Origin of the sequence: Muriicola sp., from assembly GCF_049669965.1 — a bacterium.
GTDB lineage: Bacteria > Bacteroidota > Bacteroidia > Flavobacteriales > Flavobacteriaceae > Muriicola.
Genome location: NZ_JBATLB010000176.1, coordinates 1 through 47,201, shown reverse-complemented (window position 1 = coordinate 47,201; position 47,201 = coordinate 1). Strand labels below are relative to the sequence as shown.

Genomic DNA, 47,201 nt, shown 5'->3' with positions numbered 1-47,201 from the left:
AGAGTCTTTTCGATATTTTCTGTGGAAATCTGCAAAAAAGGTTAATGTATTTGGGTTGCGTAATGGATCAAGGGTTCTTAGACCCCAATTTTGCAAAACTAGAAGATTTTTTCCCTTAAAAGAAATTAAATCCCTGAAATCTGATTTTAATAGCCTCTAGAAGGATCTACGGTGTTGACCAATGGCACTTTTTTTTCCAGGCGGTAATAATTCTCTACCAGCTGATGTACCACAGAGGCCGGGTCCGATACGCTTGCTACATGCGGTGTGATCTTAATTTTTGGATGATCCCAAAAAGGATGACCTTCCTCCAAGGGTTCTTGCTGAAATACATCCAGACAGGCACCGGATAAATGCCCTGAATCTATCAAGGGTATAAGCTGATTCTCCGCTAAATGCCCGCCCCTGGCTACGTTTATCAGATAGGCACCTTTGGGTAATTGTGAAAGGGTTTCTTTGTCTAAGATCTCTTTAGTAGCATCGGTTAGGGGAAGCAGACATACTAAAATGGTAGACTGCCTTAAAAAGTTGGTTTTACCTCCCTGACCGTGGTATATTTTAAAGTTTTCTACTTCCTTGGCCTCCCTGGACCAGCCCACAACCTTAAATCCCAGGGGCAGCAAACTATTGGCAAGTGTTATACCCAAAGTGCCGGCTCCCATGATCCCAATGGTATGGTCCGCAATCCTGGTGTAGGCTTTAGGGCGCCAACTTTTATTCGCCTGATCTTGCCTGTAGGTGTCCAAATTCTTTAAATACATAAGAATGACTCCTAAGACGTATTCGGACATATCTGCTGCCAAAGCAGGGTCGATTACCCTGGTGATGGTAACATTCTTGGGGCGGGTATTGTCCTCAAAGATAAAATCGACACCAGCCCCAAAAGAGGCTATGCATTGTAAATTGGGATAGTGTGTCAAGCTGCCCTCTGGGTGCTTCCATACTATGGCCATAGTAACTTCTTCTGTGGAATGTGGTTCTTCATAATGAAAAACAGGAAGGTCTGGATATTGACCTAAGAAGGCATTCTTCCAAAGATCCAATTTACCATCTTGTCTGATAAGGACTATCGCCATTAATTATAGGTATTTGTGTTTATCCATTTCCAACATCTGAAGTTGCTGCTCAAATTCGTCCTGAAATAGCCAATCTTGTAATTCTGCTTCCTGATAGAATCGCAAAATACGTTCTTCGAACTCTGCAATCAAACTGTGAAATACGAGATGGTGAACCGCTTCTTTAAAAGAACGCAGCATGCTTTTGTAAAATCCTTCGTTCACCCTTTGGGTTTTCGAATATCGTTGGGCCGTTTCCAGATTAAAAATCATAAACTCTCCGATAAGAAAAGGTTCCATGCCCAAGGTTGTAAAATGCTTGATATATTTCTGTGCTACAGATCGGCGCGCTTTTGCCCGCTTTCTTTTTAAGGGGAAGTATTCGTTGGATATTTTTTTCTTAGCCTCCTGTATAAGTTTTTCCTCCTTCGGATTAAATACAAAATCATAATAGGTCTTAACCACAGGAAATCGTCCATATAAATCAAGAATCTGTAACTCAAGATCCTTTTTTTTTAGGCCGGCCAGATACTTTTTTAAGGCAGTTTTACTCATGCTTGTGCATTAAATCTGATTCAAAGGTACTTTTTACATTCCAAATTACCCGATAAAAGGGCCCATGAACTGGCTATTTCACCGTTGTGGTGCTCAAATACTAAAGTTCTCATAAAATATGTATAAGAATGGGGTGGTACTTTTGGAAAAGACAGAATAAAAGTGTATTATGATAAGATGTAATTCTTAAATCCATTCAGCATATATGAGGCAACTAAAGATCATCAAGCAGGTCACCAACAGAGAATCAAAATCCTTGGATAAGTACTTGCAGGATATCAGTAAAATAGATTTGATCACCGCAAACGAAGAAGTAGAATTAGCTCAGCTTATTAGAGCAGGAGATCAATTGGCTTTAGAGAAATTGACAAATGCCAATTTGCGTTTTGTCGTTTCCGTAGCGAAGCAATATCAAAATCAAGGACTCACCCTCCCCGATCTTATTAACGAAGGGAATGTTGGTTTAGTCAAAGCAGCAAAGCGCTTTGATGAAACCCGGGGCTTTAAATTTATTTCCTATGCCGTATGGTGGATCCGTCAGTCTATCCTTCAGGCATTGGCAGAACAATCGAGAGTAGTTCGCCTCCCTTTAAATAAAATTGGCTCTATAAATAAGATTAAAAAGGCATTTTCTTATTTGGAGCAGGCCCATGAAAGGCCACCTTCTGCAGAGGAGATTGCCCAGGAATTGGATATGACGGTCAGTGAGGTAAAACAATCCATGAAGAATGCCGGCAGACATGTATCTATGGATGCCCCATTAAAAGAGGGTGAAGATTCTAATTTGTATGATGTTATGCGGTCCGGGGAATCTCCTAAACCAGATAACGGACTCATGCGCCAGTCGCTGAATACAGAAATCAACAGAGCATTAGATACGCTTTCTCCCCGCGAAGCCGATGTAGTAAAATTGTACTACGGAATTGGGGATCAGCAATCAATGACATTAGCTGAAATAGGTCAGACCTTTGACCTTACCAGAGAAAGAGTTCGTCAAATCCGTGAAAAAGCTATCCGGAAACTTAGGCATAATACCCGCTCTAAACTTCTAAAAGCATATTTGGGTTAAGATTAAGGTATATAATTTAAATTCAAAAGGGAGCCAATTGGCTCCCTTTTTGTTTTGAAACAATTTATACACTAATACACTTAAGAGCAACTAAGTCTGCTTATCTCAAAGTCTTTTAATATTTCATTTAAATTTTCGATAAAATTTAAATAAGCTGCGTTGTCATAATTTGGATTTGCCATTTGCGTAGGGTTTTTCTTGAATAACTAAACTTTTATAGGTAATCGAGTTCAGCTAGTTCGTTAATACTTAAAATTTCATTTAAATCCTTGAGGAAATTTAAATACTCCTCGCCGTAGGTATCGTATAACATGGTAGTTTGGGTTTGTTAAATGAGGCTTGGGTCTCATTGATTACTTAGTAAACATATATTTTCTTTATTTTTTCAACAATAGTTTGTGGTGTAAGGCTAGATAGTTGTTGTATATAACGCAATTTATGAGGTAGTTATTGCCAGATCAAAACCGAACCTGGTATCGCAAGCCAGCAGATACTGCGTAGAAATAATTCCCGGGAGCGAAAATAAGTTCTTGACGGGTAATCCCCAGATTGGCACGGTATAAGGATGGATTGTTTTTAAAGGAAAACTGATACTCCATCATAAGTTGTTGAGACTCTACAAATAATAAAGTTTCCGCGATCAATGTACTATTTGCCAAAAACTGACGGAATTCTGGCATAAAGCCTATCCCCCCAATAATACCTATATAGTTGTCTGCATCTTTTAAATATTTCCTAGCAGTAAGCACTCCAGACACCCCTATAGAACTATTATTCCTGGGTGTTACATACGGTCTTAAGGAAACGTAATGGTTTCCCTTATAGAGTCCTAATGATCCTGTATAGATCGTTACCTCACTATCTGTAAAAGATAAATAACGCGCGCCCAGTGAGGCCTCTATTCCTTTTGGAAGGTTGGCGTACAGGTCACCGCCAAACCTATGGGTGGGATAGATCTCGGACTGGCTGTATCCATAGTTTAAATAAGCATAGAAGGTTTTTGAAAATTTTGGATAGAGGTCTAGTTCATACTGAATGCCGTCTATATCAAATCTATTGCTGTAATTAATCCTGGGAATGACCTTTCCGACAGCTGTTTCGTGAATGTATTCGATGCCTGAATAAAACATGGGATCGAACACTACATCGAATACATCTGTAGAACTAAAGAGGGCAACCGAATTTTTATACTTTCTTATTTCCTCCGTTCCTTTTTCAGAAACGTTTACTTCGGTTTTAAGAAGAGGTTCACCTTCCAGATTTCGCAATATTTCTGTTCTAAGTTCTACCAAATCTGCATCCTGATCCAGATACAGTAATGCCTTGTTGACCAATCCTAAAGCAATATTATTATTTTCAGCATAGATCTCATTTCGTACTGCCCCGATCCATACATCTTTATGCTGCCTTTCATCTGAGGTGATACGGTTAAAATGCTTTCGCGCTTCTTCGAAATTACCGTCCCAACTATATGTCTTTGCCAGTAAGGTACGTACATCCGTATATTCCGGATACGCTGATAGGATATTCTGAAGTGTGTCTCTGGCTTCTACCCTATTCCCGCTAAAGGCCAGGGTCATGGCACGTTGCAGCGAAGCATCAGGATCTCCCGAGTACGATGATTCCTGAGTATGCATCAGCCATGGAAAACTGCACAGCAACAGTCCATGAATTAGAATTTTCAAAATTTTATTTAGTTCACTCATAAAAATCATCTTCAAAATTGAGAAAGCCCAAATTATCACTATCGAACAGGGTTTGTTCCTTCTTCATTTTATCTTCCGCTCGCTTTATCTTTTTTAACAACTCCATATTCTCAATACGATTCTTACGTATCATTTCTTTAAGGTCGGCTACCTTGTAATTAGTATCGGACCAGAAATAGACATCTAGCAAGGCAGAATACCCATCAGCGTATACAGGGTATTTCTTTATGGTAGTTTCCAGGATGTTGGCGGCCTTTGTGTATTCTTTGTTCCAGGCATGGATACGACCCATTAGGATTTCAGTATCTGCATGACCCGGAACCTCTTCCAGAATGTACTTACAAAGCAGCAATGCGCGCGCGCTCTTTCCTTCTAAGGCCAAATCACGGGCTGTCCTGTATGCCTTGTCGTAATCGTCGCTATTAAAAACACTGTTGATCCATACCATATCTGACTTGCTTTCTGATGAATCCGTTTTGGGTTCATTATCGTCATTGTTTGGTAGTAGTTTATTCTCAGCAGACACATAGGTATTAATAGCCTTGAATTCCCGGAAATTTTGTTTGATCGACTTTTCGATATCGTCATTTTGAGGAGTAAAAAGGCTTAGATCTGCTCCAATCTCGTACATAGAAGAACCAGATAGAAAATGATTTCCTTTAATAAAATCCTGGATATTCCCCTTGTGCCGGTATAATGGGATGATTTTATCTGTTTTAAAAAATCCTTGATGCATCAGGCCATCTCCTAACCAGGAAACCTTTTTTGGAACCTGTATACCATATCTGGCATGCAACATACCCGCTATAGATGGCAGGATGTCTGTATGGGCTACCATGGAACCAATTCGCGAGGATGTATTTAAAAGTGGACTATAGATCAGTAGCGGTACCTTATAACGTCCCAAATAATCTGCCTGGGGCAGATCCTTTAAATTATGACTTCCTGTGATCACAAAAATGGTATTTTGAAATTCGGCCTTGTGCCGATACCGTTCCAAAAAATCTTTGATGGCATCATCTGAGTATAAGAGGCTCTCAAATACTTCGTCATTTTTTTTGATCAATCTCTTATTCCTATTGGCCAAATTGGCAGTGCTCAGGATCTTTTCAAGCTCCATCCTATATTTCTCACTTTTTGGAGATTTAAATGGATTTTTTGTGCTGAGCGTAAGAAAAACATCCAACCTTGGGCGATAGGTGCTCTGATAATCATCGATCCATTTTCTAAATAGCTCGCCGTCTGGATATCCCAGAGAAATACCGGCTGCATCCGCCTCTTGCTGGGAATAGGAAGGACCATAAGCCTTTCTGCTGACCAAGCGATCTATCTCTTCTTCAAACAAGAATTTTCCCAGATTATCCAAAGAACTATTGCCGCCAAAATTAAAGGAGGTCTGATAATTATTATCTTTTAAAAGGCTAAAAAGTGTCTCTCTATTTGAGAGGGTTGCATTGTTGGTAAATCCATTTTCACCAAAGGGCAAGGATCCCAATACGGACGGAATACTAGCTACTGATTCGCCTGTATTACTCACAAAATGAGGCCAATACAATGATTCTTTCAATAATGAGTTTACATAAGGCATAAAGTCTTTGTAAACAGCCTTTTCGCCAACAAAATCCGATCCTACCCCATCCATTACTATAAATACCATATTTGGCATTTTCTCCCCTAAGAAAAAATATTCTGCCAATTCCTTTGGAGGATCAAAGGTCTTTAAAAGCGGGTATTCCTCGTTTCCTTCGTATTTATTAAAGTCGAGCGAGGTTTTTGCCTGATGATACAGCAGGAATTGTGTTTTATTCTCATTAATAGGGTTCTTTCTGGAGATCAAAGTAGCGAGGAAAAGACTAAAGAGAATGAGCGTAAACGGATACATTCTGTTGATCAGTGAATAAACATTGGCTGTTAGCTTATAAAAAATAAACATTAGGGCTGCACACACCAAAGAAAGAACAGGTACAGGGTATAATATTGCAAGTCCACCATTGTTGAGTATTCTTTTATAGAAACCTGCCCCTAAGATCTCATAATAATCCACATAATATTTCGTAAGTATTCCCTCTGCTACCAATAGTAGCAGTAAAATCACGGAAACGGTCTTGAATCCCAGATTGGCTTTTATACGTTCCAAAAAGTTAAATAAGAAGACCAGGATCAAAGCACTTAGAGAAGCAAATCCGAGGTGATGTACCACTAAGAGCAAAAAGCTCTTGTTCAGTACACTATCCAGGACACCAGACCAGTATAACCGAATATTCTGAAAAAGAGCAAGAAAGACCAGGCACAGGAAAAAGGACAACGCTAGCCTTGTGAAATCCTTTAAATCCCTCTTTGTTGCTCCTATGTTTATATCTACTTGCATCCTTATGCTTTGGCAAAACCTTTTCTGACCTGAGAACCCCACCCAGATCTGATCTTGAATAATTTTTTGTAATTCCCTCTTACAGAAGACCATACCACTATGGGGTGAAAAACTATGGGTTCTATGACAGCAAATAACATTAGGGTGAGTATTTCCCTGGTCTTTGAGTATTGATTATATGAATACACCTCCCACAGAATTGCGTAGAAAGAAAACATAATAGAAAATGAATAAATCGTAGCGGTGATGGCAATAAAAAAGTCCCAGTTCAATATGCCCAAATAGAAAAAAACAATGACCGCAATACATCCCAGAAATTCCAGAATGGGGGCCAGCCACTCGTAAAAGAACCAATAGGGGTAACTCAACATACCAAGTCTGCCGTACTTAGGATTAAAAAACATATCCTTATGCGTAAATAGGGTTTCCAGGTTACCTCTAGACCATCTGTCTCGTTGATTCATGAATATTTTTATGTCTTCGGGAACCTCGGTCCAGCAGAGAGGATCAGGGATATAAGCCACATGATAGGGCGCTTTAATATCGTGCATATGGCGTCTCATCCTAAAGATGATTTCCATATCCTCCCCTACTGTTGTGGTGTCATAACCCCCAACGGCCAAAGCAATTTCCCGATCAAAAAAACCAAATGCACCGGAAATGATCAGGAGACTATCTATTCTGGCCCATGCCATTCGGCCCAAGAGAAATGAGCGTGTATACTCTAGTAGTTGAAATCTGGCCAGCCAGTTTTTAGGCAAGCGTATCTCTTCCAGGGTACCTCCGGAAATTTTACATGAATTAGCCACTCTAATAACCCCACCAACTGCAATCACACGTTTTTCAGAATGTTGGTAAAACGATTTCACAACATGTAAAAGAGCATCGGGCTGAATGAGGCAGTCTACATCAATACATCCTACATATTTATTCTCCGACAGATATATCCCGGCATTCAACGCATCAGATTTTCCTCCATTCATCTTATCTACCACCGTAAGTTTTGAAAAGGATCTTTGGTTGGACTTATAAATCCCACGGATCGGTTTGGATTTTATTTCCGGATCTATATCCTTATTAATTCGTTCAAGATGATAGGCCTTAATAAGTTTCTGAAGGGTATCATCCTTGCTACCATCATTCACCACCATAACCTCATAATTCACATACTGTAGGGAAAGGAGTGATCTCACATTTTCTACAATGGTTAACCCCTCATTGAAAGCTGGGGCTATGATGGTAATGCCCGGGGACAGTGGCGAACCCATAGTCTTGGAAATGTCACCGAAACTATTTTTATGTTTGTAATGAATGGAATTCCTTGTTGCCAGGTAGGCCATCAGAAAATACAAGACGAACAATACCGCCGAGAACACCAAAAAAACGATGTTCAGATATTCTAACAATATGTTGAATATGCCGTTGTCCATTACTTTTTTAATTGCTTTGGTTTACTGATTTCTATTTTGTCGAGATCGAAATTTAACGTCAGAGTCGACTTCTTTTTTTTACCATCTGCCCATTTTATGATAGCATTAGGTGTGTGTTCTTCATTATTTTCAGCTCGCAGCTTCTTATCGAGCTTGGCTGCAATGTCTTTTGCCTTTTCGCGAACCTCTTTCCGGGGGTCCTTTAATAAGGTTTGCAGAAAACATAATTCCTTGGCATCCCCGAGGTCCAGGATCTCATCTAGTAAAATGAGTTTAGATTCCGTGTCACAATGGCGGAAAAGCTCTTCAAAAATGCTGAATCCAAACTCTTGTTTTGGCGCCTTGTCTGTATGCTCATGTAAGGGTTTGTCTTCTCCATTGTGTTCTACAGTTTGTACCTCTTCGTCAAGATCTTCCCAGTTTACAAAAGCGCAGGTGTCCTCATCTTCTTCCTGAATATCCATGGCTGAAGATTGCTCTTCTGTAAAAGAATCATCCTCCTTATCCGGTTCTGGCAATACAATTTCAACCCCGTTAACTTCCATGGCATTGATCTCATTGAGTAAAGCAGGTAGTTTATTTTTATCCTCCTGGTCATTAATTACAAATGGGACAAATCTAAAATTTAGGTATTCTATTTCCATTTTACCGTCCAAATTGGGCACCTCTACCCTGCTTAGAACATTTTCCAACTCTATTCTGAATGCTTCGTCCGGGTGAACCTCATAAAAGATTACTTCCAGGTCCGTATAATTGGGAACCGATCTCTTTTTTTGTTTCTTTTTTGCCATGTCTGATTGTTTTTGAACTACGATGGGTAGGAAATCCAGCGGTAAATATTTAATCTCAATAGAATTATCACTAATTTCTGAACGGTCCAGAATTTCATTGAGCTCTTCCATAAAGCAAACCTCAAATACATCCAGGTCCTCCAGCAAATACTCGTTATCTTCTTCTATGACCACTACCTCCTCTTCCATTGTTTCCTTGGGCTGCTCTTTCTTTTCTTCCATCTCCGTGGTTGGTTCAATTTCATTTAACGCTAAAGCAGCGATTGTTTCCGGACCTACTTTTATGGCAGGATCCAAATTTTCTTTAGGCAGTACTGAATTGGGTTTTATGTGATTGATAGCACTTAATGCCTTGCTTTTTACATTGAAGTTGGTCTCTTTTTCACAGATCTTGAACAAGGTTGGGATCATCTCTTCTGAGCCCAGCACTCCAAGGGCATCCAGGATTGCAATTTTAGTGGTACGTTTAGATCTTGAAAACGCTGCCAAAAGCACAGGAATGGCATCTTTGATCCCAAACTCCTTGATACAATCAATGGCCGCTATCTTTATTTCATCATCCCTGTGTTTTAAAAGCTCTGTGACAGAACAATTGGCATCGGTCTGATTGTAATGACGAATAAGCCTGAGGGAGAACAGAACTACATCCTTGTTTTTTGAAGTAAGCCAGGCTCCGAAACTTGGTGGAATAAAATCTTCCTGACCTTGGAGTACTTCCAGAATCTTGATTTGCTGCCATTCGGAAATGGCGTATCTATTTGTATCCAGAAAGTGTATGATTCCTTCCGGTTTTAATGAAACAGTGGCGATCTGTGCCTGTTTGCGGATCACACTTCTTTTGTGGTTGATAAATTTCCTGATAAAGGTATACGCCTGTTCTACCTGCATTTGGGTGAGTTCAACTATTCCTTTTGTTACCACTTCCCAACGCCAGCTCTGTAATTTTTGATAGGCATCCAGGTGTAAATCAAAATCCTGATATAAGGTAAACAAGCGAGCACGGGAATCTCCCGTTAGATCGCGCTGCAGGTCTAACAATATTTCTTTTAAAATACTGCGATTAATAGGGTCTTTGATGAACTCTCTCATCTCCACCTTTAATTCAACGTATTCGTATTTTTCTTCTTTGCTTGCATCATCGCCATAAAAGAGAAAATTACTGATGATGGGGGTTAATTGTTTTCTACGGACATCAATGTTTTTGGCCTTGGCAGACAGGCGGTTCCTGAAGAAAAATATAAATCCGAAATATAGCAGGCACAAACTACCAAACAACACACTAAGATCCCACAAAAGATCCGTGTGGATCTTTGGGACACTAATAAGTGTAAATGATTGATATATAAAAGCTGCTCTAATCAATAATTATGTTTTGTTTAATTCTCGCATGACCCTTACTAATAATTCTGAAGGGCTCACCGGTTTTGAAATAAAATCATTGGCCCCTAATTCAAAAGCAGAAAGAACATTCTCCTCATTTCCTGCTGAAGAAATAATAATAATGGGCACTTTTGAACTCAGGGTATTTCGGACAAAATCTACCAGTTCCAGACCAGAGAAATAAGGCATCATTATATCACTCACAATAATGTCTGGTATCTCTTTTTCCAAATGTTCCTTCACTTTTTTGCCATCGCAGGACCAATGGACCTTATAACCTGCTTTGTCTAAGCGATAGTTAAGCAATGAAGCCAAAAGTTCATCATCGTCTGCTAAGAGAATTTTTTTCATGTCTTGGGTAGATTATTGCTCTTTTTTTAATCGGGTTACTTCTGCATCCAGGGCAAACTCAACCATAGGATATTCCTTTACAAATTGTTGAAACAAATAATTCATCTGGTCATAATTCTGGTCTGTCTTGCAATGCTCATGTAATTGCTGTACCAGGATAAGAAGGTTTTGAGTCTTCATCATGGCCAAGCCAGATTTTAGTTTATGTGTGGCAAATTGCACTTGTTCAACATCCTTATTTTGAAGGTGAAGTTTTGTCTTTCCAATAAATTCCAGGGCATTCCGCTTGTACAGCTCCACCAACTCTTGCAGCATCTCAATTTCACCCATGCAGTCTTCCAAGACCTCAGTCAGGTCTAGCTTAGTAAGTTGTTCCGCATTGGGAGCGAGAAGATCAGGTTCTTTTAAAATGCCTTTAAATTCTGTAGATGTTGGTTTTGAATGTCCGTAATGAATCAATTTTTCCAAAAGCTCTTCGGGGGTATATGGTTTTAAGATGAAGTCATTTATCCCATCCTGATTGGCTTTCTCTTTATCCTTCGCGGTGAAGTCGGCCGTAAGCGCAATAACCGGAACGGTTGAAATCCGTTGCACTCCACTGGCTCTTATCCGTCTCGTAATCTCGTAACCATCAACTACGGGCATATGCAGATCCATAAAAACCACATCAATATGTTCGTGATTTAATATTCTTAGTCCTTCTACGGCATCTTCTGTAACAAAAAAAGTACAGCCCCAGCTTTTCAAGCGTTTCTTAATAAGCCATTGATTGAGCGGATTATCTTCAAAGACAAGCACCTTAAGCGTATCAACGGTGGGTTGGGCATTTTCCGATTTTGCTTTCATTTTAAATGATTGTTTTTGGCCTATAGAATACTCTAGCGTCATTGTAAACTGTGTCCCCTGCTGAAGTTTGCTTTTTACAGCAATAGTGCCGCCCAGCTTGTCAACAATTTGCTTTACAATGCTCAGACCTAGTCCTGTGCCCCCATATTTTGAGAAGGTATGCTGACCTGCTTGCCTAAATGCGTCGAATATATGCTTCAGATCTTCTTGAGAGATCCCAATGCCTGTATCTTCAATTATAAATTCTATGGTGGCCTTGTTATTGCAAATCCTGATAATGCGTGTACTGAGGGAGACACCACCATTTTCAACAAATTTGATGGCATTCCCTAATAAGTTTAGTAATATCTGGGTTAGTTTAGATGGATCCCCAAGTAATATCTCCGGAATTTTAGGATCTGTTTTTACCTCAAAACTGATCTTTTTATCAACGATCAAGGTGTCACAGAGATAAGAAACTTCCTTGATTAGATTGTGAAAATTAAAAGGCAGTTCATTGAATTCTTCCGAACCAGCTTCCAGTTTTGAAAATTCGAGTAATTCATTAATTATCTCCAGCAATGTAGTAGAGGCAGACTTTATGGCATTCACCTGCCCTTTTTGTACTTCGTTCAGATCCCCTTCTTTCAGGAGATCCGTAAAACCCATGATCCCATTGAGTGGTGTTCTGATCTCATGACTTACCTTGGCTATTAATTGTGCATCCCGGCCATTTAATGTACTGTTGCTAGTAGTTTTAGGATTTATAAGGTCTTTGGCGGCCGATCCCCAAATTTTGGTTTCCAGTTCGTTCTTGAACCTGTCAAATGATTGTTTGAGCAGGCCTGCCTCATTAGTGGTTAGTTCTTCGAAGGAGAAATTGTTAAGCGCTATCTCTAAGTCTGAGATTTGGCTAAGTAGGTTTTTAGATTTCAAGGTATCGGGTTTGGACAATAAATTCCTTGCTAAAATCCCCCTTTAAGGGGGGGCTCACAATTAAATGTTACCTAGAGTGTGTAATGTGTTGTCAAATTGCTTTATTTGTAGGTTAAAAACAGACATCATGAGGTATTTTATCCAACTTTTATGCATTTTATCGATTTTCTCTTGTGCAGATTCGAAAGACAAACCCGAAGAAGAACTTTCAGCAAAGGCCAAAAGAATCCATGAATCTGTCATCACCATCGATACGCATGACGATATCAACGTTAAGAATTTCACAGACAGTGTAAACTACACTCAGCGGCTCGAAACTCAGGTTAATTTGCCAAAAATGACCGAGGGCGGACTGGATGTGGCCTGGTTAATAGTTTATACCGGTCAGGATTCCTTAAATGCAGCTGGCTACCAGCGCGCGGAAGAAAATGCCATGGCAAAGTTTGAAGCAATCCACAGACTTTGTGAAGAGATCGCTCCAGATCAGATAGGACTTGCCCTTAGTTCGGAAGATGTAAGGAACCTCCATAAAGCAGGAAAAAAAGTGGCCATGATTGGTGTTGAGAATGCTTACCCAATGGGTGTAGATCTGGCCAACATTGAAAAATATCAGAAATTGGGAGCCCGTTATGTCTCACTTTCCCACAACGGCCATAGTCAATTTTCGGATTCTAACACAGGTGAAGCAGACAGTGTTTGGCTATATAATGGTTTAAGTGATCTAGGTAAAAATGCTGTAAATGAATTAAATAGAGTTGGAATAATGATAGATGTGTCTCACCCATCCAAGGAAGCAATGATACAAATGATCTCCCTTAGCAAAGCACCCATAATTGCTTCGCATTCTTCAGCCAGAGCTCTTTGTGACCACAGTAGAAATCTGGATGATGAGCAATTATTGTTGCTCAAGGAAAATGGCGGCGTAGTTCAAACGGTAGCTTTTAGTTCTTATTTAAATACAGAGAAAGACAATGCACATTCGGCCTATATGAAGGACCTGTACAGGCAGGTCGCAGATTCTCTTGGACTTTCCTGGTACGAAAGATCTCAATTTCGCTCTTTGACCAAAGAACAACAAGGGGAGTTTATGGAAAACTATCCAAAGGTAATGGCTATGGGCAAAGAATTGGCAGCTAGAAGAAAAGATGTTCCGAAAGCCGTTAACGTATCAGATTTTGTGGATCATATAGACTATATGGTTGATCTAATTGGGATTGATCATGTAGGGATCAGTTCCGACTTTGATGGCGGCGGTGGAATTGAGGGCTGGTCTGATGCTTCCGAGACACTGAATGTTACCACAGAACTGGTAAAGCGTGGGTATTCGGAGGAGGATATCGCTAAACTATGGGGAGAAAACCTCTTGCGAGTTTTAGATGAGGTACAGGCAGTTTCCAGGGAAATGGCACTAAATTAATCTTCCTCCCCTGCCAGACGGTCCTTAACGTATTCAATCTTGGTCTTTCCATGAGGCAATGGCTTCCCGGAAGGACCCAGATTCACCATAATGATATTGTCTACAGTAAGAATGGTTTCCCTGTTCATTTTATTACGGGCTTCGCATTTCAAAACCAAGGAGGTCTTCCCAAATTTTACCACCTCGATCCCTATTTCAACGATATCGCCCTGATGTGCGGTGCTCATAAAATTAATTTCTGACATGTATTTCGTGACCACCTTTTTGTTCTCCAGTTGTATGATGCTGTAAAGTACTGCCTCCTCATCGATCCACGAGAGTAGGCGGCCGCCAAATAAGGTCTCATTAGCATTGAGATCACCAGGTTTAACCCATTTTCTAGTATGAAAGCGCATAAGAACTATTTTATACAAAAGTACCACAATTTCATATCTGACCTCTTTACCGGGCCAATACTTGCGTTAATTTATGAATCCGATAAATCCATCCCCTTAAAATTGTCAACTCATAATTTTTAAAGCAGCAGTACTGCTTTAATCATTTGTTAAACAAATCAAAAGGACCTTCCGTAATCATTCAGAAAGTAGGAAATTTGCTAAAATTCTTTTAAAATGATCCTATTTGTAGACATGGACGAGGTTATGGCAGACACCTACACCGCTCATATAGAACACTATAATAAAAACTATAATGAATCGCTTACCAAAGAAGAGTGTATGGGGTTTGAAGTCTGGCAAAAAGTCCCTTTGGAACGTAAAGATGCTATCTGGCAACACTATCATGAAGTAGGGTTTTTTAGAAATTTAAAACCCATGGAAGACAGCATTGAAATACTGCAAGAATTGAACAAAAAGCATTTTGTCTATGTGGCCTCTGCGGCCATGCAATTTCCGAATTCACTTTTGGAAAAACATCAATGGCTAGATGAACACTTTCCCTTTATACATTGGAAAAATAGAATTCTGTGCGGTGATAAAAAGATCTTACGGGGAGACATTTTAATTGATGATCGAAGTCATAATTTGGAAAACTTTCAAGGCAGGTCGATAATCTTTACCTCCCCTCACAACATACACACCAACCATTTTGAACGTGTTAACTCCTGGAAAGAAATAGCCAAAGAACTGTTGTAACATATAGTTTCTGCTGTTTATAAAGCCGTTAACAAGTATTTGACTTAAGTAAAAACCCCCTGACTGTATTATTTAATTTTATTAAAACTACTAAGATGAATGATAGATCTACCGAGCTTCTTAGGTTGCGTCCTTCGCTTCCAAACGCCCGGGTAACTCAGGAAATGAGTCAGGATGAACAGTTTCAAAATGCTACTTTAAGGCCCATCATCAAATTTCAGAATGGTCTTTTGATCGCCGCTTTCAGAAATTATGCAAACAAACACAAGAATTCTTTTTATGAACTTGGTTTGCCTAAAAGACTGGAATACATTGAGCATGCCATTCAAAAGGATATGAAATTACGGAACTCATTGAAGGGGATGATCATAGGTCAATTCACCGTTGAGGAGTATGAACGCTATATCCAAAATTCCTCAGCCCTCAATAAAAGGATGATGAATATGGTCGTGGAAAGAATAAAAGACCAAATTCAGTTATTTGAGGTCGCTTCACTAGTCTAATAGAGATTCACCATTTAGATTCGTGGTAAGTATATCACTCATTAAGTCGAAATAAGGACGTATCATTTTAAAGGAAACGTTTGCAACTTGCAGGAAATCTTTAGCAAATACCTCTGCATCTGTAAAATTCTTTACAAAAATGAATTGTTTTTTTCGGATAAGGTCTATATCCGGATGGTCCTTTTCAAAGCCTTTAGGTGCAGTTTTTAGCTCATCTCCCTGCAGGTTCCCCCAGGTTTTAGTAAACGAAGGTTGTTGGATTACCTTTCTAAAATCGGAGGCATCCATCTCTAACTCTTTCCTTATCCTGAGCAAATCCTCTTTGTTAGGATCCCAAAACCCGGCCGCAATAAATGACTCTCCTGGTTTTAGCCTGAGGTAATATCCGCCTCTTAAGCGATTCCCAGCTCTGGAAAAAGAGCCCGCGAAATGGATCTTAAAGGGCGTTTTATCTTTCGAAAAGCGCACGTCTCTATAAATACGGAACATTTTTAATCGCTCAATATCATCGTGTAATCGCATTTGTTCCAAAAGGTGCTGATAAAATTTCTTTACGTCGGCCTCCAGGGCTTTATATTGATCTTTGTGATCATTGAACCATTCCCGGTTATTGTTAACCTCCAGGGACTTTAGAAATAAAAAAGACTCTTTTTGAATGCTGCTGATGTCCATATTTGATTTGTATTCGTGAGATTTATATTAAAGTTAACCTTTTTGAAGAAGGGTCTTTTTAATTAATGGTTAATTTTATTTTGTAAATAAAAACAATGGATACTCAAACTATCATAGATAAAATTAAGGCGCATAAGACACAGCCAAATTTAAAATTCCGTCTCAAAAAAGAAACGGAAGATTTTACTGATCTGTTGTTTTTGTCCCTCTTTGATTCAGAAACACCCTTTGAGAAGAACTTACCCGAGTTGGCCAGACAATTCGATTGTCTGGTAGATCTGGCCTGTTGGGATCCTAAAAAATCCTGCGCATCTGTTTGGGACGATTACCTTCACAGATTGCCTTCAGTGCTGGAAGATCTGAATTTAGACGCATTGGCTATTGCCAGTTGTGACCCTGCTTCTTCATCAATTGAAGAAGTTTATCTGGCATATCCTGGTTTTTATGCGATCGCTATTTACCGCCTCGCTCACGAATTGCACAAAAAGAAATTCCCTTTAGTTCCCAGATTAATGACCGAATATGCACACAGTCAGACTGGCGTGGACATTAACCCCGGTGCCCAGATCGGGAAATCATTTTTTATAGACCATGCCACAGGGGTGGTCATTGGAGAAACTGCGGTAATACACGATCATGTAAAAATATATCAGGGCGTTACCCTGGGAGCCCTTTATGTTGCCAAGGATCTGCGTGACACCAAAAGACACCCTACCATAGAAACAAATGTGACCATTTATGCCAATGCCACTATTCTGGGCGGAGATACGGTCATTGGAGCCAATTCTATCATCGGCGGAAATGCCTGGCTAACACAGTCTGTTGCTCCTAATTCGACCGTCTTTCATTCTCCGGAAATTAAAATCAGAACTAATAATGGCGTATAGTCTCATAGATCTTATTGGAAATACTCCTTTGGTAGCTTCTAAAGTATTGAATACCAATCCCAAGGTGTCCCTTTTGTTTAAGTTAGAAGGTCAGAATCCCGGTGGGAGTGTAAAAGACAGGGCCGCCCTGAATATGATCACCAGAGGATTGGAAAGAGGGACATTTACCAGGGATAGCCAGTTAATAGAAGCGACCAGCGGGAACACAGGCATTGCGCTGGCCATGATCGCCAGTCTTTACGAATTATCAATTGAATTGGTTATGCCAGATAATGCCACCAAGGAACGGGTACAGACCATGAGAGCATATGGGGCAAAGGTAACTTTAACTCCCTCCGATATTGGCATTGAAGGCGCCAGGGACTATGCGGAAAGAAAGGTGAAAGAAGAAAGTTATGTCATGATCAATCAATTTTCAAATGAGGATAACTGGAAAGCACATTATAAAACTACAGGGCCCGAAATTTGGCGAGATACTCAGGGGAGTGTTACGCATTTTGTGTCCTCTATGGGCACTACAGGGACCATCATGGGGACTTCAACCTATCTAAAGGAGAAGCAGCAATCTGTTCAGATTGTTGGCGTACAGCCTTCTGACGGGGCCAGTATCCCTGGGATTCGAAAATGGCCGAAAGCGTATCTACCTAAGATCTTTGATGCCAATAAGGTTGACCGTATATTAGAGGTTAGTGAGCAGGAAGCCAGGTTAATGGCTAAACGACTTGCCAAAGAAGAAGGAATTTTTGCCGGGATGAGTAGTGGGGGTGCAACGGCTGCAGCGCTAAAGTTGGCGGGTGAATTAGAGCAGGGCGTTATAGTTTCTATCATATGCGATAGAGGAGACCGTTATTTATCTTCCGATCTTTTTGATTGAATTTCTATCCGGCTCTTATAAAGTTGTTGCCATAAGGCAAAGCATTTATTTTTTTACCGGGTAAGACCTCCTTGTCTTCTCAGGAATTAACAGGGAAGTTATGGTGTTTTTATACCTAGGGAAACTACTTAGATCATTGTGCTCCCCTCCTTCTATTACTATAAATTTGACATTTTTTCCATCCAGGCTCTGATAAAGTTTTTTAGCCGAGGCTAAAGGAACCACACCATCTTTATCCCCATGAAAAATGACAATAGGGCAATGTGCCTCTTGTAAATACTGGTGCGACTTAAATTGATACTTTAATAAGGAGTTTACAGGTAGTATTGGAAACCTGTTTTGTGCCACATCCAACAAACTGTAAAACGGGGTCTCTAAAATGAGTAAAGAGGGAGATACGGTAGCCGCCAGGTAGGAGGCCATGGCAGATCCAAGTGACCTGCCATAAATAATAACTTCCTGCTCGGAGTATTGAGATGCAACATAATCATAGAATAACCTGGCATCCTTTAATAGTGCAGATTCACTAAGGGTGCCGGTACTTTTGCCATATGTCCTGTAATCCATCACTACTACATCGTAATGTAGCTTTACCAAAAACTGAACTTCTTGCCCCCAACGAGAAAGATCTCCGGCATTTCCGTGAAAATATAGGATAACACCATGTGGGTTTTTATTTTTGAAATGCAGGGCATTCAGTTTTGCTCCATCATCTGTAGAGATATAGAATTCCTCAAAAGATTCGTCAAAAGAAAAGATATAATCAGCTGGTAATTTGCTGGGCAAAAAAATTAATTTTTCCTGTAAAAAATATAGCATAACTAGTAGTGTTAAAATACAGGCAAAAAAAGCTGCCAGTACCCGGTTTATTTTACGCATGGGGCTCGGAGAGGTTGTGTTTTACCTTTATACTAGTTCCATCCAGGCTTACTTTTTTAGTATTCGATGTGATAATATCACTGAGCATTTTATGGTAGGATTCGAAGGTGTTTAAGTTTTTATGCCCCCCTCCGATTACAGTGTATAAGGTGGTTTGTACTGGCTTAATCTTCGAGAGTTTTACACTGGTCTTATAAGGGATAAGATTATCATCTGTACCATGTATGATATGAATAGGGCAATTCACGTATTTTAACCATTTATAAGTGGGCATGGGAAATTTCAATAACAGGGACAGGGGCATAAATGGTATATATTTCTTAGCTACCTTCTTTAAACTGTAATACGGAGCATCTAGAATAAGCATTCTGGGATTGTTCATAGATGCTAACTTAGTAGCAAATCCCGAACCAAGGGATCGACCATAAAGAATAATATACTTTTCATCTACCTTCTGCTTAATCTTGTCATAAACTACCTGCATATCTCTTTTTACCGCTTTTTGGGTACGCCTTCCTGTACTCTTCCCAAAACCACGGTAATCTACCATTAATACATCATACCCATGTCTCGTAAAATCTACTGCAAACTTTCCCCAGCCTTTAATACTTTTAGAATTTCCTTTTAGATAGAAGACAATGCCCTTGGGATTTTTCGCTTTAAATCTCAAGCCATTGATCACTGCACCATCCCGGGTTTCTACATTGTATTCCTCTGTTTCCTGATGTTCATAGTAAAATTGAAAATCGGCTGGCAATTTCTCTGGTTTAAATAGCAGGTAGTCCTGTAATATATACAGCAACAAACTTATTAGGAAATAAGCAGCGAGCAGTAAGATTAAAAGATATCCCCAATATGGCATATAAGACTATTTCTGTTGAATTTACAAAATATTAGTAAAGCAGCTTTCAGAGCTCTTTTGGTGTTCCCTATATTCGATCAGATCCAGTTCTTTCTTTTAAAATATAAGAGCATTAATATCAGGATCGAGAACATAGCACCCAAAACAATGAAATAACCATTTTCCATATGTAGTTCAGGCATATTGTCAAAGTTCATTCCATAGATGCCCACAATAAACGTAAGTGGAATAAATATAGAGGCCATCACTGTTAGCACCTTCATCACCTCATTCATTTTATTGCTAACATTACTCATGTACATTTCCATAAGGCTCATGACCATTTCACGATAAATTTGAAGCATATCATTGATCTCTACACAATGATCCAGTACATCCCTTAAATACAATTTAGTGTCCTTGGTGATCAAGGGATGTTCTGTGTCTATTAGTCGGCCTACCAACTCCCTTACAGGAGCAATATATCTCCTAATCCGCAATACTTCTTTTTTCAGCTCCTGTATTTTATGTGCCGTTTTGGGTTTTGGCTTTTGATACACTTCTTCTTCCAGCAATTCCATTCGTTCACTAATATTTTCAAGGATCATAAAATAATTATCGATGATGGCGTCCAATAAGGCAAAGAACAAATAGTCTGCACCTTTACCCCTGATTCGACCTTGATGGCCCCTCAAGCGTTGCCTGACGCCATCAAAAACGTCTCTAGTTAATTCCTGAAAAACGAGTACCTCTTTTTTAAATAAAGAAATAGCTACATGTTCTGCTACAACATTCTGCCCCTCGTCCAGGTAAAGCATCTTAAAGACTCCAAAAATATATGTTTCATATTCATCTATCTTGGGCCGTTGTTCCGTTTGTATAGCGTCTTCAAGCACCAATGAATTAAGTTGAAATACTTTTCCTAATTTTTCGATAAAGCCTTCATCGCTGAGGCCTACCAGATTAATCCATTTTATTTGATCTCTCTTATCTTCCAAGAGTGTATCTACATTCACCGGACTGTATTCTTCCAACGAATCATCGGAATAAGCGATTACATCCAACGTACTTATTGAATGATCCCGATCGCCCATATACGTAATGGTACCAGGGGCCTTCCCTAATTTCTTATGGATCCTTGATTTCTTTTTATTTTGCAGTTTAATAGGTAATTGCAACTTAATCATACAGAAAGACTTTCATTAAAGATATAAACAAAATAGCGCTACTGGAACACCATGTTCTTTAAAAATAAACCAGAACCTGGGGCAACATAAGGCATCAGCATTTTTTCATTAGTTTTGAGAGCGCGCTCTAAGGTTGGAAGGTCTAGCTCCCCTCTGCCCAAGAGAACCAGGGCACCCATCATCATTCTGATCTGATACCGCATAAAACCGGCACCCCGCACTAAGAGCAAAAAGCTTGTTTCAGGAAAAAAATTGGCTGTAAATTCCGTATTCTCAATAATTTCACAATGATCTACGGTACGGATAAGCCTGGTGTTTGGTTGGACCCTGGCAGTAAAATTTTGAAAATTATGAGTTCCCTGGAATATTCTAGCAGCTTTTTTCATAGCAGGTAGATCCAGGTCACCCAGGAAATTAGCCATAAAAGGAGCACAAAATGGATGATTCTTACTCCCATAGGAGAAGATATAGCAGTACTCTTTGATCTTCGCATTTTGAATTATGTTTTTTTCGGGGTTTGCTTCCTCCATCCCAACTATTCGTATGTCTGATGGTAGGTTTTGATTTAAATCCCTCACAAAAGCAGGTATATCTTCGATGGGAGCAACAGGTGTTAGAAGTTGAAAGGCCATTTTTAGTGCAGACACTTTTGCATCTGTCCTTCCCGCCCCTAGTATTTTATATTGTTTTCCCGGATCTATAAATTTTAAGGTTTTAAGAAGCATTCCTTCCAGCGTCTTTTGCCCAGGTTGCTTTTGCCACCCACTGTATCTAAACCCCAAATATTGCACCCAAACCAAGTAGGCGTACTTACTCTTTTTCATGATCCTTATAAAGGCTATAAATATAGCTATTCAAATTGTTAGTAGGCAGGTTAGTTACCATTCTATCAAGGTTTAATGCCATGATCACTTCCCAAACTGTGAATCCTTAATTTCTTTAACATACAATCAAAATTTTTGTAAATTGGAGTCACAACAACTAAGCAATTTATTATGAGCAAACATCCAACTTCAAAACCACCCGTATGGTTCTGGATTGTCAGTGTACTGGCATTATTATGGAACCTAATGGGCGTCATGAATTATTTAGGGACAGCCTTTATGAAAGAGGCTATCATGGCCGAAATGACAGCAGAACAAGTTAGTTTAATGGAAAACACTCCTGCATGGGTAACAGCTGCCTTCGCCATCGCCGTTTGGTTTGGTGCTGCAGGGTGTATCGGGCTTTTACTTCGAAAAAAATGGGCGAAATCTGCCCTGGGAATGTCCTTGATAGGAGTTTTAGTACAAACAGGATATGGTTTTTTTATGACCAATGCCTCTGAAGTATACGGGCAAACAGAAGCCGTGATTATTCCTGCCATGGTTATTATCATTGGTTTGTTCCTTGTATTTTTTGCACGACTTGCAGAAAGAAGGACCTGGATTTCCTGATGGCGAACTTCAAAGGTATTGACCACGGAACTCCAACCCTGATCTTCCCTAAATGTCATTAGCACCAAAAGAACAAGCGGGGACATCCAGAATGGACATTGTGGATGCCCTAAGGGGTTTTTCACTGGCTGGGATAGTAATTGTCCATATGGTAGAGAATTACATAGGTGCTCCTTTTCCCGAAGGTACTATGGAAGCTACTCATCAAGGCCCCTTGGATTACGTGGTAGATGGATTCATTTTACTATTTCTGCGAGGAAAGTTTTTTGCCCTTTTCTCGTTTCTGTTTGGTCTTAGCTTTTTTATTCAAATGGACAAAGCACGGCGAGGTGGAATGGATTTTAGGATGCGTTTTTTATGGCGACTGATGATCCTTTTGGCTATCGGATTTGCCCACAGCCTTTTGTACAGAGGGGATATACTAACTATTTATGCCCTGTTGGGGGCGTTACTTATTCCTTGTTACAGATTAAAAGATCGCTGGCTCCTTCTTATAGCTTCCCTCCTATTCTTAGGTGTTGGCAGATACCTGATTTTCACAATAAGTAATGGAGATAGTTTTTTTTCGGAAGGAGATTATTCGCCGGAGAGCCCTCTTATTAAATCCTACTTTGAGGTCATTTCAAACGGAACTTTATGGGATGTATTTAGATCGAATGCCGTGGAGGGTCATATGATGAAAATAGACTTTCAAATGGGTATATTTTCCCGTGGATACCTCACATTTGGATTTTTCTTACTAGGACTCTATGCCGGGCGCAGTAATTTTTTCAGGTCGTATATGGATCAAAGGAAAATGACCCGCAATATCCTGTATTTTTCAATTGCCCTCTTTTTGATTTCTACTTTAATTACCATTGGCGCATTTGCCCAATTAGGCCCAAACCCTACTTTCGACAACTGGTTAGCCATGATAGGTTTAACTGGCTATGATCTAACGAATGTGGCCATGACCTTCATCCTTCTATGTCTTTTTGTGATGGCGTACAGGGCAGCAAAGTGGAGACGGTTTTTAAATGCATTCAGTTCTTATGGAAGAACTGCCCTGACCAATTACGTATTACAAAGCATTATAGGCACTTTTATATTTTACGGCTGGGGGTTACACTATCTCGGGGTTTTAAGCAATACAATAACCTTCACAATGGCCCTCCTAATTGTCTTTATTCAGTTGTTTATCAGCAAATGGTGGATGAGGCAATTTTATTACGGTCCCTTTGAATGGCTATGGAGAAGTCTTACCCACCTTACACTGTATCCCTTAAGAAAGAGGTCTTCCTAATAAATGAGCTGCCCGCGATTTCGGCAAACAGTGTATTTCACCACAACTTTTCAAACATACTCAACATTCCTTACCGTTCAACGATTTGTTTGAAATAAAGGACTGCACCAACTCGTTCTTATTTCCAAAAACACCTCAATCCCAAGTCAACATTAGTATGAAGCACCTACTGCAAGTTATTACATGGAAAAAGTGCTTTATACTTAGCTTGAGTATTTTACCCTTATTAATCATTTTTAGTTTTTACGGTCTTTATACCAATAAATTCTATTTTCTAAAGATCGATAATTATATATTTTCATTTTTGATGATCGTTCACGCTTGGTTCTTAAATGCCTTATACCAACTCGAAAAAGAGCCCCATATTCATATGAACAGTACCCGGAATTTGGAGTACACCATGTACGCGATCTTTTTGGTTTACTTGTTTAAAATTTCTGAAACCTTTTTCATCCTATTGAGTTATTTTGACTATTCAGATCTTGTGCTACCGCAGACGTTCTTACCGATTGGACTTGTAATATTTGGACTGCAATTTCTTTTACTGCTCGTCACTTTTACAACATTTAAGCACCGTAGGGAACGCATTGGCCCCTATCGTTTTGATAAGGTACACGAATAATACTCTCATGAAAAATCATGAGTGCCTAGTGCTATGGCAGCACAAAAAAACCCCGCTTTTGGCGGGGTTTTTCTATAGTTTACTTATAAATCCTCCGTAGAGATCCTTGAGCTTATAACCTTTGGTGTATCTCTGTTTGCTTAATTTCTTGTGAACTACCAGTCCCCAGAGTAAGAACTCCTTTAAAAAGTAAGAATCATTCGCAGAAATTTTAGGCTGATGTTTGTTTATTAATTCTTGTAAAGGAGGAATGCTGTCTAGTGTTTTTTGGTATTCGTCATCTGTCTGCTCATCTAACAATTCAATCCCTTCTCTATCAAAGAACCATAGAATAAGATCATCATAAGGACCATCGGCATCCTTTTGTTCCAACTTTAAAATAGCGGGAAAATAGTTTGGGAAAAGACTTTTAATAGCATCATCGATCAGCATAAGCGCTACAGCATCTGCCCCCTCCTGTTCCCCTTCATACACCAATTCTATTTTTCCTGTAATCGCAGGGATGACGCCCATAAAGTCCGATAGTCTAACCCTGGTCTTATCAATTCCTTGAGAAAGAGCGCGGCGCTCTGCTGTACTCAACAAGTTTTCATAAGCCGTAATACTCGTACGGGCACTCACTCCACTTTTAGCATCTACAAACTCGCTGGTCCTGGCCTCAAAACTTATTTGTTCTAGTAGATTTTTAGCTAATTCCGGAACATACACAGTTTCTGTCTGACGTTCATCTAAACGCGCTTCCTGTGCTGTAATTTTACGGGCCGTAGCAATTTCATTTGGATAATGTGTAAGGATTTGTGAGCCTATCCTATCTTTAAGTGGAGTAACAATGCTCCCTCTATTGGTATAGTCCTCAGGATTCGCCGTAAATACAAACTGAATATCCAGGGGTAATCTCAGTTTAAAACCCCGTATTTGTATATCGCCTTCCTGTAAAATATTAAACAAGGAAACCTGAATACGAGCCTGCAGATCGGGAAGTTCATTAATTACAAAAATACATCGATGCGCCCTGGGAATCATGCCAAAATGGATAACCCGGTCATCGGCATACGATAGTTTAAGATTCGCAGCTTTAATAGGGTCTACATCCCCAATAAGGTCGGCAACCGTTACATCAGGGGTTGCCAGTTTTTCGTAAAAGCGCTCATCTCTGTGCAACCAGCTAATGGGGGTGTCATCTCCTTTTTCCTCAATAAGTTGCCTGCTGTATCTGGAGATAGGTTTTAGTGGATCATCATTGATCTCCGATCCTTCAACCACCGGTATATACTCATCGAGTAAATGCACCATGAGTCTTGCCAAGCGCGTTTTGGCTTGGCCTCTAAGTCCCAATAAATTAATATTATGCCTAGATAGGATGGCGCGTTCCAATTCTGGAATCACGGAATCTTCATACCCCCAGACACCTGCAAAAGAGTCTTTTCCTTCTTTGATCCTATTTCTTAAATTATTACGTAATTCGTCCTTGATACCAACAGAGGTGTATCCTGCTTTTTTTAATTCCCCCAGGGTAGTAATCTTCTTATGATCTAATTTCATATAGCATGTATGTTTTCTAACTTCTTTAGCAATTTTTATTTTAATCTCTTTCTTCTGTTTTGTTCATAATCTTCAAAGATCATTTCTCCCAGGCCTTTTAAACCAGTGAACAAGGCCTTACCTTTGTTCGCTTCAGTAAATTGCCGAACAAATTGCATTAAATAAGGGTCTTGCGCAATCATAAAGGTGGTGATAGGAATATGGAGCTTTCGTGCCTGCCTCGCCATATTGTAGCATTTTTCCACAATAAAGTCGTCTAAGCCTACACTGTTTTTATAGTAATTCCCATCGGGTAAGCGCAAACAACTGGGTTTGCCATCAGTGATCATAAAGATCTGTTTATTGGTATTCTTTTTCCTGCGGAGCATATCCATGGCCAATTGGAGTCCGGCTACAGTATTTGTATGATACGGCCCCACTTTAAGGTATGGAAGGTCTTTAATGGGAATAGGCCAGGCATCATTTCCAAAAACAAGAATATCCAGGGTGTCTTTGGGGTACCTGGTTGTTATTAATTCTGCCAATGCCATTGCCACTTTCTTGGCGGGGGTAATCCTATCTTCCCCGTACAAAATCATACTATGGCTGATGTCTATCATCAGGACAGTACTCATTTGAGCCTTGTGATGGGTATCTTCTATGACCAGATCATCTTCCGTGAGGGAGAAACCATCAAGACCATGATTAATCTGAGCATTTTTAAGGCTTTCTGTCATAGAAATTCTATCCAGGGAATCTCCGTAGTGATATTCCCTGAAATCTCCGGTATGTTCATCTCCCCGTCCAGATTTTCCTGTTCTGTGATTTCCTGAACCGCTTCGTTTTATCTTACCAAAGATCTGTTCCAGGGCACGCTGTCGTATAATGCGCTCCATTTTTGCAGTAATAGATAAGGATCCTTCCCCGGGATCGCCTTTTCCATCGCCTCCTTCTCCCTGCTCAATCTCTTCCCGCAGATAACCTTTAGCCTTTAAGTCTTCTATAAAGTCATCAATGGTATAGTCCTCATCTGTAAGGTCGTATTCCTTGTCTAATTCACGGAGCCAGTCCAAAGCCTCATCTACATCTCCAGAGGTATGTGTTATCAGCTCTTGAAAAATGTCAAAAAGTTTTTCGAATGGAGTTTGATCCGGAGAATTATATGTCGTAAAACGAAAGCCGGTTCGTGTTTTCATAGCCATTGTATAAAAATACTACATTTCATAAAATGCCCCGATCTTTTATAGAAACCTTAACGGTTTAGCATATTTTCGTTTCTATGGTAACATTGCATTCAAACTTCATAAAAGCATTTGTACAAACTCCGCCCTTGTGGTTAGACCATCAATTTGGGATAACACAATTCGCGTTTCCTGAGATCGATTATACAGTTTTGAAGGGGGTAACGCTCCCTGCAACGATGCGTTTGGGTCACAAAATAGAACACATTTTTCTGAACTGCCTGGAAGGGCAGACTACCTATCAACTCCTTGCACACAGCATGGTGGTAAGAAAGGAAAACAGAACCCTTGGAGAAATAGATTTCCTGCTAAAAGACAATAGGGATCAGCAATTGGTGCATATGGAGCTTACCTTTAAATTCTATCTTTTGAATAATAGACTTGAAGAACCTATAGATCAACTTATTGGACCTAATAGAAAGGACAACCTGGTTGCAAAACTAGAAAAGCTGAGAAACTTACAGTTTCGTTTGCCTTTTTTGGCAGAAGGAAAGGAACAATTAAAACTATATACAAGAAACACCGAAGAAATAAAGCAAGAAGTGTGTTTTAAAGCACAGATTTTCACTCCTTATCAGCAAAATCCAACACGTTTATATCCTGTAAATGACCATTGTGTGGTAGGATTCTGGCTGCCGTTTGAAGCCTTCGAAGGTGCAGGGTTTAAGACTTATGAATACTATGTTCCCACAAAAGATGAATGGATCCTAAGTCCTGATAATACAAAATTTTGGATGTCCCATTTTAAAGTATTACTCGCATTAAATATTCATATGCTTCAAAAACGATCCGTCATGGTTTGGATGAAAAAGGGGGAGTCTGTTTATGAAAAGTTTTTCGTGGTTTGGTGGTAGCAGAAGGTGACGATAAAAAAACTCCTTTTTGTATTAGTGACGCTGCTCTAAAACTTTCACAATATCTTCCAGGCCAAGACCTTTGGCACGTAGCAAGATCAAATAATGAAAAAGAAGATCGGCCCCCTCATTTAAAAAAAGTTCCTCATTAGAATCTTTGGCTTCTATCACAAGTTCTACGGCTTCCTCCCCTACTTTCTGTGCAATCTTATTTATCCCTTTTTCAAATAGCGAGGCAACGTAACTATTTTCAGAATTGGCAGCGTTTTGTCTTTCGGCAATAACACTTTCCAATTCAGTTAGAAAACCAAAGGAAGCCCTATTCTCTCCATTCCAACAGGTGTCCGAGCCTGTATGACAGGTAGGGCCGTTGGGGGTTACAGAAACTAAAAGGGTATCCCGATCACAATCTTCTTTTATTTCCCTTACTGTAAGGAAATGTCCGCTCTCTTCGCCTTTAGTCCATAATCTCTCTTTAGATCGACTAAAAAAAGTAACCTTGCCTGTTTGCATGGTTTTATCGAGCGCCTCCTGATTCATATATCCAAGCATCAACACGTTTTTTGTGCTGGCATCCTGAATAATTGCCGGTACAAGGCCATCTTTACTTTTATTAAAATCTACTTTCATCTTTTCTTTTTATGTCTTCTTAGATCCTCATTGGAATATTCTGTTCCACAAGATACTTTTTTAGATCGCTGATCTCAATTTCTTTGAAATGAAATACACTGGCTGCCAGGGCAGCATCTGCTTTCCCCTTTGTGAAGGTATCCGCAAAATGTATCATTTCCCCTGCGCCACCGGATGCTATGATAGGAATATTCAAAATATCCGATAAGCTAGCCAGTGCTTCGTTGGCAAAGCCGTTTTTGGTTCCGTCATGGTCCATGGATGTAAAGAGTATTTCCCCGGCGCCCCTCAGCTCCACTTCCTTCGCCCATTCAAAAAGATCAATATCTGTAGGCACCTTTCCGCCCACTAAATGCACTTTCCAGGTACCGTTAACTTTTTTGGCATCTATGGCAACCACAATGCACTGTGAGCCAAATTTTGCGACCAACTGATTAATCAAATCCGGATTTTTCACGGCCGAGGAATTGATGGAGATCTTATCGGCCCCATTGTACAGTAGCTTAGATACATCATCCACTGATGAGATACCCCCACCTACTGTAAAAGGGATATTTACTTTTTCTGCTACCCTTTTAACCAGGTCCGCCAATGTTTTGCGTTCTTCTTCGGTAGCTGAGATATCCAGAAATACCAGTTCATCTGCTCCTTCCCGGGCGTACCTTTGTGCAAGCTCCACAGGATCTCCCGCATCACGGAGGTCAATGAAGTTTACACCCTTCACTGTACGTCCGTTCTTGATATCCAGACAAGGAATAATCCTTTTGGTTAGCATATTATTTATTTTTAATATTCAGATCGAATCCTTTATAGAAGCCTAGGTCCATATTCTTAATGATCTTGGTCCATAATGCGATCTGACCAGTATGATACGACAAATGTTCCACTACATGCAAAATGATTCCATGTCCACTTAGATTAAAACCCTGTACGGTCTGTTTTTTTGTTAATTCGGAATCTCCTACATTATGCAGCACTCTTTTAACCTGTTCCAAAAGTTGATCTAATTGCAAGTTGAGTTCTTTGGCGGTATAACCATAGTTTTCAGAGAACTCCAGATCCCGTTCTCGATCATCTTCCTGCCCACCCAAACCAGCCAGCATGTATTGGGTAATATTTCCTTTTAGATGAATAATGAGATTCCCAATACTATTAGAGGCTTCATTGGGTTTTCTCCATAATTCCTCTACAGATAATAGCTTGGTACTCATTGAGATCATACGCAGGCTTTCTTCCATTCTGTAAATGGCATTTTCCGCAATTTCTTTGGATAGTGCTGATCTGTTTTTCATTAGGATGCCAATATAAATGCTTCTAATTGTTTTAAGCTAATTCTATTCTCATAAATAGCCTTACCAATAATGGCAGCCTCACATCCAAGTTCTTTCAGATCCTGAATATCCTTATAATTTGCAATTCCTCCGCTGGCAATGAGCTTTATCCCATGCAATTGTTTTTCGGCTTCATCACCAGAAGTTGCGGCAATATTTACTGAGGCGGTAGTTTCCAGAATTTTTTTATAAAGTGCAAAAGACGGCCCTTGCAGCATACCGTCCTTGCTAATATCTGTGCATATTACATACTGTATGCCTTCTTTCTGATACCCCTGTATAAATGGGATCAATTCTTCCTTTGATGCCTCCTGCCAACCGGCAACTGCTATTTTTTCGTCCATAGCATCAGCTCCCAGGATGATCTTCTCTGCGCCAAAACGAGATAGCCAATTCAGGAAGGTGGTCCTGTCTTTTACGGCGATACTTCCCCCGGTAACTTGCGCAGCCCCGGAATTGAATGCTATGCGCAAATCTTCATCCGATTTAAGTCCGCCTCCAAAATCAATCTTTAAAGAGGTCCTGGCGGCTATCTGTTCCAGGATCTTATAATTCACTATATGCTTGGATTTGGCCCCATCCAGATCTACCAAATGCAAGTATTTTATTCCATGTGCCTCAAAAGTCTTAGCTACCTCCAGAGGATCTTCATTGTACACCTTCTTGGTAGCATAGTCTCCCTTGGAAAGTCGAACACAACTTCCTTCAATAATATCTATGGCAGGAATAATTCTCATTCTAATATTCTGATATTTTAAATGTTCACAAAATTCCTGAGGATTTGTGCGCCTACCTCACTGCTTTTTTCGGGATGAAACTGCACTCCCCAAAAGTTATCCTTCCTTATGGCACTGCTATACGCTACTTCATATTCCGAAGTTGCAATAGTGTCTTTACACAAGGGTGCATAATAGCTATGAACCAGATAAATATATTCTTTCTCCGCAACCTCTTTAAAAAGAGGTGTTTTTAGGTCTGTGATCTGATTCCAGCCTATTTGGGGCACTTTTACCTTAGGAGTGAACTTCACCACATCTACATCAAAGATCCCCAGGCCGGTGGTGTCTCCTTCTGCCGAGTGCCTGCACATAAGTTGCATCCCCAGACAAATCCCCAACACGGGTTGTTTAAGCCCTGGTATTAGAGAATCCAATCCACTTTCCTTTAATTTATTCATAGCACTGCTGGCTTCTCCCACTCCTGGAAATATTACTTTATCGGCCTGTGCTATTATATTTCTATCGCTGGTTAAAACTGCCGTATAGCCCAGACGTTGTAGTGCAAATTGAATGCTTTGTATATTCCCTGCTCCGTAATCAATGATGACGATCTTCATGGACTCTCTTATAACATACCTTTGGTTGAAGGCAGGATCATCTTTTCCTGATCTCGTTTAACAGCCATTTTAATTGCTTTGGCGAATGCCTTGAAGATAGCTTCTATCTTATGGTGTTCATTGGTTCCTTCTGCTTTGATATTTAGATTTGCTTTCGCCCCGTCTGTGAAAGATTTAAAAAAATGATAAAACATCTCCGTAGGCATATCCCCTATTTTCTCCCTCTTAAAGTCGGCCTCCCAAACCAGCCAATTACGCCCCCCGAAATCTATGGCCACCTGGGCCAGACAATCATCCATAGGAAGACAAAATCCATAACGTTCTATCCCTAATTTAGAACCAAGGGCCTCATAAAACACTTCGCCAAGGGCAATCGCAGTGTCTTCTATTGTATGGTGCTCATCTACTTCAAGGTCTCCTTTCACTTTAATATCCAGGTCTAACTGACCGTGTCTTGCCAATTGATCTAACATATGGTCAAAAAAGGCAAGTCCGGTGGAAATATTGGAGACACCGGTGCCATCCAAATTTAATTCGATCTCTATTTGGGTTTCTTTGGTGTTCCGAGAGCGCATGGCTCTCCTGTTTTCATTCAACAAATATTGGTAGATCACTTCCCATGAGGCGGTTTCCAGCGCTATCCAGGATCTAACTTCTTTTTGATCTATCGTAATTTCATCACTTCCCAGCCCTGCATTATTTTGAATAAAGATACCTTTTGCACCAAGGTTCTTGGCCAATTCTATATCTGTTAGTCTGTCCCCGATAACATAGGAGTTGGCGAGATCGTATTCTTCTGAAAAATACTCAGTTAGCAGGCCTGTTTGAGGCTTCCTTGTTACCGCATTCTCATGCGGATATGTTTTATCGATCAAAACCTTATTAAAAAAGATCCCTTCCTGTTCCATGGCCACCATGATAAAATTATGAACCGGCCAAAAAGTATCTTCGGGATAAGAGGAGGTACCTAATCCATCCTGGTTGGTAATCATCACTAACTCATAGGATAGTTCTTTAGCTATTTTACTGAGAAATGTAAACACTCCCGGATAAAATAGCAGTTTCTCAAAGGAGTCTATCTGTTCATCGGCGGGCTCTTTAATAAGTGTGCCATCCCGGTCTATGAACAACACCTTTTTCTTTTGTCCTGTCTTCATGCTATTTCTTTTAATACCTTGATCAAACTTTTATTTTCTCGTGGGGTACCCACCGTAAAACGCAGGGAATTTTCACATAAGGGTTGTCCTGAACGGTTGCGTACTATGATTCCTTTCTCTAATAATTGAGCATATCTTTTACCCGCATCATCCACTACTGCCAAAATAAAATTAGCTTCACTAGGATAAATCTGCTGTACAAAAGAAATCGTTTTTAGAGCTTCCTCCAGATTTTTTCTCTCTTCCAAAATGTCAGCGAGCTCCTGATTCAGCACATCGCTCCTTAAAAGCTTTTCTTGTGCCATTTGTTGTGTAAGCAGATTCACATTATAAGGTGGCTTTATCTTATTCAGGATGCTTATGATCTCTGCAGATGCAAAACAAGATCCTAACCGAATAGCAGCCATCCCATAGGCCTTAGATAGGGTTTGGGTAACCACCAGATTTTTATGATCCGAAAGTTCTGCTATCCAACTTTCTTCCCTCGCAAAATCGATATAAGCTTCATCTATGACCACCAAGCCATGGAAATTAACTAATAACTTCCGAATTTGTTTTTTAGGGATACAATTACCGGTGGGGTTATTTGGGGAACAAATAAAGACAATTTTAGTGTTCGCATCAATGGCCTGAAGGATCTCATCTATCGCCAGGGTAAATGATTTGGTCAACAATATCTTTCTGTTCTCTACATTATTGAGCGATGCCAGCACACCATACATCCCATAGGTGGGTGGTACGGTTATGACATTGTCTTTAGCAGGCTCACAAAAGGCCCTGAAGAGAAGGTCTAAAACTTCATCACTTCCATTTCCCAATAAAATGTGTTCCGTGGCAATGCCCTTGATCGTTGCCAAAGTTTCCTTTAAGGATCTTTGTTGTGGATCCGGATAGCGATTTACCCCATTCTCATTTGGATTTTCATTTGCATCTAAAAAAATCTTTGCAGAACCATCGGATACATATTCATCCCTGGCAGAGGAATAAGGCGACATGGTCTTTACATTCTGCCGAATAAGACGTTCCAAATTAAAAATCATGGGCTTCTTCTCCACTTTCTTGGGGTATAGAGTTAATTTACGGTTTCCTTTAATTTTTCCAAACGAAGTGTCACTGCATTTTTGTGTGCCTGCAAACCTTCTGCTTCGGCCATTATTTCAATGGTCTCACCTAGTAACAACATTCCTTTTTCACTGATCTTTTGAAAAGTGATGCTTTTCATAAAGCTGTCCAAATTTACGCCACTATACTGTTTTGCGTATCCATTGGTTGGTAAGGTGTGATTCGTGCCAGATGCGTAATCGCCAGCGCTTTCCGGGGTGTAGTTCCCTATAAACACCGAGCCTGCATTAGCTGTATTATCCAGGTAGAACTGAGTGTTCTTCACACAAACAATATAGTGTTCGGGTCCGTATTCGTTGATTAATTCTACTGCATCCGTATCTGTTGGAACAAAAATTAGCTTACTATTGGCAATGGCTTGTTTTGCGATCTCCTTTCTAGGGAGCTGCTGTAGTTGATGTTCTACGTCCTTTTCCACTGCTGTGAGCATTTCTTTGGAGGTAGAGACCAGGATCACCTGACTATCTGTGCCGTGTTCGGCCTGACTCAATAGATCGGAGGCCACGAAACTGGGTTCTGCTGTATCGTCTGCTACCACCAGCAACTCTGATGGGCCTGCCGGCATATCTATGGCCACCCCGTATTTGGTAGCCAATTGTTTCGCAACCGTAACATATTGATTGCCGGGACCAAAAATCTTGTATACTTTAGAAATGCTCTTTGTTCCAAAAGTGAGAGCAGCTATAGCCTGTATCCCGCCTACTTTAAACACTTTTGTAATTCCACAAAGCCTGGCCGTATACAGAATCACCGGAGGCAATTCACCATTAGAATCGGGCGGGGAACAAAGTATGATCTCTTTACAACCGGCAAGTTGAGCCGGGATGGCCAACATCAATATAGTGGAAAACAAGGGTGCTGTGCCACCGGGAATATAAAGGCCAACCTTTTGGATGGGTCTTTTTTCCTGCCAGCACTCAACACCGGGTGTGGTTTCTACCCGTATGGCTGGTGTTCTCTGTGCTTTATGGAAACATTTTATATTCTCGTAAGCCTGTTTTATAGCCTTTTTTAATGGCGCAGAGACCAATGATTCGGCTTCATTGAAAGATTGTTCCGAGACCTCAAAGTTTTTCATCTGAACTCCGTCAAACTTCTGTGTATACGTTCTCAAAGCCTCATCGCCCTTTTCTTGAACAGCCGTAAAGATAGTATTCACGGTTTCTTCAATATCACCAAGCTTCTGCGTTGGTCTGGAGAGCAGGGCCTCCCACTCCTGTCTTTTCGGATCGTAGATTTTATTCATTCTGATCTTAAATTACCATTTTTTCTATTGGACAGACCAGAATTCCTTCGGCTCCCGCCTGCCTTAATTCGTCTATGACTTCCCAGAAAGTATCCTTATTGATAACTGTATGTACGGAACTCCAACCTTCTTCCGCTAATGGCAAAACAGTTGGACTTCTCATTCCGGGTAATAATTCTAAGATGATATCGAGTTTGTTGTTCGGTACATTCATTAAAACATATTTGGATTGTCTGGCGGCAAGAACAGATCGTATTCTGAATTGCAACTGACCAAGGATCTTCTTTTCCTCACTTCCTATCTTTGGGGAAACTGCCAATACCGCTTCACTGACAAGGATCTTTTCTACCTCCTTCAAATTGTTTTTAAAGAGGGTACTTCCACTAGAAACAATGTCGCATATGGCGTCTGCCAGGCCTATATTTGGTGCAATCTCCACAGAACCGTTGATAATGTGCAGCTCTGCCTCTATTCCTTTGCTCTTTAAATAATTTTCAACTGTATTTGGATACGATGTCGCTATTCTTTTCCCCTGCAGGTATTCAATAGAACTGTATTTTACAGACTTAGGGACCGCCAAAGAAACTCTGCATTTAGAAAATCCTAGTTTCTCTGCCACCTTTAAAGAAGTTCCTTTTTCGACCAAAACATTTTCTCCAATAATAGCCACATCCACCACTCCATCCTGCAGGTACTGAGGAATATCCCCGTTCCTGAGGTAAAATACTTCCATCGGAAAATTACGGGCGGAAGCTTTTAACTGATCTTTCCCATTGTCTATAGAGATTCCGCAATCCTTGAGGATGTTAAGTGAATCTTCGTTTAGTCGACCAGATTTCTGTATGGCTATCTTTAATTTCATAATACGTACACTTTAATTGAGCCTGTAAACTAAAAACAAAACCCGTTTGATTGCTCAAACGGGTCCGGATATGGTGTAAATACAACAATACATTCCTAACCTGCTTGAGGGCAAGTATCAGAACGGTGATGTGTATTATTGTTTCTCATGTTGCGGCAAATGTAGAATTTATTTTCAACCTACAAAAATTTACCCTTCCTAATTATTTCCTAAAATCAATGGTAAACCATTTTCTCCGGAACCTACTACAATTACTTTAGCGTTAGGTGATTGCGCCAGGGTTAAGGTAGCTTCTATTCCTTTGTCCTGAAGAATTTTATCTGTAAGCGAGGCACTCAAAATGCGGTTCGCATCTGCTTTCCCTTGTGCCTCAATGATCTGGCGTTGTGCCTCTTTATCGGCCGTTATCAATCTAAATTCGTATTCAAGGGATTCTTGTTCCTGCTTTAATTTTCTTTCAATTGCTTCCTTGATCGTTGGAGGCAAGGTAACATCCCTTACCAAGACCTCGTTAAGCTGAATATGCTGCCCGTCCACAATTTTTTTAGTTTCTTCATAGATCTCAGCCTGTATGGCATCTCTCTTACTAGAATACAATTGTTCAGGGGTATATCTTCCTACCACACTTCTGGCGGCAGATCGGATGGTTGGCAACAATACCCGCTGCACATAGGCTTCTCCTTTTTCCTGATGCAATTTGGCCAGGTCCTCATATTTTGGCTCAAACCAGGCTGAGGCATCCAGTTTTATTTCCAGTCCATTGGAAGAAAGAACTTGCATCTTTTCAAATACTTCTTGTTGTCTTACTTCATAGATAAAGACCTTGTTCCACGGGGCTACTATATGAAAACCTTCTCCCAATGGTGGTTCGTCCGTTACTACCCCCTCATCAAAAGTTCTGTATAATACACCTGCTTGTCCTGAGCCAATGGTAATAGCCGATTTAGAAATTAGGATCACCAAAACAATGATGATGAATACGGCCGGTAATGCTATTTTTGGAAGTTTGTCCATTCGTTTTTTTATTTAAATTAAACCATTATATTTTCTGATAAACCATTCTGCAGTGAATGCCAAAATGATAATTCCAAGTAAAATGCGGAAATCGATCAAAGATACGACATTTTCAACGCTTTTCTGTGTAGGTACAAAGCGGATATCCGTTAAAAGATCGTTAATCAAATTTTCCGTCTTATCTGGAAAATAAAGCTGTCCGGAACTGTTTAGGGCAAGTTGAGAAAGTTTCTGGTAATCACTGGAAACAAAAAGCTGTTCCAGGTTAAATTCCTCTATTGAAAACCGACCATTTTTTGCAAAATCGGTCCCCTCCACTGTCACCGTAAAGGAATATTCCCCCGCAGGCAGATCATTTATATCGGCTTCATATGCGGTTTCTCCCAAGAGAAACGGGCGCTCATCGGAATAGTCGTTATTCAAACCGTTAAGACGGATCTTTAAATTTGCATTCGCATCAAAGACATAAGTAGCATCAAAGAAAGATGCTGTGATCTTTTTCTCGGTGATCCCTCCGTAAATCAGTTCACTGCTCACTGCGAGCCGTTCTCGCTTCTGATCGGTAGTCAGGTATAGGATCAGTTTACTGATAAAGGTGTCGAAATTTTCGAAATTCTGATCATTCCTAAAACTTTGAATACGCCATTTCCAAATATTGCTTCCAAAGAGATAGGCATGTCTTCCGGTTTCGTCTGCCAAAACGGCCATTAATGGTTCTTGGAGAACTACGCCCTTTATTTGCTGATCCAGAATACTTTCATAAGGTTTAGTGATGAGTATATCGCCCAGGCTTCCTTCTAGAGGAGGAAAGTCATTGACATTGAAATCTGAAAGATCGAATAATCCAAAAGCGGGATTTATAACAGCAAGGATCTCTTCTGTTTGATTGTAATTGGTTCTTTCTATTCCCTTTTGTGCCCTGTTAAGAAAATTCCAGTCTGTTTTGGAGCCTGTTATTGTAAAGGTGTTCACTTTGGCATCCTCAATGTATTGCAGAACGCTTTTAAAGGATGAAGTAGGCTGATATAGAATAAGCATATTGTAAGAGCTCAGTTCCTCCTTTGAAACCGCAGGAGTTATCAAGGACACTGAGCGTTGAGAATTGCCTTCTATGGCTTTTATAAGCGCTCCCAGATCGGGATGCATCACTTCAGATACCAGCCCAATCTTTGTCTTCTCATCTATGACCTCAATAGACAGTCTTCTTTGATTATTATACGTATTTCGTTCACCGTCTATTGGTTCCAGGACAATCTCTAAGGTCTTCAGTCCTACAGAAGTTGCCTGCAGCGCTGTAACTATCTTTCTTGAATTCTGCTCCCCTGAAAGAATTAAGGGTTCTTTAAAAAGAGTTCTGCCATCTAATCGAATGGAAATAGTGCTCTTTACAGGTGTTTCGCCCTGATAGGAAACAAAGATTTCTACCGGAAATTTATTCTCCAAAAAAGCATATCTGTTGAGGTTAACCTGATTTATCTTGAGATCTGTATAAGTTGTAGTGTCGCCTACCACGATGGCATTTACAGGGAAATCGACCGCATTGGTCATAAATTCATAGGCTTCTCCAACCGTTTGATTCCCGTCTGAGGCTAGCACGGCTACTGCCGATTTCCCTTTGAAGGCCGAATTGACCGAAGCGAGTGCTTTGGAGATATTAGTTGCTTTATCTGAAAATTGTAAGCTATCGAAATTCCGAAGTGAGCTGCCAAAAGCATACCGGTGAACTTCAAATCTTTCCGCAAGCGTTTCGTTCTCAATAAGTTGATCTTTGAGGTCTAGCATTTGCTCCTCAGCCTTTTCCGATTTTATGGAAAATGAATCATCCAACAGGAAAACCAGATCTTGTTTTACCGTTTGGTTGGTTGTTTTTGTAAATCTTGGATTTAACAGCAATAAAAAGATCCCAAAAACACCCATAAAACGAAGAAGAGCCAAAGGGATTTGGAGATTTCTGTTTCTTTTTTGCTTGTAGAAATACTGGTAAAAGACAAGTAAGAAGGAAATGAGCGCTGCAAGGAGTATTCCTACCACGGTAGTTGTTTGCATGTATCGCTTCTTTTATCTCTTAATTCAATTCGTAGGTTTATCTAGACTACCCCAGCAAGGTTTTTCAAAGTTTCAGAGGGTCGGTTATGTTAGCATACCTCCATCTACATGGAGCACTTGCCCTGTGACGTAGGATGATAGATCTGACGCCAGAAATAAACAGGCATTCGCAACATCTTCCGGACTCCCCCCTCTTTTAAGAGGTATGGCATCTCTCCAGGATTGAACTGTTTTTTCGTCTAGCTTCCCAGTCATCTCTGTCTCAATAAAACCTGGAGCAATGGCATTGCACCGAATATTTCTCGAACCCAATTCTAATGCCACAGATTTTGTAAATCCAATGATCCCGGCTTTTGATGCCGCGTAGTTGGTCTGCCCGGCATTTCCCTTCACCCCAACAACACTACTCATGTTAATAATAGAGCCACTTCGTTGTTTGAGCAAGGTACGCTGTACTGCCTTGGTCATATTGAATACTGATTTCAGATTGATCTCTATAACCGTATCAAAGTCTTCCTCATTCATGCGCATCAGCAGATTATCTTTGGTGATGCCTGCATTGTTAATCAACACGTCTATACCACCAAAATCCTCTAATACGGAAGTGATCAGGGTTTCAGACTCCTGAAAGCTGGCCGCATTACTTTTATAAGCTTTTGCTTTTACACCAAGTTGTGTCAATTCCTTTTGCAAAGCAATTGCCGGAGCTTCACTAGAGCTATAGGTAAATGCAATATTGGCTCCATGTTCGGCAAAAACTCGCGCTATACCGGCACCAATTCCTCTGCTTGCACCAGTGATAATAACATTCTTTCCTTCTAGTAGTTTCATATGGATCTGAATATTCTAGGTTTCTTTTCAAAGATACATTTTGTCTCGCGTAAGGCGAAAAAAAAATCCCGATACGACCGGGATTTCATTTAGGAGCTGACAATTCAGCCCATTACTTCCTTAACTTTTTTTCCAATTTCAGCAGGGGAATCTACGACATGGATGCCACAATCCCGCATTATTTTTTTCTTCGCCTGGGCCGTATCATCACTTCCACCCACAATAGCACCGGCATGTCCCATAGTTCTTCCTGCCGGAGCAGTTTCACCAGCAATAAAGCCTACAATTGGTTTTTTACTCCCGCTGGCCTTATACCAATTAGCTGCATCTGCTTCCAATTGACCTCCAATTTCACCTATCATCACCACACAACTTGTGTCGGGGTCATTGATCAAAAGTTCTACCGCCTCTTTCGTAGTGGTCCCAATAATAGGATCACCGCCAATACCAATAGCCGTAGTGATGCCAAGACCCTGTCTTACAACCTGATCCGCTGCCTCATAGGTTAGGGTGCCAGATTTAGAAACGATACCTACCCTGCCTTTTTTAAATACGAAGCCCGGCATGATGCCAACTTTGGCCTCTCCTGGCGTAATGACACCGGGACAATTAGGGCCAATGAGCGTACAATCCTTGTCCTTAATATAGTCGTATGCCTTTACCATATCTTCAATAGGTATGCCTTCTGTAATTGTTATGATAACTTTTATTCCTGCACTAGCGGCTTCCATGATCGCATCTGCTGCAAATGCCGGGGGTACAAAAATTATTGTGGTATCTGCCCCTGCCTTTTCAACAGCTTCTTCAACGGTATTAAAAACAGGCCTGTCTAAATGGATCTGGCCACCTTTACCCGGTGTAACACCTCCAACAACATTGGTACCGTATTCAATCATTTGTTCGGCATGAAAAGTGCCTTCACTTCCCGTAAAACCTTGTACAATGATTTTTGAATTCTTATTGACTAATACACTCATGGTTTGTTTTTTAATTCGCTGAACAAAAATATAGGATTGGGAATGAAATGAAAAGCATTCATTCCTTTATTGTTGATTAATTTGTTTTAATATCTCGGGGATCCTTTTCACATTCGCAAGCTGTTTCAACTTGTCTCTGGCCTCTTCAGCCGGACTCCCAAAATAAGTCTTCCCTCCTTCCAAGGACTTAGAAACGCCAGATTGTGCCAATACTATGGCCTTCTTCCCTATGGTGATGGCACTGATAACACCTACTTGACCCCAAAGGGTCACTTCATCTTCAATAACCACACAACCTGCAATTCCGGTTTGGGATGCGATAAGACATTTTTTGCCAATAACCGTATCGTGGCCTACCTGCACCTGGTTGTCTAATTTACTTCCTTCTTTGATTGTTGTGTCTCCTGTAACTCCTTTATCGATGGTACATAAAGAACCAATTTCTACCCTGTCTTCAATGACCACCCTTCCACCAGATAATAATTTATCAAATCCTTCGGGTCTGTTTTTATAATAAAATGCGTCCGACCCAAGCACAGAGCCTGCATGTATCTGAACATGATCTCCTATGACACAGTGGTCGTATATAGTAACATTGGGATGAATGAGGCATCCTTTCCCAATTGTCACATGGTTTCCAATAAAAACATTGGGTTGAATAATAGTGTCCTTTCCGATGGAAGCGGAAGAGGCAATAGAAGCCCTGGCACTTACAAAAGGCCGAAAATGTTTGGTTAGCTTGTTGAAATCATTAAAAGGTTCTTCTGAAATCAAGAGGGCCTTGCCTTCCGGACAATCCACTTTTTTATTGATCAGAATAATGGTAGCCTTGGATTTAAGCGCTTTGTCGTAGTATTTAGGATGATCCACAAAAACGATGTCTCCAGGCTCTACCACATGAATTTCATTCATCCCCAACACCGGAAAATCTTCGGCACCAACAAAGTTGATCTCCAGGATATTTGCGATTTGTTTCAGGGTTTGTGGGGTGGAATATTTCATGGGATAGACTTATTCTTTGGATCGTTCCATATAATTCCCTTTATCGGTATCAATTTTGATCTTATCACCTTCGTTTATGAATAATGGCACATTCACAATGGCCCCGGTCTCTACCGTCGCAGGTTTAGTTGCATTGGTAGCTGTATTTCCCTTTAACCCCGGCTCCGTATGTGTCACCTCCAGAATCACACTTGCTGGCATATCGACCGAGAGGGGAAGACTGTCTTCCGTATTGAACATAATAGTTACCACTTCCCCTTCCTTAAGCAACTGAGGAGAATCCAGGGCACTTTCCTGCAGAGCAATCTGGTTATAATCGTCTGTGTTCATAAAGTGGTAAGTGGTACCATCAGCATATAGAAATTGATAACTTCTTGTCTCAACCCTTACATCTTCGATCTTATGCCCGGAAGAAAAAGTGTTGTCTAAAACTTTCCCGGTGGTAACACTCTTTAATTTTGTTCTAACAAAAGCCGGACCTTTCCCTGGCTTTACGTGCAGAAACTCAATAATCTTGTAAATATCATGATTGTACCGAATGCACAACCCTTTTCTGATGTCTGAGGTATTTGCCATAAATTTTAATTTGTACTAAAGTATCCTTTCATGATGCCACGTTGTGAATCTCTTATAAACTGTAAGATGCCATCTCTTTCCGGTGTGGCCTCCATTTCGGCTTCAATGATCTGAACGGCCTGTGAATTATTATAATTTTTTTGATACAGGATGCGATAGATATTTTGTATCTCCCTGATCTTGTCTGAATTAAATCCCCTTCTGCGAAGGCCGACAGAATTGATGCCAACATAGGACATGGGCTCCCGGGCACCCTTCACATAAGGAGGTACATCCTTACGCACTAGCGAACCTCCGGTAACAAAAGCATGACTCCCGATAGAAACAAACTGATGTACTGCCACAAGACCGGCAAGTACCACATTGTCACCAATAGTTACATGGCCAGCTAAGGTAGAATTATTTGAAAAAATACAATTGTTACCAACGAAGCAATCATGGGCAATATGACAATAGGCCATAATAAGGCAATTCTTTCCAATTACCGTCTTCATTCTATCTAAAGTACCTTTATTAATGGTGGCACACTCCCGTATGGTAGTGTTATTTCCAATGACAACCGTGGTGTCTTCTCCTTGGTACTTAAGGTCTTGCGGAGGGGCAGAGATAACTGCTCCGGGAAATATATTACAATTTTTACCGATGCGGGCGCCTTCCATGATGGTCACATTAGATCCTATCCAGGTACCTTCTCCTATGATAACATTGTTGTGTATGGTTGTAAACGGTTCAACCACCACATTTTTTGCAATCTTTGCTCCGGGGTGTATATAAGCCAAGGGTTGATTCATACTATTTCTTTTTCGCTATTTGTGCCATCATTTCCGCTTCACATACCAATTTATTGTTGGCATAGGCATACGCTTGCATATGGCAAATTCCTCTCCTAATGGGAGTTATAAGACTACAATGAAAAATAAGCGTATCTCCTGGCAGGACCTTTTGTTTAAACTTCACATTATCGATCTTCATAAAGAAGGTTAGATAATTCTCCGGATCCGGAACTGTGCTAAGTACTAAAATACCTCCAGTTTGGGCCATGGCTTCTACTTGCAGTACCCCGGGCATCACAGGGGCACCGGGAAAATGACCTATAAAAAATGGCTCATTCATAGAGACATTTTTCATCCCTACCACGTGGGTGTCAGAAAGTTCAAGGATGCGATCTATCAATAAAAATGGAGGCCTATGGGGTAACATCGCCATGATCTGATGTATATCCATAAGTGGCTGCGCATTCAGATCGTATTTAGGTACGCTGTTTCTTTTCTCCAATTTAATGATCTTAGATAGCTTTTTGGCAAATTGTGTATTTACGTAATGGCCCGGTTTGTTTGCGATCACTTTGCCTCGTATCCTTGTACCTGCCAGTGCCAGATCTCCGATCACATCCAATAATTTGTGCCGTGCAGCTTCATTGGGTTGATGAAGGGTGAGATTATCCAAAATACCATTCGGTTTCACGGATAGTTTCTTTTTTTTGAAAGCCTTTTCCAGCTTTTTCATAGTCGATGCCGAGATCTCTTTATCGACATAGACAATAGCATTGTTCAGGTCCCCTCCTTTAATAAGCCCGTTTTCCAGCAACATTTCAAGTTCGTGCAAGAAACTGAATGTCCTTGCATCTGCAATCTCCTTTTTAAAATCTGTAATATGCTCCAGGGTAGCGTTTTGGGTTCCTAATACTTTGGTGCCAAAATCTACCATGGTGGTTATTTGATATTCATCTGAAGGAATGATCGTGATCTCACTTCCGGTGGCCTCGTCTTTATAACTTACGACCTCTTTTACAATATATTCTTCTCGTTCTGCAGCCTGTTCAACAATACCTGCCTTTTCAAGAGCCTCTACAAAATATTTAGAAGAACCATCCATTATAGGAGGTTCAGGGGCATTAAGTTCTATTAAAACATTATCTATTTCCAGGCCCACAAGTGCCGCCAGTACATGTTCAGAGGTTTGGATCTTCACCCCTCTTTTTTCCAGATTGGTTCCACGTTGGGTATTAATGACGTAGTTGGCATCTGCCTCAATGATGGGTTCGCCCTCTAAATCAACCCTCTTAAAGGCATACCCGTGATTCTCGGGAGCCGGCAGAAATTTCATAGTGACGTTTTCTCCAGTATGGAGCCCAACACCTTTGAGTTCTATTTCTTTTGCGATGGTACGCTGTTTTGCCATACACTTATTTTCTATTATTTTTTTCGATATCATTAATCTTCCCAACAATCTTGGTTAGATTTTTAAAATGTACGTAAGACTTATTAAAATCCCCATAATTCAGGGCCGGGGAACCCTGCAATACTTCACCGTCCTTTACATTGCGTCCTATTCCAGATTGCGCCTGTATTTTTACGCGGTCCCCAATGGTAATATGGCCCACAATACCTACCTGTCCGCCAATTAAGCAGTTTTTACCGATTTTGGTGGATCCGGCAATGCCGGTTTGGGCCGCAATGACCGTATGTTCTCCTATCTCAACATTATGGGCTATTTGAATCTGATTATCTAATTTCACTCCTTTATGAAGGATGGTGGAGCCCAAAGTTGCCCTGTCTATGGTTGTACCTGCACCAACTTCCACATCTTCCTCCAATATTACATTTCCTGTTTGAGGTATCTTGGAATATTCTCCATTGGGATTGGGGGTAAAACCAAATCCGTCTGCACCAATAATAACAGCGCTGTGTATAACACATCCATTGCCAATTTCTGATTCAGAATAAATTTTAGCGCCGGAATAGATAAGCACGTTGTCCCCAATGGATACATTATCGCCGATATATACGTTGGGAAATATTTTGACATTGTCCCCAATTTTTACATTGTTTCCTATATAAGAAAAAGCTCCCAGGTAAAAGTTGGTCCCATAACTGGTTGTATCAGACAGAAAAACAGGATTCTCAATACCAACCTTATTGTTCTTTACCTGGTTATAAAATTCAAGAAGCTTGGAAAACGACGCATAGGCATCCACTACCTTTATTAGCGTTGTATTCAGCTTTTGTTCTGGGATAAAATCCTTATTTACGATGGTTATAGAAGCTGCGGTGCTATAGATGTAGTGGGTGTATTTAGGATTGGCCAAAAAAGTCAGCGATCCTTCAACTCCTTCTTCTATCTTCGCCAGTTTGTGTACAGAGATCTCGGGGTTACCATGCACCTCGCCTTCTAGAATACCTGCGATCTGACTGGCTGTAAATTTCAAGAGTTAAATTTTTGTCTTTGGTTACATCCGGACAAAAGTAAGAAAAATTACGAAACGCTTTTCTTGGGATAACAGATATAATGCTTGGTCACGGTTTTAGATAAGGCTTTTAAATTTAGGTGATCCGACGCTTTCGCCACATCTATGATCTTTGTGTTCCCCAATAAGATATTTATGTTCTCCTCATCTTTATTATAAGCTGTATTCTCAATGGTTCCTGTAAAGACAAAATAGGAAGCTTCTTCTTCTGTCAGATTATACATTAAGGCACACTCCCTGAGTTGCTTAGCTATTTTCTGTGTGTCAATAGGTTTCTTTTTGATTTTTACTTCCAAAAGTTTACGATGGAGGATCATGCTACTTAAATTCGATACTATAAAATCGTCGTGGTGCTGCCATTTTTTTAGGGCCGATAGTATGTCTATATCATCCAGGGCTGAAAATTTCAAAAGAATGTCCTGTGTAAAGTCATCTTTTTTAACTGTATTCTTTAGAAAATACAACAAGGCATCACTGGCCTCTATGATAACATCCTGCGCCGCTAGTTCCCTGGCCCGTTTCAGCACCCGTATCAGTAATTGCTCTGCCACGATTCCTGTTTTATGCAGATATACCTGCCAGTACATAAATCTTCTGGCAATTAAAAATTTCTCTACGGAATAGATCCCTTTTTCTTCGATCACCAGTTGGCCGTCTACCACATTCAACATGGTGATCAACCGCTCAGAGTTGATATTTCCCTCCGCTACTCCGGTATAGAAGCTATCTCTTTTCAGATAGTCTAAGCGATCCATATCTAACTGACTCGAGACTAATTGATTCAAGAATTTTTTGGGATAGGTTCCTTTAAAGATTTCAATAGCAGAAGTTAAACTTCCGTTAAACTGCTGGTTTAAACTCTGCATAAATAAGAGTGAAATATGCTCGTGATTAATGCCATCTACCAGGCTGTGTTCCATGGCATGGGAAAAGGGCCCGTGGCCAATATCGTGCAAAAGTATGGCGATCAAAAGTCCGTTTGCTTCTTCCTCCGTAATCTCAACCTCCTTATACCTAAGCAATTGAATGGCCTGTTGCATAAGATGCATCCCGCCCAGGGCATGGTGAAATCTTGTGTGATGTGCTCCCGGAAACACTAAATAAGACAAGCCCATTTGAGAGATCCTGCGCAGGCGTTGAAAATAAGGATGGGCTATAAGTTGAAATAGATCGGTACTGGGAATTCTAATAAATCCGTAAATTGGATCATTAAATAGCTTTAGCTTCCTGGTGGTGGCCAATGTTTCTTATTTTAAGGGGTAAATATACATACTAAATGAACAAGATTACAATACTGTGGGTAGATGACGAGATAGATATGTTAAAACCTCATATTCTTTTTCTCGAAGACAAGAAATATACAGTCGTTACCTGTAAGAGTGGGCAGGAAGCCCTGGAGGAGATAGAGAAGAACAGATTCGATATTGTTTTCCTGGATGAGAACATGCCCGGACTAACCGGCCTGGAGACCTTGCAGGAGATAAAGAATATGGAGCCCGGCCTGCCGGTTGTGATGATCACTCGTAGTGAGGAAGAATTTATCATGGAAGAGGCTATCGGATCCAAAATTGCCGATTATCTGATAAAGCCTGTAAATCCCAATCAGATACTACTCTCGCTCAAGAAAACGCTGGATCATTCCAGATTGATCTCCGAAAAGACCACCTCCAATTACCAGCAGGAATTTCGGAAAATATCGATGGATCTTTCCATGGTCAATACGTTTGAGGAATGGGCAGAGCTTTACAGAAAACTCATCTCCTGGGAATTAAGGCTCGAAGAGATTGAAGACTCCGGGATGTTCGAAATTCTGGAGTCCCAGAAAACAGAGGCAAATAATCATTTCGGGAAATTCATTGACAAGAATTATGCGTCCTGGTTTACCGATGGGGACGGACCAATACTATCGCACACCTTGTTCCAGCAATTAGTAAAACCGGAATTAGACGGTACCCCTACCCTATTAGTGGTCATAGACAACTTGCGATACGATCAGTGGATCTCTTTTG

The 47,201-nt window shown here is 40.4% G+C and carries 46 protein-coding genes; 11 read left to right on the top strand and 35 right to left on the bottom strand.

Annotated elements, in window-relative coordinates; all coding sequences use genetic code 11:
• Positions 1 to 146: 146 nt before the first annotated feature.
• Both WBM49_RS09515 and WBM49_RS09510 read right to left on the bottom strand, forming a co-directional pair.
• Positions 147 to 1,076 (bottom strand): 2-hydroxyacid dehydrogenase, encoded by a 930-nt coding sequence (locus WBM49_RS09515; RefSeq protein ID WP_424371815.1) that lies wholly within the window; start codon positions 1,074 to 1,076, stop codon positions 147 to 149.
• Between the two features lie 3 nt (positions 1,077 to 1,079).
• Entirely contained in the window at positions 1,080 to 1,610 is a 531-nt protein-coding gene (locus tag WBM49_RS09510) for a DUF6155 family protein (protein WP_424371814.1), read from the bottom strand.
• A gap of 205 nt (positions 1,611 to 1,815) precedes the next feature.
• On the opposite strand from WBM49_RS09510, the gene WBM49_RS09505 reads away from it, so the two are divergent.
• Positions 1,816 to 2,679: a sigma-70 family RNA polymerase sigma factor gene (locus WBM49_RS09505; protein ID WP_424371813.1), complete on the top strand. Its 864-nt coding sequence runs from the start codon at positions 1,816 to 1,818 to the stop codon at positions 2,677 to 2,679.
• A 458-nt stretch (positions 2,680 to 3,137) separates the two neighbouring features.
• On the opposite strand, the gene WBM49_RS09500 is transcribed toward WBM49_RS09505, so the two are convergent.
• From WBM49_RS09500 to WBM49_RS09475, 6 genes are read right to left on the bottom strand one after another with little or no spacing between them, the layout of a single operon-like run.
• Positions 3,138 to 4,364, bottom strand: coding sequence for a YaiO family outer membrane beta-barrel protein (locus WBM49_RS09500; protein ID WP_424371812.1), 1,227 nt, complete (start codon positions 4,362 to 4,364; stop codon positions 3,138 to 3,140).
• Positions 4,365 to 4,377: 13 nt separating this feature from the next.
• Positions 4,378 to 6,753 carry a sulfatase-like hydrolase/transferase gene (locus tag WBM49_RS09495; protein ID WP_424371811.1) on the bottom strand — a complete coding sequence of 792 codons (2,376 nt, stop codon included), beginning with the start codon at positions 6,751 to 6,753 and terminating at the stop codon, positions 4,378 to 4,380.
• A 2-nt stretch (positions 6,754 to 6,755) separates the two neighbouring features.
• Positions 6,756 to 8,183 (bottom strand): glycosyltransferase family 2 protein, encoded by a 1,428-nt coding sequence (locus WBM49_RS09490; protein WP_424371810.1) that lies wholly within the window; start codon positions 8,181 to 8,183, stop codon positions 6,756 to 6,758.
• The gene (locus tag WBM49_RS09485; protein ID WP_424371809.1) at positions 8,183 to 10,336 is read right to left on the bottom strand and encodes a HEAT repeat domain-containing protein; all 2,154 of its coding nucleotides are present in this window, start codon (positions 10,334 to 10,336) and stop codon (positions 8,183 to 8,185) included. The genes WBM49_RS09490 and WBM49_RS09485 overlap by 1 nt, the downstream gene beginning before the upstream one ends.
• A gap of 3 nt (positions 10,337 to 10,339) precedes the next feature.
• Positions 10,340 to 10,705: a response regulator transcription factor gene (locus tag WBM49_RS09480; RefSeq protein WP_424371808.1), complete on the bottom strand. Its 366-nt coding sequence runs from the start codon at positions 10,703 to 10,705 to the stop codon at positions 10,340 to 10,342.
• Positions 10,706 to 10,717: 12 nt separating this feature from the next.
• Entirely contained in the window at positions 10,718 to 12,466 is a 1,749-nt protein-coding gene (locus WBM49_RS09475) for an ATP-binding protein (RefSeq protein ID WP_424371807.1), read from the bottom strand.
• Between the two features lie 127 nt (positions 12,467 to 12,593).
• Between WBM49_RS09475 and WBM49_RS09470 the strand changes: the two genes are divergently transcribed.
• Positions 12,594 to 13,883 carry a dipeptidase gene (locus tag WBM49_RS09470; RefSeq protein WP_424371806.1) on the top strand — a complete coding sequence of 430 codons (1,290 nt, stop codon included), beginning with the start codon at positions 12,594 to 12,596 and terminating at the stop codon, positions 13,881 to 13,883.
• Here the strand turns inward: WBM49_RS09470 and WBM49_RS09465 are convergent.
• Positions 13,880 to 14,278, bottom strand: a complete 399-nt coding sequence (locus WBM49_RS09465) for an acyl-CoA thioesterase (protein ID WP_424371805.1) — start codon at positions 14,276 to 14,278, stop codon at positions 13,880 to 13,882. The two genes, WBM49_RS09470 and WBM49_RS09465, sit on opposite strands and share 4 nt — an antisense overlap.
• A 216-nt stretch (positions 14,279 to 14,494) precedes the next feature.
• Here WBM49_RS09465 and WBM49_RS09460 point away from each other — a divergent pair, with 216 nt between their 5' ends.
• Both WBM49_RS09460 and WBM49_RS09455 read left to right on the top strand, forming a co-directional pair.
• Positions 14,495 to 15,016 carry a 5' nucleotidase, NT5C type gene (locus WBM49_RS09460; RefSeq protein ID WP_424371804.1) on the top strand — a complete coding sequence of 174 codons (522 nt, stop codon included), beginning with the start codon at positions 14,495 to 14,497 and terminating at the stop codon, positions 15,014 to 15,016.
• Between the two features lie 95 nt (positions 15,017 to 15,111).
• On the top strand, positions 15,112 to 15,519 hold the full coding sequence (locus tag WBM49_RS09455) for a glyoxalase (protein WP_424371803.1): 408 nt from the start codon (positions 15,112 to 15,114) through the stop codon (positions 15,517 to 15,519).
• Here WBM49_RS09455 and WBM49_RS09450 read toward each other — a convergent pair.
• Entirely contained in the window at positions 15,511 to 16,191 is a 681-nt protein-coding gene (locus WBM49_RS09450; RefSeq protein WP_424371802.1) for a DUF2461 domain-containing protein, read from the bottom strand. The genes WBM49_RS09455 and WBM49_RS09450 overlap by 9 nt on opposite strands.
• A gap of 95 nt (positions 16,192 to 16,286) precedes the next feature.
• Here WBM49_RS09450 and epsC point away from each other — a divergent pair, with 95 nt between their 5' ends.
• Both epsC and cysM read left to right on the top strand, forming a co-directional pair.
• On the top strand, positions 16,287 to 17,078 hold the full coding sequence (gene epsC, locus WBM49_RS09445; protein WP_424371801.1) for a serine O-acetyltransferase EpsC: 792 nt from the start codon (positions 16,287 to 16,289) through the stop codon (positions 17,076 to 17,078).
• On the top strand, positions 17,068 to 17,952 hold the full coding sequence (gene cysM, locus WBM49_RS09440; RefSeq protein ID WP_424371800.1) for a cysteine synthase CysM: 885 nt from the start codon (positions 17,068 to 17,070) through the stop codon (positions 17,950 to 17,952). Before epsC ends, cysM begins: the two co-directional genes overlap by 11 nt.
• 45 nt (positions 17,953 to 17,997) lie before the next feature.
• On the opposite strand, the gene WBM49_RS09435 is transcribed toward cysM, so the two are convergent.
• The 4 genes from WBM49_RS09435 to WBM49_RS09420 form a co-directional block, all read right to left on the bottom strand.
• Entirely contained in the window at positions 17,998 to 18,738 is a 741-nt protein-coding gene (locus tag WBM49_RS09435; protein ID WP_424371799.1) for an alpha/beta hydrolase, read from the bottom strand.
• 85 nt (positions 18,739 to 18,823) lie between these two features.
• Positions 18,824 to 19,693: an alpha/beta hydrolase gene (locus WBM49_RS09430; protein WP_424371798.1), complete on the bottom strand. Its 870-nt coding sequence runs from the start codon at positions 19,691 to 19,693 to the stop codon at positions 18,824 to 18,826.
• 77 nt (positions 19,694 to 19,770) lie between these two features.
• The gene (corA, locus tag WBM49_RS09425) at positions 19,771 to 20,859 is read right to left on the bottom strand and encodes a magnesium/cobalt transporter CorA (protein WP_424371797.1); all 1,089 of its coding nucleotides are present in this window, start codon (positions 20,857 to 20,859) and stop codon (positions 19,771 to 19,773) included.
• A 38-nt stretch (positions 20,860 to 20,897) separates the two neighbouring features.
• Positions 20,898 to 21,683 (bottom strand): tRNA pseudouridine synthase A, encoded by a 786-nt coding sequence (locus WBM49_RS09420; RefSeq protein ID WP_424371796.1) that lies wholly within the window; start codon positions 21,681 to 21,683, stop codon positions 20,898 to 20,900.
• A 171-nt stretch (positions 21,684 to 21,854) separates the two neighbouring features.
• Between WBM49_RS09420 and WBM49_RS09415 the strand changes: the two genes are divergently transcribed.
• The 3 genes from WBM49_RS09415 to WBM49_RS09405 all read left to right on the top strand — a co-directional run bounded on the left by WBM49_RS09415 (position 21,855) and on the right by WBM49_RS09405 (position 24,199).
• Positions 21,855 to 22,295: a hypothetical protein gene (locus tag WBM49_RS09415; protein ID WP_424371795.1), complete on the top strand. Its 441-nt coding sequence runs from the start codon at positions 21,855 to 21,857 to the stop codon at positions 22,293 to 22,295.
• Between the two features lie 52 nt (positions 22,296 to 22,347).
• Positions 22,348 to 23,577 carry a DUF418 domain-containing protein gene (locus WBM49_RS09410; RefSeq protein WP_424371794.1) on the top strand — a complete coding sequence of 410 codons (1,230 nt, stop codon included), beginning with the start codon at positions 22,348 to 22,350 and terminating at the stop codon, positions 23,575 to 23,577.
• Between the two features lie 157 nt (positions 23,578 to 23,734).
• Positions 23,735 to 24,199 carry a hypothetical protein gene (locus WBM49_RS09405; RefSeq protein WP_424371793.1) on the top strand — a complete coding sequence of 155 codons (465 nt, stop codon included), beginning with the start codon at positions 23,735 to 23,737 and terminating at the stop codon, positions 24,197 to 24,199.
• Between the two features lie 72 nt (positions 24,200 to 24,271).
• Here the strand turns inward: WBM49_RS09405 and WBM49_RS09400 are convergent, their stop codons facing one another.
• Positions 24,272 to 25,741 carry a magnesium chelatase gene (locus WBM49_RS09400; RefSeq protein WP_424371792.1) on the bottom strand — a complete coding sequence of 490 codons (1,470 nt, stop codon included), beginning with the start codon at positions 25,739 to 25,741 and terminating at the stop codon, positions 24,272 to 24,274.
• Between the two features lie 35 nt (positions 25,742 to 25,776).
• The gene (locus tag WBM49_RS09395) at positions 25,777 to 26,922 is read right to left on the bottom strand and encodes a vWA domain-containing protein (RefSeq protein ID WP_424371791.1); all 1,146 of its coding nucleotides are present in this window, start codon (positions 26,920 to 26,922) and stop codon (positions 25,777 to 25,779) included.
• A gap of 77 nt (positions 26,923 to 26,999) precedes the next feature.
• On the opposite strand from WBM49_RS09395, the gene WBM49_RS09390 reads away from it, so the two are divergent.
• Complete coding sequence (locus WBM49_RS09390) at positions 27,000 to 27,815, top strand: DUF1853 family protein (protein ID WP_424371790.1); 816 nt, start codon at positions 27,000 to 27,002, stop codon at positions 27,813 to 27,815.
• A gap of 33 nt (positions 27,816 to 27,848) precedes the next feature.
• Here WBM49_RS09390 and hisIE read toward each other — a convergent pair whose 3' ends face one another.
• The 19 genes from hisIE to WBM49_RS09295 all read right to left on the bottom strand — a co-directional run bounded on the left by hisIE (position 27,849) and on the right by WBM49_RS09295 (position 46,433).
• On the bottom strand, positions 27,849 to 28,445 hold the full coding sequence (gene hisIE, locus WBM49_RS09385) for a bifunctional phosphoribosyl-AMP cyclohydrolase/phosphoribosyl-ATP diphosphatase HisIE (protein WP_424371789.1): 597 nt from the start codon (positions 28,443 to 28,445) through the stop codon (positions 27,849 to 27,851).
• Between the two features lie 19 nt (positions 28,446 to 28,464).
• On the bottom strand, positions 28,465 to 29,220 hold the full coding sequence (hisF, locus tag WBM49_RS09380; protein ID WP_424371788.1) for an imidazole glycerol phosphate synthase subunit HisF: 756 nt from the start codon (positions 29,218 to 29,220) through the stop codon (positions 28,465 to 28,467).
• Between the two features lies 1 nt (position 29,221).
• Entirely contained in the window at positions 29,222 to 29,737 is a 516-nt protein-coding gene (locus WBM49_RS09375; protein ID WP_424371787.1) for a DinB family protein, read from the bottom strand.
• Positions 29,737 to 30,513 carry a HisA/HisF-related TIM barrel protein gene (locus WBM49_RS09370; RefSeq protein WP_424371786.1) on the bottom strand — a complete coding sequence of 259 codons (777 nt, stop codon included), beginning with the start codon at positions 30,511 to 30,513 and terminating at the stop codon, positions 29,737 to 29,739. Before WBM49_RS09370 ends, WBM49_RS09375 begins: the two co-directional genes overlap by 1 nt.
• Positions 30,514 to 30,530: 17 nt before the next feature.
• The gene (gene hisH / locus WBM49_RS09365) at positions 30,531 to 31,112 is read right to left on the bottom strand and encodes an imidazole glycerol phosphate synthase subunit HisH (protein WP_424371785.1); all 582 of its coding nucleotides are present in this window, start codon (positions 31,110 to 31,112) and stop codon (positions 30,531 to 30,533) included.
• 8 nt (positions 31,113 to 31,120) lie between these two features.
• Positions 31,121 to 32,269, bottom strand: coding sequence for a bifunctional histidinol-phosphatase/imidazoleglycerol-phosphate dehydratase HisB (hisB, locus tag WBM49_RS09360; protein ID WP_424371784.1), 1,149 nt, complete (start codon positions 32,267 to 32,269; stop codon positions 31,121 to 31,123).
• Positions 32,266 to 33,309: a histidinol-phosphate transaminase gene (hisC, locus tag WBM49_RS09355; protein ID WP_424371817.1), complete on the bottom strand. Its 1,044-nt coding sequence runs from the start codon at positions 33,307 to 33,309 to the stop codon at positions 32,266 to 32,268. The genes hisB and hisC overlap by 4 nt, the downstream gene beginning before the upstream one ends.
• 32 nt (positions 33,310 to 33,341) lie before the next feature.
• Positions 33,342 to 34,637, bottom strand: coding sequence for a histidinol dehydrogenase (gene hisD, locus WBM49_RS09350; protein ID WP_424371783.1), 1,296 nt, complete (start codon positions 34,635 to 34,637; stop codon positions 33,342 to 33,344).
• Positions 34,638 to 34,644: 7 nt separating this feature from the next.
• A complete protein-coding gene (hisG, locus tag WBM49_RS09345; RefSeq protein WP_424371816.1) occupies positions 34,645 to 35,502 on the bottom strand; it encodes an ATP phosphoribosyltransferase in 858 nt (285 codons plus the stop codon).
• Positions 35,503 to 35,697: 195 nt separating this feature from the next.
• On the bottom strand, positions 35,698 to 36,513 hold the full coding sequence (locus WBM49_RS09340) for a prohibitin family protein (protein ID WP_424371782.1): 816 nt from the start codon (positions 36,511 to 36,513) through the stop codon (positions 35,698 to 35,700).
• Between the two features lie 12 nt (positions 36,514 to 36,525).
• Complete coding sequence (locus WBM49_RS09335) at positions 36,526 to 38,559, bottom strand: VWA domain-containing protein (protein WP_424371781.1); 2,034 nt, start codon at positions 38,557 to 38,559, stop codon at positions 36,526 to 36,528.
• Between the two features lie 84 nt (positions 38,560 to 38,643).
• A complete protein-coding gene (gene fabG, locus WBM49_RS09330; protein ID WP_424371780.1) occupies positions 38,644 to 39,390 on the bottom strand; it encodes a 3-oxoacyl-[acyl-carrier-protein] reductase in 747 nt (248 codons plus the stop codon).
• 104 nt (positions 39,391 to 39,494) lie between these two features.
• Complete coding sequence (gene sucD, locus WBM49_RS09325; RefSeq protein ID WP_424371779.1) at positions 39,495 to 40,367, bottom strand: succinate--CoA ligase subunit alpha; 873 nt, start codon at positions 40,365 to 40,367, stop codon at positions 39,495 to 39,497.
• 66 nt (positions 40,368 to 40,433) lie between these two features.
• Positions 40,434 to 41,369 carry a UDP-3-O-(3-hydroxymyristoyl)glucosamine N-acyltransferase gene (locus tag WBM49_RS09320; protein WP_424371778.1) on the bottom strand — a complete coding sequence of 312 codons (936 nt, stop codon included), beginning with the start codon at positions 41,367 to 41,369 and terminating at the stop codon, positions 40,434 to 40,436.
• A gap of 9 nt (positions 41,370 to 41,378) precedes the next feature.
• Positions 41,379 to 41,945, bottom strand: coding sequence for an elongation factor P (gene efp, locus WBM49_RS09315; protein ID WP_424371777.1), 567 nt, complete (start codon positions 41,943 to 41,945; stop codon positions 41,379 to 41,381).
• A 5-nt stretch (positions 41,946 to 41,950) separates the two neighbouring features.
• Positions 41,951 to 42,736: an acyl-ACP--UDP-N-acetylglucosamine O-acyltransferase gene (gene lpxA / locus WBM49_RS09310; protein ID WP_424371776.1), complete on the bottom strand. Its 786-nt coding sequence runs from the start codon at positions 42,734 to 42,736 to the stop codon at positions 41,951 to 41,953.
• A 1-nt stretch (position 42,737) separates the two neighbouring features.
• Entirely contained in the window at positions 42,738 to 44,126 is a 1,389-nt protein-coding gene (locus tag WBM49_RS09305; RefSeq protein ID WP_424371775.1) for a bifunctional UDP-3-O-[3-hydroxymyristoyl] N-acetylglucosamine deacetylase/3-hydroxyacyl-ACP dehydratase, read from the bottom strand.
• Between the two features lie 4 nt (positions 44,127 to 44,130).
• Entirely contained in the window at positions 44,131 to 45,153 is a 1,023-nt protein-coding gene (lpxD, locus tag WBM49_RS09300) for a UDP-3-O-(3-hydroxymyristoyl)glucosamine N-acyltransferase (RefSeq protein WP_424371774.1), read from the bottom strand.
• Positions 45,154 to 45,200: 47 nt separating this feature from the next.
• Complete coding sequence (locus WBM49_RS09295; protein ID WP_424371773.1) at positions 45,201 to 46,433, bottom strand: HD domain-containing protein; 1,233 nt, start codon at positions 46,431 to 46,433, stop codon at positions 45,201 to 45,203.
• A 35-nt stretch (positions 46,434 to 46,468) separates the two neighbouring features.
• On the opposite strand from WBM49_RS09295, the gene WBM49_RS09290 reads away from it, so the two are divergent.
• The coding region (locus tag WBM49_RS09290; protein ID WP_424371772.1) for a response regulator at positions 46,469 to 47,201 on the top strand (733 nt) is incomplete at its 3' end.

Coding starts and splice junctions, on each gene's coding strand:
- hisC (WP_424371817.1), bottom strand. CDS start 33,309: ATGATTTTTAATTTGGAACGTCTTATTCGGCAGAATGTAAAGACCATG.
- WBM49_RS09375 (WP_424371787.1), bottom strand. CDS start 29,737: ATGAAAAACAGATCAGCACTATCCAAAGAAATTGCGGAAAATGCCATT.
- WBM49_RS09495 (WP_424371811.1), bottom strand. CDS start 6,753: ATGCAAGTAGATATAAACATAGGAGCAACAAAGAGGGATTTAAAGGAT.
- hisF (WP_424371788.1), bottom strand. CDS start 29,220: ATGCTAACCAAAAGGATTATTCCTTGTCTGGATATCAAGAACGGACGT.
- WBM49_RS09515 (WP_424371815.1), bottom strand. CDS start 1,076: ATGGCGATAGTCCTTATCAGACAAGATGGTAAATTGGATCTTTGGAAG.
- WBM49_RS09415 (WP_424371795.1), top strand. CDS start 21,855: ATGAGCAAACATCCAACTTCAAAACCACCCGTATGGTTCTGGATTGTC.
- fabG (WP_424371780.1), bottom strand. CDS start 39,390: ATGAAACTACTAGAAGGAAAGAATGTTATTATCACTGGTGCAAGCAGA.
- hisD (WP_424371783.1), bottom strand. CDS start 34,637: ATGAATAAAATCTACGATCCGAAAAGACAGGAGTGGGAGGCCCTGCTC.
- epsC (WP_424371801.1), top strand. CDS start 16,287: ATGGATACTCAAACTATCATAGATAAAATTAAGGCGCATAAGACACAG.
- WBM49_RS09470 (WP_424371806.1), top strand. CDS start 12,594: ATGAGGTATTTTATCCAACTTTTATGCATTTTATCGATTTTCTCTTGT.
- hisIE (WP_424371789.1), bottom strand. CDS start 28,445: ATGAAAGTAGATTTTAATAAAAGTAAAGATGGCCTTGTACCGGCAATT.
- WBM49_RS09390 (WP_424371790.1), top strand. CDS start 27,000: ATGGTAACATTGCATTCAAACTTCATAAAAGCATTTGTACAAACTCCG.
- WBM49_RS09450 (WP_424371802.1), bottom strand. CDS start 16,191: ATGGACATCAGCAGCATTCAAAAAGAGTCTTTTTTATTTCTAAAGTCC.
- hisH (WP_424371785.1), bottom strand. CDS start 31,112: ATGAAGATCGTCATCATTGATTACGGAGCAGGGAATATACAAAGCATT.
- WBM49_RS09335 (WP_424371781.1), bottom strand. CDS start 38,559: ATGCAAACAACTACCGTGGTAGGAATACTCCTTGCAGCGCTCATTTCC.
- WBM49_RS09405 (WP_424371793.1), top strand. CDS start 23,735: ATGAAGCACCTACTGCAAGTTATTACATGGAAAAAGTGCTTTATACTT.
- WBM49_RS09430 (WP_424371798.1), bottom strand. CDS start 19,693: ATGCCATATTGGGGATATCTTTTAATCTTACTGCTCGCTGCTTATTTC.
- WBM49_RS09455 (WP_424371803.1), top strand. CDS start 15,112: ATGAATGATAGATCTACCGAGCTTCTTAGGTTGCGTCCTTCGCTTCCA.
- sucD (WP_424371779.1), bottom strand. CDS start 40,367: ATGAGTGTATTAGTCAATAAGAATTCAAAAATCATTGTACAAGGTTTT.
- WBM49_RS09395 (WP_424371791.1), bottom strand. CDS start 26,922: ATGGCTATGAAAACACGAACCGGCTTTCGTTTTACGACATATAATTCT.
- WBM49_RS09340 (WP_424371782.1), bottom strand. CDS start 36,513: ATGGACAAACTTCCAAAAATAGCATTACCGGCCGTATTCATCATCATT.
- cysM (WP_424371800.1), top strand. CDS start 17,068: ATGGCGTATAGTCTCATAGATCTTATTGGAAATACTCCTTTGGTAGCT.
- corA (WP_424371797.1), bottom strand. CDS start 20,859: ATGATTAAGTTGCAATTACCTATTAAACTGCAAAATAAAAAGAAATCA.
- WBM49_RS09420 (WP_424371796.1), bottom strand. CDS start 21,683: ATGAAAAAGAGTAAGTACGCCTACTTGGTTTGGGTGCAATATTTGGGG.
- WBM49_RS09510 (WP_424371814.1), bottom strand. CDS start 1,610: ATGAGTAAAACTGCCTTAAAAAAGTATCTGGCCGGCCTAAAAAAAAAG.
- WBM49_RS09505 (WP_424371813.1), top strand. CDS start 1,816: ATGAGGCAACTAAAGATCATCAAGCAGGTCACCAACAGAGAATCAAAA.
- WBM49_RS09305 (WP_424371775.1), bottom strand. CDS start 44,126: ATGGCAAAACAGCGTACCATCGCAAAAGAAATAGAACTCAAAGGTGTT.
- efp (WP_424371777.1), bottom strand. CDS start 41,945: ATGGCAAATACCTCAGACATCAGAAAAGGGTTGTGCATTCGGTACAAT.
- WBM49_RS09460 (WP_424371804.1), top strand. CDS start 14,495: ATGATCCTATTTGTAGACATGGACGAGGTTATGGCAGACACCTACACC.
- hisB (WP_424371784.1), bottom strand. CDS start 32,269: ATGAAGACAGGACAAAAGAAAAAGGTGTTGTTCATAGACCGGGATGGC.
- WBM49_RS09410 (WP_424371794.1), top strand. CDS start 22,348: ATGTCATTAGCACCAAAAGAACAAGCGGGGACATCCAGAATGGACATT.
- WBM49_RS09465 (WP_424371805.1), bottom strand. CDS start 14,278: ATGCGCTTTCATACTAGAAAATGGGTTAAACCTGGTGATCTCAATGCT.
- WBM49_RS09320 (WP_424371778.1), bottom strand. CDS start 41,369: ATGAAATATTCCACCCCACAAACCCTGAAACAAATCGCAAATATCCTG.
- lpxA (WP_424371776.1), bottom strand. CDS start 42,736: ATGAATCAACCCTTGGCTTATATACACCCCGGAGCAAAGATTGCAAAA.
- WBM49_RS09370 (WP_424371786.1), bottom strand. CDS start 30,513: ATGAGAATTATTCCTGCCATAGATATTATTGAAGGAAGTTGTGTTCGA.
- WBM49_RS09480 (WP_424371808.1), bottom strand. CDS start 10,705: ATGAAAAAAATTCTCTTAGCAGACGATGATGAACTTTTGGCTTCATTG.
- WBM49_RS09400 (WP_424371792.1), bottom strand. CDS start 25,741: ATGAAATTAGATCATAAGAAGATTACTACCCTGGGGGAATTAAAAAAA.
- WBM49_RS09490 (WP_424371810.1), bottom strand. CDS start 8,183: ATGGACAACGGCATATTCAACATATTGTTAGAATATCTGAACATCGTT.